This is a genomic window from Novosphingobium rhizovicinum, assembly GCF_040813635.1.
In the GTDB taxonomy this organism is placed as follows: Bacteria; Pseudomonadota; Alphaproteobacteria; order Sphingomonadales; family Sphingomonadaceae; genus Novosphingobium; species Novosphingobium rhizovicinum.
On record NZ_JBFNXR010000054.1, the window covers coordinates 177,105 to 234,368 of the forward strand.

Annotated in this window: 51 protein-coding genes and 1 tRNA gene (1 of these 52 cut by a window edge); 13 read left to right on the top strand and 39 right to left on the bottom strand. The window is 61.9% G+C overall.

Translation table 11 applies throughout. The features are described 5' to 3' along the window. The 9 genes from ABUH87_RS17400 to ABUH87_RS17440 form a co-directional block, all read right to left on the bottom strand. Window positions 1-548 carry the 5' portion of a tetratricopeptide repeat protein gene (locus tag ABUH87_RS17400; RefSeq protein ID WP_367775375.1) on the bottom strand. Its footprint begins 100 nt before the window's first position, so only the first 548 of its 648 coding nucleotides appear in the window; it begins with the start codon at window positions 546-548; its stop codon lies beyond the left edge, outside the window. Further along, window positions 545-961: a cytochrome c-type biogenesis protein gene (locus tag ABUH87_RS17405; protein WP_419956719.1), complete on the bottom strand. Its 417-nt coding sequence runs from the start codon at window positions 959-961 to the stop codon at window positions 545-547. The genes ABUH87_RS17400 and ABUH87_RS17405 overlap by 4 nt, the downstream gene beginning before the upstream one ends. Next, window positions 958-1,521 (bottom strand): DsbE family thiol:disulfide interchange protein, encoded by a 564-nt coding sequence (locus tag ABUH87_RS17410; RefSeq protein ID WP_367775376.1) that lies wholly within the window; start codon window positions 1,519-1,521, stop codon window positions 958-960. Before ABUH87_RS17410 ends, ABUH87_RS17405 begins: the two co-directional genes overlap by 4 nt. Next, window positions 1,518-3,464 (bottom strand): heme lyase CcmF/NrfE family subunit, encoded by a 1,947-nt coding sequence (locus tag ABUH87_RS17415; protein ID WP_367775377.1) that lies wholly within the window; start codon window positions 3,462-3,464, stop codon window positions 1,518-1,520. The genes ABUH87_RS17410 and ABUH87_RS17415 overlap by 4 nt, the downstream gene beginning before the upstream one ends. Next, window positions 3,461-3,931, bottom strand: coding sequence for a cytochrome c maturation protein CcmE (gene ccmE / locus ABUH87_RS17420; RefSeq protein WP_367775378.1), 471 nt, complete (start codon window positions 3,929-3,931; stop codon window positions 3,461-3,463). The genes ABUH87_RS17415 and ccmE overlap by 4 nt, the downstream gene beginning before the upstream one ends. Before the next feature lies 1 nt (window position 3,932). After that, the gene (locus ABUH87_RS17425; RefSeq protein ID WP_367775379.1) at window positions 3,933-4,073 is read right to left on the bottom strand and encodes a hypothetical protein; all 141 of its coding nucleotides are present in this window, start codon (window positions 4,071-4,073) and stop codon (window positions 3,933-3,935) included. 2 nt (window positions 4,074-4,075) lie between these two features. Then, on the bottom strand, window positions 4,076-4,804 hold the full coding sequence (gene ccmC / locus ABUH87_RS17430) for a heme ABC transporter permease CcmC (RefSeq protein WP_367775380.1): 729 nt from the start codon (window positions 4,802-4,804) through the stop codon (window positions 4,076-4,078). A gap of 64 nt (window positions 4,805-4,868) precedes the next feature. Further along, entirely contained in the window at window positions 4,869-5,933 is a 1,065-nt protein-coding gene (locus ABUH87_RS17435) for a Glu/Leu/Phe/Val family dehydrogenase (RefSeq protein ID WP_367775381.1), read from the bottom strand. A 47-nt stretch (window positions 5,934-5,980) separates the two neighbouring features. Next, a tRNA-His gene (locus tag ABUH87_RS17440) sits at window positions 5,981-6,057 on the bottom strand. Window positions 6,058-6,328: 271 nt separating this feature from the next. On the opposite strand from ABUH87_RS17440, the gene ABUH87_RS17445 reads away from it, so the two are divergent. Beyond that, on the top strand, window positions 6,329-6,961 hold the full coding sequence (locus tag ABUH87_RS17445) for a prolyl hydroxylase family protein (protein WP_367775382.1): 633 nt from the start codon (window positions 6,329-6,331) through the stop codon (window positions 6,959-6,961). Window positions 6,962-7,373: 412 nt separating this feature from the next. Here ABUH87_RS17445 and ABUH87_RS17450 read toward each other — a convergent pair whose 3' ends face one another. From ABUH87_RS17450 to pyrH, 12 genes are all read right to left on the bottom strand, one after another. Continuing rightward, the gene (locus tag ABUH87_RS17450) at window positions 7,374-7,925 is read right to left on the bottom strand and encodes a superoxide dismutase family protein (RefSeq protein ID WP_367775383.1); all 552 of its coding nucleotides are present in this window, start codon (window positions 7,923-7,925) and stop codon (window positions 7,374-7,376) included. 137 nt (window positions 7,926-8,062) lie between these two features. After that, a complete protein-coding gene (locus ABUH87_RS17455; protein WP_367775384.1) occupies window positions 8,063-9,523 on the bottom strand; it encodes an MFS transporter in 1,461 nt (486 codons plus the stop codon). A 147-nt stretch (window positions 9,524-9,670) separates the two neighbouring features. Further along, a complete protein-coding gene (gene rpmE, locus ABUH87_RS17460) occupies window positions 9,671-9,898 on the bottom strand; it encodes a 50S ribosomal protein L31 (RefSeq protein WP_367775385.1) in 228 nt (75 codons plus the stop codon). A 132-nt stretch (window positions 9,899-10,030) separates the two neighbouring features. Further along, a complete protein-coding gene (fabZ, locus tag ABUH87_RS17465; protein WP_367775386.1) occupies window positions 10,031-10,480 on the bottom strand; it encodes a 3-hydroxyacyl-ACP dehydratase FabZ in 450 nt (149 codons plus the stop codon). A gap of 20 nt (window positions 10,481-10,500) precedes the next feature. Next, window positions 10,501-11,178: an OmpH family outer membrane protein gene (locus tag ABUH87_RS17470; RefSeq protein WP_367775387.1), complete on the bottom strand. Its 678-nt coding sequence runs from the start codon at window positions 11,176-11,178 to the stop codon at window positions 10,501-10,503. Further along, window positions 11,178-13,874 (bottom strand): outer membrane protein assembly factor BamA, encoded by a 2,697-nt coding sequence (gene bamA, locus ABUH87_RS17475; protein ID WP_367775589.1) that lies wholly within the window; start codon window positions 13,872-13,874, stop codon window positions 11,178-11,180. Before bamA ends, ABUH87_RS17470 begins: the two co-directional genes overlap by 1 nt. Before the next feature lie 175 nt (window positions 13,875-14,049). Next, window positions 14,050-15,165, bottom strand: a complete 1,116-nt coding sequence (locus ABUH87_RS17480; protein WP_367775388.1) for a M50 family metallopeptidase — start codon at window positions 15,163-15,165, stop codon at window positions 14,050-14,052. Next, window positions 15,162-16,322 carry a 1-deoxy-D-xylulose-5-phosphate reductoisomerase gene (locus ABUH87_RS17485; RefSeq protein WP_367775389.1) on the bottom strand — a complete coding sequence of 387 codons (1,161 nt, stop codon included), beginning with the start codon at window positions 16,320-16,322 and terminating at the stop codon, window positions 15,162-15,164. Before ABUH87_RS17485 ends, ABUH87_RS17480 begins: the two co-directional genes overlap by 4 nt. Beyond that, window positions 16,319-17,086 (bottom strand): phosphatidate cytidylyltransferase, encoded by a 768-nt coding sequence (locus ABUH87_RS17490; protein ID WP_367775390.1) that lies wholly within the window; start codon window positions 17,084-17,086, stop codon window positions 16,319-16,321. The genes ABUH87_RS17485 and ABUH87_RS17490 overlap by 4 nt, the downstream gene beginning before the upstream one ends. Then, window positions 17,073-17,762, bottom strand: a complete 690-nt coding sequence (gene uppS / locus ABUH87_RS17495) for a polyprenyl diphosphate synthase (protein WP_367775391.1) — start codon at window positions 17,760-17,762, stop codon at window positions 17,073-17,075. The genes ABUH87_RS17490 and uppS overlap by 14 nt, the downstream gene beginning before the upstream one ends. Window positions 17,763-17,793: 31 nt before the next feature. Next, entirely contained in the window at window positions 17,794-18,351 is a 558-nt protein-coding gene (gene frr, locus ABUH87_RS17500; protein ID WP_367775392.1) for a ribosome recycling factor, read from the bottom strand. A gap of 2 nt (window positions 18,352-18,353) precedes the next feature. Next, complete coding sequence (pyrH, locus tag ABUH87_RS17505; RefSeq protein ID WP_367775393.1) at window positions 18,354-19,073, bottom strand: UMP kinase; 720 nt, start codon at window positions 19,071-19,073, stop codon at window positions 18,354-18,356. A gap of 204 nt (window positions 19,074-19,277) precedes the next feature. Here pyrH and rplO point away from each other — a divergent pair, with 204 nt between their 5' ends. The 3 genes from rplO (at window position 19,278) to ABUH87_RS17520 (ending at window position 22,012) form a co-directional block, all read left to right on the top strand. After that, window positions 19,278-19,757, top strand: a complete 480-nt coding sequence (gene rplO, locus ABUH87_RS17510) for a 50S ribosomal protein L15 (protein ID WP_367775394.1) — start codon at window positions 19,278-19,280, stop codon at window positions 19,755-19,757. 190 nt (window positions 19,758-19,947) lie between these two features. Next, complete coding sequence (gene secY / locus ABUH87_RS17515) at window positions 19,948-21,315, top strand: preprotein translocase subunit SecY (protein WP_367775395.1); 1,368 nt, start codon at window positions 19,948-19,950, stop codon at window positions 21,313-21,315. A 49-nt stretch (window positions 21,316-21,364) separates the two neighbouring features. After that, window positions 21,365-22,012 carry an adenylate kinase gene (locus ABUH87_RS17520; RefSeq protein WP_367775396.1) on the top strand — a complete coding sequence of 216 codons (648 nt, stop codon included), beginning with the start codon at window positions 21,365-21,367 and terminating at the stop codon, window positions 22,010-22,012. 699 nt (window positions 22,013-22,711) lie between these two features. Here the strand turns inward: ABUH87_RS17520 and ABUH87_RS17525 are convergent. Both ABUH87_RS17525 and ABUH87_RS17530 read right to left on the bottom strand, forming a co-directional pair. Then, window positions 22,712-25,228 carry a penicillin-binding protein 1A gene (locus ABUH87_RS17525; RefSeq protein WP_367775397.1) on the bottom strand — a complete coding sequence of 839 codons (2,517 nt, stop codon included), beginning with the start codon at window positions 25,226-25,228 and terminating at the stop codon, window positions 22,712-22,714. A 49-nt stretch (window positions 25,229-25,277) separates the two neighbouring features. Further along, the gene (locus ABUH87_RS17530) at window positions 25,278-26,174 is read right to left on the bottom strand and encodes an N-acetylmuramoyl-L-alanine amidase family protein (protein ID WP_367775398.1); all 897 of its coding nucleotides are present in this window, start codon (window positions 26,172-26,174) and stop codon (window positions 25,278-25,280) included. A 531-nt stretch (window positions 26,175-26,705) separates the two neighbouring features. Here ABUH87_RS17530 and ABUH87_RS17535 point away from each other — a divergent pair. Continuing rightward, window positions 26,706-29,459 (top strand): ribonuclease E/G, encoded by a 2,754-nt coding sequence (locus ABUH87_RS17535; RefSeq protein WP_367775399.1) that lies wholly within the window; start codon window positions 26,706-26,708, stop codon window positions 29,457-29,459. A 98-nt stretch (window positions 29,460-29,557) separates the two neighbouring features. On the opposite strand, the gene ABUH87_RS17540 is transcribed toward ABUH87_RS17535, so the two are convergent. Further along, window positions 29,558-30,712 carry an acyltransferase family protein gene (locus tag ABUH87_RS17540; protein WP_367775400.1) on the bottom strand — a complete coding sequence of 385 codons (1,155 nt, stop codon included), beginning with the start codon at window positions 30,710-30,712 and terminating at the stop codon, window positions 29,558-29,560. Window positions 30,713-31,030: 318 nt separating this feature from the next. Here ABUH87_RS17540 and ABUH87_RS17545 point away from each other — a divergent pair, with 318 nt between their 5' ends. The 3 genes from ABUH87_RS17545 to zapE are packed head-to-tail and all read left to right on the top strand — an operon-like array spanning window position 31,031 to window position 33,399. Beyond that, window positions 31,031-31,813, top strand: coding sequence for a succinate dehydrogenase iron-sulfur subunit (locus ABUH87_RS17545; RefSeq protein ID WP_367775401.1), 783 nt, complete (start codon window positions 31,031-31,033; stop codon window positions 31,811-31,813). 1 nt (window position 31,814) lies between these two features. Beyond that, window positions 31,815-32,273, top strand: coding sequence for a PaaI family thioesterase (locus ABUH87_RS17550; RefSeq protein WP_367775402.1), 459 nt, complete (start codon window positions 31,815-31,817; stop codon window positions 32,271-32,273). A gap of 10 nt (window positions 32,274-32,283) precedes the next feature. Continuing rightward, the gene (gene zapE, locus ABUH87_RS17555) at window positions 32,284-33,399 is read left to right on the top strand and encodes a cell division protein ZapE (RefSeq protein WP_367775403.1); all 1,116 of its coding nucleotides are present in this window, start codon (window positions 32,284-32,286) and stop codon (window positions 33,397-33,399) included. 325 nt (window positions 33,400-33,724) lie between these two features. Here zapE and ABUH87_RS17560 read toward each other — a convergent pair whose 3' ends face one another. The 13 genes from ABUH87_RS17560 to ABUH87_RS17620 form a co-directional block, all read right to left on the bottom strand. Continuing rightward, on the bottom strand, window positions 33,725-36,022 hold the full coding sequence (locus ABUH87_RS17560; protein WP_367775404.1) for an EAL domain-containing protein: 2,298 nt from the start codon (window positions 36,020-36,022) through the stop codon (window positions 33,725-33,727). 240 nt (window positions 36,023-36,262) lie between these two features. Continuing rightward, window positions 36,263-38,158 carry an XrtA/PEP-CTERM system amidotransferase gene (locus ABUH87_RS17565; protein WP_367775405.1) on the bottom strand — a complete coding sequence of 632 codons (1,896 nt, stop codon included), beginning with the start codon at window positions 38,156-38,158 and terminating at the stop codon, window positions 36,263-36,265. Window positions 38,159-38,167: 9 nt separating this feature from the next. Continuing rightward, on the bottom strand, window positions 38,168-39,730 hold the full coding sequence (gene xrtA / locus ABUH87_RS17570; RefSeq protein ID WP_367775406.1) for an exosortase A: 1,563 nt from the start codon (window positions 39,728-39,730) through the stop codon (window positions 38,168-38,170). After that, on the bottom strand, window positions 39,720-40,955 hold the full coding sequence (locus ABUH87_RS17575; protein ID WP_367775407.1) for a TIGR03087 family PEP-CTERM/XrtA system glycosyltransferase: 1,236 nt from the start codon (window positions 40,953-40,955) through the stop codon (window positions 39,720-39,722). The genes xrtA and ABUH87_RS17575 overlap by 11 nt, the downstream gene beginning before the upstream one ends. A gap of 1 nt (window position 40,956) precedes the next feature. Next, window positions 40,957-42,033, bottom strand: coding sequence for a FemAB family XrtA/PEP-CTERM system-associated protein (locus ABUH87_RS17580; RefSeq protein WP_367775408.1), 1,077 nt, complete (start codon window positions 42,031-42,033; stop codon window positions 40,957-40,959). After that, a complete protein-coding gene (locus tag ABUH87_RS17585; protein WP_367775409.1) occupies window positions 42,030-42,899 on the bottom strand; it encodes an XrtA system polysaccharide deacetylase in 870 nt (289 codons plus the stop codon). Before ABUH87_RS17585 ends, ABUH87_RS17580 begins: the two co-directional genes overlap by 4 nt. A gap of 22 nt (window positions 42,900-42,921) precedes the next feature. Continuing rightward, window positions 42,922-44,109: an XrtA/PEP-CTERM system-associated ATPase gene (locus ABUH87_RS17590; protein ID WP_367775410.1), complete on the bottom strand. Its 1,188-nt coding sequence runs from the start codon at window positions 44,107-44,109 to the stop codon at window positions 42,922-42,924. A gap of 20 nt (window positions 44,110-44,129) precedes the next feature. After that, window positions 44,130-45,857, bottom strand: coding sequence for a preprotein translocase subunit YajC (locus tag ABUH87_RS17595; RefSeq protein WP_367775411.1), 1,728 nt, complete (start codon window positions 45,855-45,857; stop codon window positions 44,130-44,132). Further along, entirely contained in the window at window positions 45,854-46,870 is a 1,017-nt protein-coding gene (locus ABUH87_RS17600; RefSeq protein ID WP_367775412.1) for a P-loop NTPase family protein, read from the bottom strand. Before ABUH87_RS17600 ends, ABUH87_RS17595 begins: the two co-directional genes overlap by 4 nt. A 13-nt stretch (window positions 46,871-46,883) precedes the next feature. Next, window positions 46,884-48,401 (bottom strand): XrtA system polysaccharide chain length determinant, encoded by a 1,518-nt coding sequence (locus ABUH87_RS17605; protein WP_367775413.1) that lies wholly within the window; start codon window positions 48,399-48,401, stop codon window positions 46,884-46,886. Between the two features lie 34 nt (window positions 48,402-48,435). After that, window positions 48,436-49,077, bottom strand: a complete 642-nt coding sequence (locus ABUH87_RS17610) for an XrtA/PEP-CTERM system exopolysaccharide export protein (protein ID WP_367775414.1) — start codon at window positions 49,075-49,077, stop codon at window positions 48,436-48,438. Window positions 49,078-49,293: 216 nt separating this feature from the next. Further along, window positions 49,294-50,520 (bottom strand): pyridoxal-dependent decarboxylase, exosortase A system-associated, encoded by a 1,227-nt coding sequence (locus ABUH87_RS17615; protein WP_367775415.1) that lies wholly within the window; start codon window positions 50,518-50,520, stop codon window positions 49,294-49,296. After that, the gene (locus ABUH87_RS17620) at window positions 50,517-52,049 is read right to left on the bottom strand and encodes an acyl-CoA ligase (AMP-forming), exosortase A system-associated (protein ID WP_367775416.1); all 1,533 of its coding nucleotides are present in this window, start codon (window positions 52,047-52,049) and stop codon (window positions 50,517-50,519) included. The genes ABUH87_RS17615 and ABUH87_RS17620 overlap by 4 nt, the downstream gene beginning before the upstream one ends. Before the next feature lie 26 nt (window positions 52,050-52,075). Here ABUH87_RS17620 and ABUH87_RS17625 point away from each other — a divergent pair, with 26 nt between their 5' ends. Genes ABUH87_RS17625 through ABUH87_RS17640 form a run of 4 tightly spaced genes read left to right on the top strand, consistent with a single transcriptional unit; the run spans window position 52,076 to window position 54,865 of the window. Further along, window positions 52,076-53,086: a GNAT family N-acetyltransferase gene (locus ABUH87_RS17625; protein WP_367775417.1), complete on the top strand. Its 1,011-nt coding sequence runs from the start codon at window positions 52,076-52,078 to the stop codon at window positions 53,084-53,086. A gap of 41 nt (window positions 53,087-53,127) precedes the next feature. Next, the gene (locus ABUH87_RS17630; protein WP_367775418.1) at window positions 53,128-53,391 is read left to right on the top strand and encodes a phosphopantetheine-binding protein; all 264 of its coding nucleotides are present in this window, start codon (window positions 53,128-53,130) and stop codon (window positions 53,389-53,391) included. 8 nt (window positions 53,392-53,399) lie between these two features. Then, a complete protein-coding gene (locus ABUH87_RS17635; RefSeq protein WP_367775419.1) occupies window positions 53,400-54,071 on the top strand; it encodes a hypothetical protein in 672 nt (223 codons plus the stop codon). Further along, a complete protein-coding gene (locus ABUH87_RS17640; RefSeq protein ID WP_367775420.1) occupies window positions 54,068-54,865 on the top strand; it encodes a hydrolase 1, exosortase A system-associated in 798 nt (265 codons plus the stop codon). The genes ABUH87_RS17635 and ABUH87_RS17640 overlap by 4 nt, the downstream gene beginning before the upstream one ends. Window positions 54,866-54,873: 8 nt before the next feature. On the opposite strand, the gene ABUH87_RS17645 is transcribed toward ABUH87_RS17640, so the two are convergent. Both ABUH87_RS17645 and trxB read right to left on the bottom strand, forming a co-directional pair. Then, window positions 54,874-55,071, bottom strand: a complete 198-nt coding sequence (locus tag ABUH87_RS17645) for a hypothetical protein (protein ID WP_367775421.1) — start codon at window positions 55,069-55,071, stop codon at window positions 54,874-54,876. A gap of 108 nt (window positions 55,072-55,179) precedes the next feature. Continuing rightward, a complete protein-coding gene (gene trxB / locus ABUH87_RS17650) occupies window positions 55,180-56,154 on the bottom strand; it encodes a thioredoxin-disulfide reductase (RefSeq protein WP_367775422.1) in 975 nt (324 codons plus the stop codon). Between the two features lie 201 nt (window positions 56,155-56,355). Between trxB and ABUH87_RS17655 the strand changes: the two genes are divergently transcribed. After that, entirely contained in the window at window positions 56,356-57,228 is an 873-nt protein-coding gene (locus tag ABUH87_RS17655; RefSeq protein ID WP_367775423.1) for an alpha/beta fold hydrolase, read from the top strand. Window positions 57,229-57,264 lie beyond the last annotated feature (36 nt).

The following is a 57,264-nucleotide window of genomic DNA, read 5'->3' on the forward strand; positions in this document are numbered from 1 at the left end:
TGCGCGAGAAGACGGCGCCAAAGCGTGCTGGCTTCATCGAAACGGCCGGACTGCGCGAGTGCAAGGCCCAGGAAGAAAGGAGGGCCGGGATGATCCGGCGCGACGGCAGCGGCACGCCGATAAGCGTAGAGCGACGCTGGCGTCAGCACTCCGTCAGCGTGGGAAACCAGCGCATTGGCCATCGCGAGCCACGCTTCCCCATTTTTGGGATCATCGGCAATCGCGCCGCGTAGAACCTCAGCGGCACCCGCGAACTGACCATTGCGCGCCAAGGCGTCCGAGATGATCACCCAGCGATCGCTGGGCGGAATGCCGCTTTCCGTGACCTGCGCGCGAGCCTCGACCAGTGCGGAGTCACGCGCGTCGACGTCCTCCCGCGGAGCTTTGGGCGCCGAGCCCAGGTTGGGGTGGGCCTGCAACGCATAGCCCGCCACACCCAACAGCAAAGCCGCTGCAATGGCCTCCCATCCCCGCCGCGGCGTCCGCAGGACGAACGTTGCGACGACAAATGCGCCGGCAGCAAGGAGGATGACGAAAACCCAGCTCATTCCTGACCCCTGCGGAAGCGGTTGCGCAGCAGGAACGCCGCCAGGGCCACCAGAGCCAGCGGAAGAGCGAAAAGCGGCCAAGTCAGCGTGGTCACCCGAGGGGCGTAGCTGACGTAATCACCATAGCGCTCGATCAGCCACGAGCGAATCGCTTCCGGCTCTTCACCCGCCGCTATCCGCTCCCGCACGAGCGAGCGCATGGAACCCGCAATCGGCGCGTCGGAGTCGGCTATCGACTGACCTTGGCACTGCAGGCAGCGCAGAGTCTGCATCAGCGCCTGCGCTTCGGCCTCTTGCCTTGCATCGCTGAGCTGCTGGTTTGCAAATGGAGCGGTCGACTCCATCTCCTGTGTCAGGGCAGGATGAGCCGCAAACATCATCACCACGAGAAGGAAGCAGCGCAGACGAGTCATCGCGCGGCCTCCAGCTTTTCAAGCAATAACGGCACATGTTCCGGCCGAATGTCGCCGATGTGCTGATACCGGATCCGGCCCTTGGCATCGATCACGTAAGTCTCAGGCACTCCCGAGGAACCCAGCGCAAGCTGTACGGCGCCCGAATCGTCTGCGCCGATCCTGTCGTAAGGATTTCCATGCTCGGCCAGAAAGGCACGGAGTGCCTCCGGACGGTCCCGTACCGATATTCCCTCGATCGGCACGCCTGCCGCGGCCAACTGGGCAAGCTGCGGCGCCTCGACCTTACAAGGCAAGCACCAGCTGGCGAAGATGTTGAGGAGCTTCGGTTGCCCATCGGCAAAGTCCTGGCTGCTCAGACCAGGGTGATCCGGAAGCGAGGCAGGAAGTGTGAACTCGGGCAGCGGCCGATCGATCAGTGCACTCGCCACGTTGCGATCGGCCGGACGGAAGAGTCCAAAAAGAACCAGCACGATAAACGCGCCGAACAAGACCAGCGGAAGCCAGATCGTCCAGGAACGGCGCCGCGCGTTTGCAGGGGGGGCGGACGGATCAGTCATCGGCCTTGCCTCTCTCGCCGATACGCAATCTTGTCACGGGCGACAATACGGCGCACGTCGCTGGCCACGCGCCCGATGAGGGCGAGCAGACCACCGAGCGCGATCAGTCCGCCACCCAGCCAGATCAGCGTGACGAATGGCTTCCACCAGAGCCGCACCTGCCAGCGTCCGTCCGAAGCCTCGCCGCCAAGAACGGCATAAAGTTGGCCATTCCAACGCGTTAGCAGCGCGGACTCGCTGGTCTGCTGAGGAGGCGTCCAGAAGCTGCGGGCCTGAGGACGAACGATCGTTGTCCGCTGGTCCTCATACGCGACGACCAAACGCGCCTCGAGCGCAGTCCAGTTCGGGCCTGCGACCGGCTCGACTGCCGATAGCCGCACCTGCCATGGGCCCACCGAGGTACTCTCACCAGTACGAAGAGCCACCAGCCGTTCGACCGAGTAAGCGCTCTCGCTAGCCATACCTATCAGCGAAACGCCTACGCCCAGATGCGCGACCACCATTCCCCAGATCGCGAGCGGCGTGCGGCGAAGATTACGCTCGCGCAGAGGCAGGATGCTCGCCACAGCCACGCCGAGCCCGAGCACGAGACCCAGGAAGGGCAGCAGCCCTGCCCCGCCGCGCACCACCATCACGATCGCCGCGATCAGAACGACCGCCGCCGGGATCAGGAGCCGCTTGCCTACCCGGCCCAATGAATCGCGACGCCAGCGCAGCATTGGCCCTACGGCCAAGACCAGCAGCATCGGCAGGAAGAACAGCGCGCCGACAGGATTGAAGTAGGGAGGCCCTACCGAGACTTTCGCGCCCAGCGCCTCAGCGACCAGGGGGTACAGCGTGCCAAACAGCACGATTCCCAAGATGGCGGACAAGAGCACGTTGTTCATGACGAGCGCTCCTTCACGACTGACAAGGGCGAAGCGTTCGCCTTCCGTGACAGTTGCGGCTCGCAAGCCAAAGAGAGCCAGCGCTCCGCCGATGTTGATGGCAAGCAGGGCCAGGATGAAGCTGCCGCGCTCGGGATCGACGGCGAAGGCGTGAACGCTGGTGAGAATGCCCGAGCGAACCAGGAACGTCCCGACCATCGACATCGAGAATGCGACCACCCCCAGCATGATCGTCCAGGCGCGCAACGCATCGCGGGCGGCCAGCACGCTCACGGAGTGCAGCAGTGCCGTCGCCGCCAGCCAAGGCATCAGAGAAGCGTTCTCGACTGGGTCCCAGAACCACCAGCCTCCCCAGCCCAGTTCGTAATACGCCCAGTAGGATCCCGCCGCGATGCCGATCGTGAGGAATATCCACGCGGCGAGCACCCAGGGGCGCATGGCACGCGCGAAAGCTGGCCCCACCTCGCGAGTGACCAAGGCGCCAACTGCAAAGCTGAACGCGATCGAAAGCCCGACATAGCCGAGGTAAAGCGTAGGAGGATGGAAAGCGAGCCCGAGATCCTGCAGCAACGGGTTGAGCCCATTGCCTTCAACCGGCGCCGGATCGAGACGTTCGAAGGGGTTGGAGGCGATCAACAGGAAGGCATAAAAACCAAGGCTGACGAAGGCCTGCCCCGCCAGTGTCGCGAGCATCGTCGGCTCGGGCAGACGCCGCTCGACAAGCGCGAGGAACGCGCCCGCCAGACCCATCACCGTCACCCAAAGCAGCATCGAGCCTTCGTGATTGCCCCATGCGCCCGCAATCTTGAAGACGAGCGGCTTCATCGAATGCGAGTTGAGCGCCACGAGCTTCACCGAAAGATCGGTCACGGCGAAAACCTGGATCAGCGCACCAAACGCCACGAGTGCGAGGATGCCCTGCACCACGGCGACAGGACGAACGACGCCTGCCATCGTCGCTCCCCGCCGTGTCAGCGTCAGGGCGCCGGCGAAAAGCTGCAGCACGGCCAGCGCAGCGGCAAGCCAGAGTGCGGCAAGACCAAGTTCAGCAATCATTCGGTCTCGGCCACCACCGCTTTGGCCTGATGCTGGGTCATTTCCTGCATCTCGCGCGGGACGTAGTTCTCATCGTGCTTGGCGAGCAAGTTGTCTGCGACAAACGTCCCGTCCTGGCGCATCTTGCCCTCCGCCACGACGCCGGAGCCCTCTACGAAAAGCGAGGGTACGATGCCTGCGAACCGAACGGGAACGCGCGCCTCTCCGTCCTGCACCACGAAGGCGATGGTGACGCCATCCTCGGCCGTTTGCAAAGATCCTGCTTCGACCATGCCGCCCAGGCGTACCGCACGATCCGGGGCAGGCGGATCTGCAACGATCTCGCTGGGGACATAGAAGTAGCTTGCCTGGCTCCTCAGTGCCCAGGCGGCAAGCAGGCCGGCGCCGAGCACCACGACGAGCGCCACCACCAGCAGCACGAGGCGCTGATGCTTTGCCTTCAGGCCTGATGCGACATTGGTCGCCACGTTAGCGCCTCCGGCTTTCATCGCGGCGCTTCTCGGCACGGCGCATGGATATCCACGACCATGCGATCATAACGAGCGTGCCGAGCACACCCACAGCATAGGCTGCGATGACGAAATTCCATTGATCGAGCGCCTCGCGCATCTTCAGATACCTGCTTCTGCCATCGCCTTGCGCCTAAGCCGCGAATCGGCCTGCGCATGCGCGAGGATCGCCCGCATCCGCGCGAGCACCACTCCACCAAAGATCAGCGAGAAGCCGACCGCCGCGGCGAGCAATGGCCAAAGGAAGGCTGCATCGATCGCCGACTTGCCGACGGTGATACTGGGCGGCTGGTGCAGAGAGTTCCACCAGACGACAGAACGGTTGATGATCGGAACGTTGATGGCACCCACGATGCCAAAGATCGCCGCGACGCGCCCGTTTCCGCCGTCCCGCCGGGCTACATCCGACAAGGCGATGTACCCGAAGTACAGAAACAGCAACACCAGCATAGAGGTAAGCCGCCCGTCCCAGACCCACCAGGTCCCCCAAGTCGGGCGGCCCCAGATCGAACCCGTTACAAGGCAGATGGCGGTGAACACCGCACCGGGCACTGCCGCGGCCCGCGCAGCAATCGCGGCGAGCGGATGGCGCCAGACCAGTTCAGTGACGCTGGCGCCTGCGATCGTCATCCACCCTGCCATGCCCAGCCAGGCGGCCGGCACATGAAGGAAGAGGATCCGCACAGTCTCGCCCATGAGCCGGTCGGCGGGAGCCCACAGCAGTCCATAGAGCAACGCGCCCGTGCTCACCGCCAAGCCCGAAAGAAGGCACAGCGGCGTCAACCAACGGGCGAGGCGCAGGAAACGGGCCGGATTGGCAAAGCCGTGCATGACAAGCGCGCTTCTAGTGCCCGCAGCGGGGGTCGCAAGAGCTACTTGCGGTCAACTCGGGGGATTACCTACCGATGAGCCGCTGAGCCATCGCGTCAGCGACGACATCGGGGGTGCGTCCACTTGCATCGGCTTCATCCCAGATCGCGTGCAACCGCCCAGGAATGGCTTCCACGGCCTTGTGAACTTCCGCCACGTCGCAAGCATGGCCGTCACGTCGCGCGACGTACTCCAGCGTCACCGCAATGATTCCGCCGCCGTTGATGACATAGTCGGGCGTGTAGAGAATCCCCCGCTCCGCCAGCAGGGCCCCGTGCTCCGGCTTGGCAAGCTGGTTGTTCGCCCCGCCGGCAACGATCGGAGCCCGCAGCCGAGCAATTCCCGAGTTATCCAAAACGGCCCCGAGCGCGTTGGGGCTAAACACGTCACATTCTACGTCCATGATCGTGTCTGCGGGCACCGAACGTGCTCCGAGCTCCCGCGCGAGCGCATCCGCTCTTGCTGCATCGACATCCGCCAGGGTCAGCTTCGCACCCGCTTGTGCCAATAGCCGCGCGGCACCGCCGCCGACACTCCCGGTGCCCTGTACAGCGATGTGCACGCCCTGCAGGCTGTCACGGCCAAGCTTCTGGGCAACGGCAGCCTTGATCCCCAGGTAAACGCCTTTCGCGGTGAAAGGTCCCGGATCGCCGCCGGCTGCAGCGCTATCGGTTGTCGGAAGCCCGGTCACAAACGGCGTGCGCGCTGCAATGGCGACCATGTCCGGCTCGCCCATGCCCACATCTTCGGCGGTGATGTAGCGCCCGCCCAAAGCCTGGATCGCGTCGCCAAATGCGGCGAGCATCTCGGGCGACTTCGTGCGATCCGGACCCGCGAGGATCACGGCCTTGCCGCCGCCCATGGGCAGCCCCGCCATTGCGTTCTTGTAGCTCATGCCGCGAGAGAGCCTGAGAGCATCGCGCAGAGCCGACTCGGGCTCTGCATAGTGCCAGAAGCGTGTCCCCCCGGCGCCCGGTCCGAGATGTGTTGAGTGCAATGCGATGATCGCAGTCAGCCCGCTCTTGCGGTCATGAACGAAGTGCACGCACTCGTGATCGTCGAAGTCGGGCTGCGTCCAGAAGGCGGCCAAGGATGTTCCCCAAGTCTGCGGGCCATGCGCCTGACAAAATTAGAAAATGGGGCGATCGATGGGGTTCGAACCCACGACCTCCGGTACCACAAACCGGCGCTCTAACCAACTGAGCTACGATCGCCACAATCCCGACGCGCATGCCGGAGCCCGCGCTTTAGGGGAACAGCGCAAAAAGCTGCAAGCAGCGATCTGCGCGGGAGGGCGCCTTCGCACAAGCGAGCCGTTCTTGCAAAGCAAAAAGTTGATCGGCACCCGCGCTGCGCAATTTTGTTTCGCTTGCCCCTGAGGCGCAGCGACAGCCTCTCCAAGAATCATCTCGAATCACTCACCGCCTCCAATATTCGGCCACGGAAGATTGGGGGGCGCAGACTCAGCTTCTATCTCAGGTACCTATGCAAGCTCCGGGAGAATCGTCAGCCGCTCATCTCATGGCGCAGCCAGCGATGCAGCGCGTGCCCACCCAACGCCTTGAACTCTTCGTTCTGCGCAACTTTCTGGATGCCGCAGAGTGCAAGGAGCTCGTCGACCTTATCGAGGCAGAGCGCCGGCCATCGACTCTCGCGAATCACAACGGCGACAACCTGTTCCGCACCAGTGAGACTTGCGACCTTCACCACGACCATCCAGCTGTAGCTGCGCTGGATCAGAAGCTTGCACGGGTATCGGGGATCGATGCAGCTTACGGAGAGCGGCTTCAGGGGCAGCGCTACGAGGTCGGCCAGGAGTTCAAGGCGCACACCGACTATTTCGAGCCAAGCCACCCTGACTATCAGAAATACTGTGCGACATCAGGGCAGCGCACGTGGACCTTCATGATCTACCTGAACGACGTGGAGGCCGGCGGCGCGACACGCTTCAAGGTGGTCGACAAAATCATTCAGCCTGAGCGCGGCAAGCTGCTTGCCTGGAACAACCGCCGTGTGGACGGCACCCTCAATGCAGCGACGCTTCATCATGCGATGAAAGTACGCAAAGGACGTAAGTACGTGATCACTCGTTGGTATCGCGAACGCCCCTGGGCCTGATTTCAGAGGGAGCAAGGGGACCTTGACTTTTATCACCATTTAGGTTAGTCACTCCGAACATCCGGCATGGCGATGTACAGCGCACGTGCCGGTGTTTCGGGCCGGCGCCGAGGGCGAAGAGCAATGCGATGAAATCGCGGCTGCGTCCCCACAGCGCTTGCACCGGAGCGGTGCTTTACAAGGACCGGCGCTCGACTTGCGAGCCCGCTTGCCCGGTTCGCACCGCATCCGAAGGGCCGAGCCGAGGTCACCACGCCAGACGGCCGTTCGCGATCCAACGTGGCTTCCCGCGCTCTTCGCGAAGAGCGCCCCGGTTCCGGCCCGATGTTCACTCCCGGCCTGCCGAACTTCCCTTCTGGCGTTACCCCGCATTCGCCAGCGGGCGCAGGCGCTTGCCCGCGCCCTCCATGCGTCAGTTCCGAGGTGCCGCGACTACGGCGCAAGCAATGCGATCGCCCGCGTCTCCCGACGGCTGGCTCTTGTAGTCATCGGGCTTGGCGTGAATGACGAGCGCGGATCCATCGGCGTCAAACAGCGACTTCGGCCCCTCGGTCAGCGTCACGCCTGTATTCAGAACTTGTGTGATCAGCTTGCCGTTCGCATCCACATGCTGATTGGGCATGTCGCCGCCATGTGGCCCACCCGGAACCATCAAGCCGTGCTTGCTTCCTCCCGGAGCATAGTGGCCGCCCGCCGTGGTGAACTTTTGCTGAGTCTCACACATGCCTTTCTCGTGGAAGTGGAAACCGTGCTCTCCCTCCGGCAGGCCGGTCAGGTTCGTCGAGACCAAGACGCCTGTAGAAGTCTGCTTCAGTGTGACCACTCCGTGATCGCGGCCGTCGGGCCCAATCACGCTGGCATGCACTTCTTCCTTCCCGGCATTTGCCGTTGCTTTCGGTTGAGCCAGTGCCGGAGCGGCACCAAGCGCGGCGGCGGCGCAAACAAAGGTGACAAAGCGGTTCATCGGAAATCTCTCCCTGCTTGAAAATAGTGAGCCTGAAAACGACGGGCGGCAAAGCGCTCGATCTGAAAACCTGAAAATCAGAAACTGCGGCACAGCCGGTGAAGGTTCCAAGCTGCAATCTGTTCCCGCCTCACCCCCTAGTGCCATGATAATGGTCGAGCCACGTCTTCCAACGCCTTGCGTTCGCTATCGATGCCAATGACCTTCGCAAGCGCTGCGGCCAGCGCCATGAGCGCCGAGCCCAGCGCGTAGCCGAGCAGCACCTGATCGCGAGAACCACTCTCGATGAGTATGCCGAACAGCCAAGGGGCTGCTACACCGCCAATCCCGGTGCCCAGTGCATAGAAAATAGCGATGGCAAGTGCGCGAACCTCAAGCGGGAAGCTCTCCGCTACCGTGAGATAGGCCGCCGAAGCCGCCGCCGACGCAAAGAAGAATGTGATGCTCCAGCAGAGCGTCTGGCTGGTGGCATCAAGAACCCCGGCCCGAAACGCGAAGCCGGTCGCCAGCAGAAGCACGGCCGACATGCCATAGGTCAGGATGATCATCGGCCGCCTGCCGATGGTATCGAAGAAGCGCCCCAACACAAGCGGACCCAGTACATTTCCTGCTGCGAAAGGCAGGATGTACCACCCGACGTCCGAAGACGGCACGCCGTAGAAGTCGGTAAGCGTCATCGCATAAGTGAAGAAGATCGCGTTGTAAAAGAAGGCCTGCGCGATCATCAACGCCAATCCATAGATCGTACGCCGCGGGTAAGTATGTATCAGCGCGCGGAAAACTTCCATCAGCGACGTGCTGGAACGAGCGCGGACCGTGACCGCCGCATGTGAGGCGGGGGGAAGACCATGCCCCTCGGCAACGACGCGAGCCTCGATCGCGCTCACCACCGCATCGGCCTCCTCCGCCCGCCCGTGAATGGCGAGCCAACGCGGGCTCTCGGGGATGAAACGCCGCAGCCAGATAATCACACAGCCGATCAGCGCTCCCCCAAAGAACGTCAATCGCCAGCCCGTGTCCGGCCCGAAATGCTCCGGATCGAGCATGACCAGCGAGAGCCCTGCCGCCATCGCCGCGCCGGCCCAATAGCTGCCGTTGATCGCCAGATCGGTCCAGCCACGCCGGCGAGCTGGAATGAGTTCCTGAATGGCGGAGTTGATGGCGCTGTATTCACCTCCGATCCCGGCTCCCGTCAGGAACCGCATGACCATGAAGCTGGGAAGATCCCACGCGAAAGCCGTTCCCGCGGTCGCGAGGAGGTAGAGCCCCAGCGTGACGCTGAACATCTTCTTGCGCCCCATCCGGTCCGTAAGCCATCCGAAGAGCAATGCGCCCAATACGGCTCCGGCAAGATAGGCGGAATTGGCGAGCCCGACTTGCGACGCTGAGAGGCCGAGGCTCCGTTCATCCCGCAAGGCTCCGGCGACCGAGCCTGCCAGCGTGACTTCCAGCCCATCGAGAATCCAAGTGATGCCGAGCGCGCCGACCACCAGCCAATGAAATCGGCTCCAAGGCAATCGATCCAGGCGAGCTGGCAGACGAGCCGCAATCAGGCTGGCGCGATCGGCACCGCTGTCGGCTTCAGTGAGCGTGGCCATTGCATCAGCCTACCGACTGAAGCGGGCGGCGCAACCCTGCTCCAGCGCGCGGCATCGCCCCGCGCTGCTGAGGGCGCGACAAAAAGGGCGGCCCTTTGCAGGGCCGCCCCATTGTTGATCGCACTGCGCTGCCTTGCGGCCGGGCAATCAGTTCTTCTTGAGGCTGAGCCCACCGAAGCGCTTGTTGAACTGCGCAACGCGGCCACCGTCCTGGATCTGCGCCTTGCCGCCCGTCCAAGCCGGGTGCGAAGTCGGGTCAATGTCGAGAACCAGCGTATCACCTTCGCTGCCCCAGGTGGAGCGCGTCTGGAAGGTGGTGCCGTCGGTCATCTGCACCGTGATCATGTGGTAGTTGGGGTGGGTGTCGGCCTTCATGGTCTTAACTCTTTCGATGGGCCGGTTCCGACCGGCCTGCCTTCGGAAAGCGGCGCCCTTACCGGGATAGCCGCGAAATTGCAAGGCGGGCGTTCGGCAGATCCGCCGGACGCCCGCCTGCAACGAGGGTCGTCAGGAGTCCGCAATCATGGCGGTGAAGTTGACCTCACAAGTTACCTTGTCGCCAATGGACGCCTTGCCCCAGAACTTGCACACACGCGAACGCTTCTGAACGAAGCCCGCGCGCAGATCGAGAAGGACCCCCGGCTCCACGGGGGCCCGGAACTTCGCTTCTTCGATGGCCATGAAGTACACGAGCTTCCCGGTCCCGGCGAGGCCGAGATTCTCCACGGCCAGAATTCCGGCAGCCTGCGCCAAAGCTTCGATCTGGAGTACGCCGGGCATGATGGGGCGTCCCGGGAAGTGCCCCTGGAAGAAGTCTTCGTTGAAGCTCACTGCCTTGACGGCATGGATCTCCTCATCCCCAACCGAGACCACTCGATCGACGAGCAGCATCGGATAGCGATGCGGCAGTGCCGCGAGGATCTTGGCGTGGTCGTAAGGGGTGCTCTGTTCCGTCATCGTCGTCTCGCGCCGTGAGATCAGCGGCCAGCGGGCTGACGGGCCGGCGCTGCAGCGGGTGCAGAAGCGGGCTGCTGATCCTGCTGCTGCGCACGCGCTTCACGCATTTGACGCGGTTCCCAACCCTGCGGCGGCGTCAGCTGCGCCGAAGGCAACAACGTATTGAGCTCCGTCAGGATCTCCTGGTTGAGGTTATAGGCGTTGTCGTTAACCGCCAGCACCGACTGGGGGCTCAGCAGCAACGAAACCTTCTTCTTGGCCATCGCGTTCTTCACGGCCTGGTCGAGCTTGTCGTCGATCTGCTCCTGCACATAGGCGCGAGAAAGAGCGACCGGTGCGAGAATCTGCTGCAGTTCCTGCTGCCCGCGCTCCTGCAACTGCTGGATGGTCGCAGCCTGCTGCTCGAGCGAAGCCTGATTGGGCTTGGCAGCCTGGCGGTCGGCGTTGAACTTGTCGGCGAGCGGCTTGAGCTGTGCGTTCAGTGCATCGCCACGCGTGCGAGCCTGATCGAACTGCGCCTTGTAGGTGGTCTGGCGCTGCGTCTCAGCTGTCTTGTACGCGTTCGAGTTCGCGATGACTGCGTCGAGATTTGCAATCGCAAGGCCCTGCACAACAGTGCCGGAGTTCTGGGCCAGAGCGGGCTGGGCGACGCCGAGCAGGAGGCTTGCGGCGAGCGCGGACTTGAGAATGATCTTCATCAGAATTGCGTTCCCACGTTGAAATTGAAGGGTTTGGTGTCGTCGCCTTCCTGCTTCACCAGAACCTTGGAGAAGTTGATGCGGAAGGGACCGAAAGGCGAGTTCCAGTTCACGCCAATGCCGATTGACACACGCGGCTTCCACGTATCGCCAACGAACACTTCGTCAAAGGCGTTCACTGCGGTGCCGTTCTCAAGAAGGGTGCAGCCTGCCGGCGGCGTCGGCGCCGCGTTGCCATTGCCGCTGACAATTGTCCGCCCGGAGTCACAAGTCTGGATGTAAGTCCGATTACCCGCTGCATCGCGATTCGGAATTACAATCTGTTCGTCGAGTGGCGACACTTGAGGATCCTTGATCCCCCAAACAGAACCGGCATTCACGAAGATCGACGGACGCAGGCCCAGTTCTCGGGCACCGGACCCGAGTGGGATCTCCACCTCCGCCTTTGCCAGATAATAGTACTTGCCGCCCAGCGCGTCGTCCTGCCAGTCGCGGCGGCGCGTCGATACGGTACCTTCGGATGCATTTGCAACGATACTGCCGTCTTCATCGACATAGGGCTTGCGTAACACGCGAGGACCGACACCGCGGATATCAAATCCGCCGATCTGCGGCTCTCCGAGATAGAACCGGTCGATAAGCCGCACTTCATTGTCGTCGAGCGACTTGATCGCACCGCCCTCACCCGAGAGCGAGAATATGAACCCGCTGCCGAGATTGGTGAACCGTGAAGCGTTGGCGCGCAAACGCACGTATTTGACATCGCCACCGAGACCGGCAACGTCCGCGTTGATCGCCGCTGTAAGGCCCCGCGTCGGCCGCACCCTGTTGTCGAGCGTGTCGTAGATCAACGACATGCCCACAATTGAACTCAGCCGATTGCCGATCGCGTCACACAGATAGCGACCAGCGCGCAGCACGTCACACTCCTGAACCCCCGGCGTCACGCGATCAGAGAAGAACTGCCCCCGATCCAGCGACACCTCGTCATAGTTGAACGTGTACCGGCCGACAGCCGTCAGATACTCGGTCAGCGGCAGACCAGCCCGGATCTGGAAACCGGTTGTCGTCTGCTCGAACGTTGTGTCGCGGTTGTTGTTTGTGAAATTGAAGCTGTTGAGATCACGGCGATAGACATCAACGCCCAGCGAGATGTTCTTGTCGAACACATAGGGCTCGGTGAAGCTGGCCTCAACGCTCTTCGAGAAGCGCGAGTAGCTGCCCGAAAGGCCCACCGTCTGCCCCCGACCCCGGAAGTTGCGCTGACGGATCGAAGCCTGGAAGATGAAGCTCTCGAGGCTCGAGAAGCCGGCGGACAGCTGGAGTTCACCCGTGGGCTTCTCCTCCACATTGGCTTCGAGGATGATCCGGTCTTCAGCGCTTCCGGGCCTCTGCTCGACTTCGAACTTCTCTTGGAAGTAGCCCAGCGATTTGATGCGATTGGTGGAGCGCTTCACCTGGAGCGAGTTGAAGGCGTCACCTTCGGCCAGACGGAACTCCCGGCGTACGACTTTGTCCTGTGTCAGCGTGTTGCCGTTCACATCGATCCGCTCGACGTAGACGCGCGGCGCCTCGGAGATGACAAAGGTCAGACCCATGGTGAGGTCTTCCTTGTTGCGGTCATAGTTCGGCCGCACATCCGCAAAGGCGTAACCGAAGGCGCCCGCCGTGTCGTTCAGCTGCTCGATCGTGTCTTCGACCAGCTTGGCGTCGTACCAATCGCCCTCCTTCATCGGCAGGCGCGCGGCGAGCTTCTCGCTGTCAAAGTCGCGCAACTGGCTGTCGACGTTGACCTCACCGAACTTGTAGCGCTCGCCTTCCTCCACCACGTACGTGATGATGAAGTCCTTCTTGTCCGGCGTCAGCTCCGCGACGGCAGAGACCACCCGGAAATCAGCATAGCCCTGGGTCAGGTAGAACTGCCGGAGCTTCTGCTGGTCGAAGGCCATGCGATCCGGATCGTAGCTCGTGTTGGAGCTGAAGATCTTGGTGAATCCGGTCTGCTTCGTCACCATCTCGCCGCGCAGCTCGCTGTCGGAGAACTGCTCGTTGCCGATGATGTTGATCTGGCGGACCTTGGACTTGTCGCCTTCGGTAATCTCGAAGACGATGTCGACGCGGTTCTGGTCGAGCATGACCATCTTCGGCTCGACTGTCGCCGCATAACGGCCCTGACGCTTGTACAGCTCGATGATACGCGCCACGTCTGCGCGGACTTTCGAGCGCGTGAAGATCTGGCGCGGCGCGACCTTGATCTCAGGCAGGATCTTGTCGTCCTTGATGCGCTTGTTGCCTTCAAGGATGATGCGGTTGACGACCGGGTTTTCCTTCACCTGGATGGTGACATTGCCGCCGTCGTTCGTGATCTGCACATCGGAGAACAGTTCCGTCTCGTACAAATCCTTCAGCGCCTGGTCCGCAGCCTCAGAGGTATAGGGCTGCCCGATGCGCAGCTTGATATACGAAATAACCGTCTGCGCCTCGAGCCTTTCAGCACCGACCACGCGGATCGACTGAATTGCCTGGCTCCGCTGGCCAGGGGCTGTCTGTGCAGGCTGCACTACAACCGGAGCCGGAGCGCCTTGCGCCAGCGCGATCCCTGGAAAGACCGTCAAGCCAGTGGTTCCCAGAAGCACCGCCGCCATGCGGGAGGCGCGGCGGGCCTTGTCGCAGCGAACCATTTCCCATCCCATCATCAACGCAAATCCTGTAAGCGCCCGCGCGCCAAATGGACGATCCGAATTCATCGGCCAGTCGCCGGACAAAGCGGCGGAAACAAGCCGTACATAGTCGCCGCCCTCTGCCCGATGGAGTTTTCCCGATCAAGCAGCCTTTCCGGCGCGCTCGCCAAAGTGAGTGAAATTCTCCGCACTATCCCCCGAAAAACGGGAGGGACGCCAAATCATTGATTGTAACGATGAGCATCACAGTCAGCACGAGCGCGACGCCAGTGCGGACGGCCCATTCCTGGCTCCGCAAATCAAGAGGCTTTCTTCGAACCGCTTCAGCGGCGTAGAAAGCCAAATGTCCTCCATCGAGGCCCGGAATTGGCAGGAGATTGATGAATGCCAAGTTAATCGAGATCAGGGCGGCAAATCCGACGAACGGAGCCCACCCGAGACTCAATTGCTCGCCAGAATACTTCGCGATCTTGATCGGTCCGCCGAGTTCTTTCATCGAGCGCTCACCGGTGAAGATCTGGATAATTCCCGCGCCCATCATGCGCATGATGCTCAGGCTCTGGTCGACCCCGAGTTGCACGGATTCGCCCAATCCCACCGGCACGATCTCGCCCTTACCGCCGGCGATGCCAATTCGCCCGACCCGCGCCTCGTTCCCGAACCGGTCCTGCTCGACCGAAACGCCGATCGTAACCGGTATGACGAGGCTCTCGCCCTCGCGTACAACGGCGATCGGGATGGTGCGCCCGGGATAAGGCACGACATGTTCCGGAATTTCGTTGAAGTTGCTGACCTCGTTTCCACTGACCGCAACAATGCGGTCTCCGACGCGAAGCCCCGCCTGCTCAGCAGGAGAGTCTGCGCTGAATCCCTGCACCTCCGGCACGGCGACGACGCGTCCGTAAGCCAGATTGAAGGCGGCAAAGATCGCGACCGCGCAAAGCAGGTTCGTCATTGGCCCTGCCAGCACCACCAGCGCCCGTTGCCAAAGCGGCTTGACGTGAAACGTCTGCGCGCGCTCCTCGGGCGTCAATCCGTCCTGCATTGCGGATGGAGCACTGGCCGGGTTCATATCTCCGGCGAATTGAACATAGCCCCCCAGCGGGATCGCGGAGAGCTTCCAGCGCGTGCCGCGCCGATCGGTAAATCCTGCAAGCTCCTTGCCGAAGCCGACCGAGAAAGCGTCGGCCTTGATGCCGAAGAATCGGCCGACGAGGTAGTGACCCAACTCGTGCAGGACCACCAGCGGCCCCAGGAGAAGGACGAAACCCAGCAACATCGTCAGCAACGATGGAGAAGCGATCATGCGAGGGCCTCGGTCATTTCGCGCGCGTGAATGCGCGCCTCGCGATCAATGGCGAGCACGTCGGACAAGGACGCCGGAGCCGGCGCTGCGTAGGAGGAAAGAACATTTTCCACTCCTGCCGCAATACGTGTGAACGCAATCTGACCGGCGAGAAACGCAGCGACCGCCACCTCGTTGGCGGCATTGAGGATCGCCGGTGCCGCGCCGCCTGCTTCTGCAGCCTCGCGCGCCAGGCGCGTGGCCGGGAAACGGATCTCATCGGGAGCGCGAAACGTCAGTTCGCCGATGCTCGCAAGATCCAACCGAGAACACGGCGTGTCCATTCTGCGCGGCCACGCAAGCGCCGAGGCTATCGGGACACGCATGTCGGATGGCCCAAGCTGCGCCAGAGTAGACCCGTCGCGATACTCGACCATCGAATGCACAACCGATTGCGGATGGACGATGATCCGCAGCTTCTCCAGCCCGACTGGAAACAGGTGATAGGCTTCGATCAGTTCGAGCCCCTTGTTGAACATGGTTGCCGAATCGACACTGATCTTGGCCCCCATGCTCCAGTTAGGGTGCTTCACGGCCTCGCCCGGAGTCGCGACCGAGAGACGTTCGATAGACCAGTCGCGGAACGGCCCCCCGCTCGCCGTGAGAGTGATGGACTGAACGTCCGCCACATCATTGCCCGCCAGGCACTGAAAGATAGCGTTATGCTCCGAATCCACTGGCAGCAGGACCGTTCCGCAGCGCCGGACAGCTTCGGTCATCACATCGCCCGCAGAGACAAGGGCTTCCTTGTTGGCGAGCGCCACCACCCTGCCCTGCTCAATAGCCGCCATCGTGGGCTCCAGCCCTGCGCAGCCGACGATCGCCGCAATCACGATGTCCGCAGGGCGTGCGGCCGCTTCGACGAGTGCCTGCGCACCGGCAGCCGCCTCAATCCCCGACCCGGCGAGCGCGTCGCGCAGTTCGGGCAGGCAGCTCTCATCAGCTACAACCGCGATCTTCGCGCCAAACTCGCGAGCCAGGCGCCCTAGCTCTGCCGCCTGACAGTTCGCCGTCAGCGCCACCACCTCCCAAGCACCGCGCTCATGTCGCACGAGATCCAGAGTCGAGGCTCCAATCGAGCCGGTCGCACCAAGTATCGAAAGGGATCGTCTGGTCATGATAGCGTGGATAGCCGAACGATGATGAACAGGGTACCAAACACCACCAGCACGGCGAGAAGCCCGTCGACCCTATCGAAAAGCCCACCATGACCCGGCAGTAGAACGCCGGAATCCTTCACTCCCGCCGCTCGCTTCATCCAGCTTTCGAAGAAGTCCCCTGCCTGCGCGACAACTGCGACACCGGCGCCGAGGCTGACCATCGTCAAGGGACTCGCTGCGATCTCCACAGCGGTCAATTGAGCGCCCGGAGCTGCTGAGAGGATCTGCTCCGCATTTGCAAGCACGAGCCAAATGACAAGTGTCGCGCCGATCACGCCGCCGCCAAGTCCGGCCCATGTCTTCGAGGGGCTGATCTTTGGCGCAATGCGCGGCCCTCCAATGGTTCGACCAGCGAAGTACGCTCCGACATCGGTCCCAATCACGGCTCCAACCACCAACAGGACAAGAGCCACCCCGACAGGTTCTGCCCGTATCTGGATGAGAATGGCGCTGGCCATGCCGCAGTAGATGGCTCCCGACGCGCGCCAGATCGTGCGAGCCCTGCCGGGGCGCTTGAACTGGAGCACGAGCGCACTCCATTCGAACCATACGCCAATGCCGACGATGAGCACGAATACGGTCCAGGCCAGATTGCCGAGCCAAAGTGCAGTCCCGGCAACCACCAGCATGACGATGGCCGTCGCAAGCCGCTTCGGCAGGTCAGCGTTGCGAACCGCAAACGGGACCTTGACGTGGGGACCGGTCTTGTCAGCGTCCGCCATAGCGGCGCTCACGAGTGGCGAAGGCGTCCATCGCCTCCTTGAGGTGATCGGCGGTGAAATCCGGCCACAACACGTCGGTGAAGTACAGCTCAGCGTAGGCTGCCTGCCACAAGAGGAAATTCGAAAGCCGCTCCTCTCCCGAGGTGCGAATTAACAAGTCCAGCGGCGGCATGTCGGCTGTATCGAGTTCAGCGGCAATGGTTTCAGGCGTGATTGCCCCCTTCGCCGCCGCAGCACTTGCCGCGCGGGCGATCTCATCGTGTGAGCCATAGTTCAACGCCACTGCCAAGGTCGTGCCGGTGTTGTCTGCCGTGCGCGCCAGAGCGTCTTCGATCAGCGCGACAACATCGGGGTTGAACGCCTTGTAATCGCCGATGATCTTCAGCCTGATTCCAGCCTCGGCAAACTCGTCGAGATCAGACACGATGAAGCGCTTCATCAGTGTCATCAAATCGGAAATCTCATCCTCCGGTCGACGCCAGTTCTCGGTCGAGAAGGCATAGATCGTCAATGCCTCCAGACCGAAGTCACGCGCACCACGGACAACTTTTCGTACAGCTTCGACGCCGCGCTGGTGGCCGAGCGCGCGCGGCATGTGCCGCTTCTTCGCCCAACGTCCGTTGCCATCCATGATGATGGCAACATGCCGCGCCTTGACAGTGTCCGCCTTGGTCATGCCAGAACCGTTCCGTTGGCAGAGGCCGACATCACTTGCCCAGGATGTCCTTCTCCTTGCGCGCCAGTTCGTCGTCCACGTCCTTGATCTGGTCGTCGGTCAGCTTCTGAACCTCAGTCTCGGCGCGCTTGCGATCGTCCTCCGAAATCTCCTTCTTGTTCTCGTCAGCCTTGAGCGCTTCCATGCCATCTCGGCGCACGTTCCGAATGGCCACGCGCGCCTTCTCGGCATACTGGCCTGCGAGTTTTGCAAGCTCCTTTCGGCGCTCCTCCGTCAGATCGGGAATCGGAAGACGCAGAGTCTGCCCATCGTTGATCGGGTTCAATCCAAGCCCGGCCGAACGGATCGCCTTCTCAACTGGCCCCACATTGGACTTGTCCCACACCTGAACAGAAATCATCCGTGGTTCCGGCACGGAGACAGAGGCCACCTGATTCAACGGCATGTGGCTACCGTAGACCTCGACGGTCACGGGATCGAGCAGGTTCGCACTGGCCCGGCTGGTCCGGAGCCCTGCGAGATCGCTCTTCAGCGAATCCACGGCACCTTTCATGCGGCGCTCGAGATCGATTTTATCGTACTTGGCCATGTTCAGGCTCCTTTCTGGACGATCGTCTGCGTGCCCTCTCCTGCGAGTACGCGGGCCAGATTGCCCTTCTCACGGATAGAGAACACCACGATCGGAATTTCGTTGTCACGGCAGAGCGCGACGGCGGACGCGTCCATAACCTTCAAGTTGTTGGCCAGGACAGTATCATAGCCAACGCTCTGGTAACGGGTCGCACCCGGATTAATCTTCGGGTCGCTGTCGTAGACACCGTCGACGCTCGTGCCCTTTAGCAGCGCGTCGCACTGCATTTCGGCGGCGCGCAGGGCGGCTCCCGAATCGGTCGTGAAGTAGGGCGCCCCCACCCCCGCTGCAAAAATCACCACACGGCCTTTTTCCAGATGCCTTTCGGCACGCCGCCGGATGACCGGTTCACAGACCTGGTCCATCTGCACCGCAGACTGGACCCGGGTGTCCACGCCGAGCTGCTCCAGGGCATTCTGCATGGCGAGCGCGTTCATCACGGTCGCGAGCATCCCCATGTAGTCTGCCTGGGCGCGATCCATGCCCCGGGCCGCTCCCGCCATCCCGCGGAAAATGTTACCACCGCCGATGACGAGGCAAATCTGCAGCCCGGTTTCCTTGGCTGCCTTCACTTCCTTGGCCAGCTCCGCAACGAACTCGGGATCGATGCCGAACTGTTGACTACCCATGAGCACTTCACCCGAGAGCTTCAGGAGGACGCGCTTGTAGGGGATTGCCATGGAACCGGTTTCTCGCGAGGGGAAGTTGCCCGGCTTTAGGAGCGACGGCGCCGATTGCCAAGGGCGAGGTTGTCGGCGGCACGCGCCGGGACAGTCCTGCCCCAGCGACCACCGCGCATTTATCGGGGTGACATCTCATACCTGATCGCGTATCGGCGCCCCCTTCATCCGTCAGCGCGAACAAAGCGAAAGCGAGTGCATACCATGAAATTGAACGATCTCAGAGACAACGCAGGTGCCCGTCATCGCCGCATGCGCGTCGGCCGCGGCATCGGCTCCGGCAAGGGCAAGACTGCAGGTCGCGGCCAGAAGGGTGCGAAGGCACGTTCAGGCGTCTCGATCAACGGGTTCGAGGGCGGCCAGATGCCGCTCCACATGCGAATCCCGAAGCGCGGCTTCAACAACAAGAAGTTCGCCAAGGATTATGCAGAGGTAAACCTTGGCCTTGTGCAGAAGGCCATCGACGCTGGTAAGCTCGACATCTCCGGCACTGTCGATCACGCAGCACTGCGGACAGCAGGCCTCGCCCGTGGCGGCAAGGACGGCGTTCGCCTGCTTGGCAAGGGCGAACTGACCGCCAAGGTAGCTTTCCAGGTTGCCGGCGTCAGCGCGGGTGCCCGTCAGGCCATCGAAAAGGCCGGTGGCTCGGTTGATGTGCCCGCTGTCGAGGCAGCCGAAGCCTGAACCTGAAGTAAGATCGGCGCGGCGCTTCTGCACAGCAGACGTCGCGCCGGGATTGCCGCCGCGTTGGCAGCAACTATATGCGCAGTCTCGACCCGATGTCCGATGGGGGGTTCGACAAGCCGACCGGCGCGCGATAAGGGTGCTCGGCGAAGGGCTTGCGGCCCGAACAGTTTAAGGCTCCTTCCTTCCGATGGCTTCACGCGCCGATAATATCGCCAGCACTCTGAGCTTGGCCAACTTCTCCAAAGCGACAGAGCTCAAGAAGCGCATTTGGTTCACGGTCGGCGCGCTGATCGTCTTCCGCTTCCTCAGCTTTGTGCCGCTTCCAGGCGTAAACCCGCTGATCTTGCAGTCGCTCTACGACCAGACGCGCGGCGGCATTCTCGACATGTTCAACGCCTTTTCAGGCGGCGGGCTTGAGCGGATGAGCCTGATCGCCTTGGGCGTGATGCCATACATCACCGCGTCGATCGTCGTGCAGCTCGCCTCTTCGCTCCACCCTGCGCTCATCGCGCTGAAGAAAGAAGGCGAAGCCGGGCGCAAGAAGCTCAATCAATACACCCGCTATGGCGCCGTGTTGCTGTGCGGCATCCAGGGTTACTTCGTCGCCACTGGGCTTGAGGCTTACGGCGCATCGAGCGGCCTTCAGGCCGTTGTCGATCCGGGCCTCATGTTCCGCATCGGTGCAGTGATCAGCCTTATCGGCGGCACGATGTTCCTGCTGTGGTTGGGCGAGCAGATCACTAGCCGCGGCATCGGCAACGGCGTGTCCCTGATCATCATGGCCGGCATCGTCGCGCAAATGCCGCAGTTCGTCGGCAATCTGATGAACCAGTACTCAGCTGGAGACACCGGTTCCATCACGATCATCCTGCTGGTGGTCCTGATGGTCTCGATGATCCTGTTCATCTGCTTCATGGAGCGGGCACAGCGCCGGTTGCTGATCCAGTATCCAAAGCGCGCCACCCAGCGCGGCATGATGCAAGCCGATCGCAGCCACCTGCCCCTTAAGGTCAACACGGCTGGTGTGATCCCGCCTATCTTCGCAAGCTCGCTCCTGCTCCTGCCGCTGACCATCACGCAGTTTGCCGGGAACTCGCTGGCACCGGACTCGCGCATGGGGCAGGCCGTCGTTGCGCTGAACCAGTACCTGGGCCACGGCAAGCCGCTGTACATGCTGCTTTATGCAGCCGGCATCATCTTCTTCTGTTTCTTTTACACGGCGGTGGTCTTCAACCCCGAAGAGACCTCAGAGAACCTCAAGAAGAATGGCGGCTTCATCCCCGGCATCCGGCCCGGCAAGAACACTGCTACTTATCTCGACTACGTGCTCACGCGCATCACTGTGATCGGTGCGATTTATCTCACGATAGTGTGCGTCCTGCCGGAGTACTTCCTGTCGCAGACGGGGCTTCCGCTGCTGTTCATGGGGGGCACCAGCCTGCTGATCGTGGTCAATGTCACCGTGGACACGATTACGCAGATCCAATCGCATCTGCTGGCACATCAGTATGGCGATCTCATCAAAAAGGCGAAGCTGAAGGGTCGGCTGCGCTGATCGCGGCCATCCACAAGATTCAGCGCATTGAGGATCAGGGGGGTTTAGCGTGAACATCATCCTGTTGGGCCCGCCGGGAGCGGGCAAGGGAACACAGGCACAGCGGCTTGTAGAGCGGCGCGGAATGCGGCAGCTCTCCACGGGCGACATGCTGCGCGCTGCAGTAAAGGCGGGAACCCCCATCGGCCTTCAGGCCAAAGAGGTCATGGATCGTGGGGAACTCGTCTCTGATGCCATCGTGTCTGGCTTGATCGGCGAGATGCTGGACTCCATGGGGCCGCAGACAGGCGCCATCTTTGATGGCTATCCCCGCACTGCAGCACAAGCGGAGTCGCTGGATACGATCCTCGCTGACCGTAACCGCCAGCTGGGCCACGTCATTGAGCTGGACGTCGACGAGGAAGCGCTCGTCGAGCGCATCACGGGGCGTTTTACGTGCGCGGTTTGCGGCAAAGGTTATCACGACACGTTCGAACAGCCGCAGGTACCCGGCACTTGCGACAAGTGTGGTAGCCACGAGTTCAAACGCCGTCCGGATGATAATGCGGAGACAGTGCGCACACGCCTGGCTGAATACCGTGCCAAGACGGCCCCGATCCTGCCTATCTACGAGGCACGCGGCATCGTCGCGAAAGTCGATGGCATGGCCGACATGGATGATGTGACTGCGAGGATTGAGGCAATCCTCGCCGGGTAGCTTTGGCGCGCTGCGGCTGATCAAGTCGGCCGCAGCGACGACTGAAGATCAACAGACAATCCATAGCCGTAAGTCGACGAGGTGCCGGCCGCCCGCAGCTGAATAAGCTTGAGAGCGAGGACACCGATCTAAGGCGGTTGCTGGCGGGTGCGATCTCGATTTCCTCAAGCGGATCGACCCCGGTGACGCACGAGGGTCCAACGTGCACGTGGTGGTGGTTAACGACGCCACGCACGAGATGCCGAGGATCAAGGCCTAGTGGGCCCGCTGCCCACATCGGCACGTTGGATTCTGCACATCTGTGCTGACGGGATCAATCCGGTCGAGCGCCGGTTCGCCGAACTCGAAGTCGACATCCTCGCCTTAATCACGGCGCACAACAAAAGCCCTGAGCCCTATCGATGGACCAAAGTGGCCGACGAGATCCTCGCCGGGGCCAGAGCTTCTGGCACAAGACGATAGCGCGAACTTCAGAGTCAGGTGGCTAGAGTGCTTCCATCTTTCATGTTGACGGAGACGCCCCGGATTCCTCCTCAACGCTCTCCGAGCCTTCGACCGCAAACGGTCCTCTGAAGATGGTCTGTCCAGAACAGCTGGCGCGCGCGCCGATGGATTGCGCACCGCTTCCAAGCAAGGAATTCTGGCGATCCCGTCAGCGGAAATCGACCCTTGGCAGACCACTCACACCGGCACTTGAACTCAGTAGAGCCCGCCCTGCTCTTCGACGAAGTCTCGCGGTTCCGAGGCAACGGCCCGGGCAGCGGCTGCCCTCGACGCCTGGGCGCCGCGGATCTCTGCTACCAATGCGTCGCGCTTTCGGGTGAACTCATCCTGTGCAGTGTAGCGCTTCGGCTCGGTATCCGGCTTGAACGCTTCCCAGATCACAGCGGCCTTTGGCTCGTTCGAAGGCTCTACGCCCCTCACCTGCTTGCCGCTCGAGCGGTCTACACGCACCATTCGGATGCCAGCTGGGGCGACGAAGGGCTGCGTGCTCCAACGCTCCTTGGTCTTCTGCACCACCTGCTTGAAGATCGGCGCCGCGATCCGACCGCCTTGAGCGTATCCACCGAGCGAGCGCGGGGTATCGTAACCGAGATAGACACCCGCCACGTAATCCTGTGATCCGCCCACAAACCATACGTCGGTGGGGCCGCTTGTCGTTCCCGTCTTGCCAAACAGCGGCAGCTCGAGATCGCGAAGGCTAACCGCCGTTCCGCGGGTTACGACACCCTCAAGCATGTGCACGACCTGGTATGCCGTTGCCGCATCCAGCACCTGCTTCCCCTTACGGGCGATGCGAGGCATCGGCTTACCGTCCCACTCCGGCATGTTGCAGCCCATGCAACGTCTGTCATCGCTGCGCCAGATGACCTTGCCGTTGCGATCCTGGACGTAGTCGATCACCGAGGCAGGAAACTGCACGCCGTTGTTGGCAAGTGCCGCATAGGCATTCACCATTCGTCCCACGGTCGTCTCTCCCGCGCCCAGTGCGAAGGACAGGTAAGGTTTGTAATCGCCGATCCCGACGTTGTGGAACGTCCGGATCACTCGAGGCATCCCGGTATCATTCGCAATGCGTACGGTCATGAGATTGCGCGACTGTTCCAGTCCCCACCGCATGGTATGGGTACCGCCACCGCCGCCGCCGAAGTTGCGGAAGCACTTATTCCCCAAAGCCGCGCCCTGGTAGACACAAAACGTCCCATCGAGGATCTGCGTGGCCGGTGTCATGCCATACATAAGCCCCGTTGCGTAGACGAACGGCTTGATGGTCGAACCCGGCTGGCGCTGCGCCTGGGTTGCCCTGTTGAATGAGTCAAGGCCGGAGTCGAAGCCGCCTTGCATTGCCATTATCCGTCCCGTTGCCGGCTGCTCAAGGAGCATGCCCCCGGAGACCTCCGGAATCGACCTGACAGCGTATGTGCCCGAGCGTACAGGCGCGGCAGCCAATATGTCGCCGACTTTCGCTTTTTCGGGAATGCCCGTCAGCTCCGCGAGGCTGCCGTCAGAAAAGCCGATCTGTCCACTGCTCCCATTCCGGGAAACAACAACGCCGATCCGCCAATCCTTGTAGTCTATGGTGAGATTCGACACGATCAATTGCGTCTGCCAAGTCTCCATATCGTCGATGTGCGCGATCGGACCGGCCCAGCCACGGTTGCCGTGATACCGCAGCAAGCCTGCCCGTAAAGCCTCGCGCACGGCCCGCTGCATTTCCGCGTCGACCGAGGTGCGCACCCAAAGCCCGCCACCATAGACGCTGAGCGGTCCATCCTCCGACGTCTCGCCGAAGCGCTCGATCAGGTTGCGACGCACTTCCTCTACGAAGTAACCCAATGCGGGATCATAGCGTTCGGCCCGGCGCGGCTTCAGCCCGAGCGGAAGCGACTTGGCAGCATCTGCCTCTGCCCGGTTCGCCCAGCCGTTGGCCACCATCTGATCCAGCACGTAATTGCGGCGCGCGATGGCCATGTCCTCATACTTCGCACGTCCATACCGCTCCGGAGCCTTGGGCAGGATCGCAAGGAAGGCGGCCTCGTGCAGATCCAGCTGATCGACGTCCTTATCGAAGTAAGCACGCGCGGCAGCCTGAATGCCGAAGCTCTGCCGCCCCAGAGGTATTTCGTTGAGGTAGAGTTCCAGAATTTGCTGCTTGCTGAGTACTGACTCGATCCGCCGGGCGAGTACCATCTCCTTGAGTTTACGCGTAATCGAATACTCGTCGCCGATCAGGATGTTCTTCGCGACCTGCTGTGTAATGGTGGACCCGCCTCGTGCACGGTCCCCCGACCCAAGCTTGGAGATGTAATCGACCGCTGCCGCGAAGAGACCGGTCAGATCCACCCCTCCGTGGCTCCAGAAGCTCTTGTCCTCGGCCGAGAGAAACGCGTTGATCAACGGCTCGGGCAAGTCAACGAACCGCAATTGTACCCGCCTCTCGCGCGCGTAGCTGTGCACGATCTCGCCATCGATGCCCCGTACCATCGTCGGAAGCGGCGGCTGGTAATCGAGCAACTTGTCGGTCGACGGCAGATCGCGGGTCAGGATCAGCCAGAACACACCGAAGGCGATTGCCAGTGCCAAAGCCAGATAGCCCAGCCGCCGGAACCATGGCTTGTTGCGCCAACTTGATCGAAGGGCGCGAAGGACACCGCCCGCTTCACGGCGGATACGGTAAGTGAAGTCCGTGGCTTCCGGTTCTGCCTGCTCGCTCATTGCGCCTGCCCTCTAGCACTCAAGTTCAGCGCAACGCTAGCCGAGAAGGTCAGGCCCGTGTTCTTCTTGCGAAAAATACGCGGATGGCGCGCGCCGCAGCGGCAGCGATGGTCTCCTGACCCTCTGTCGAGTTCAGGTATTTCGCGTCTTCCGCATTACTGATGTAGCCGGTCTCGATAAGGATCGACGGGATGTCGGGCGCCTTCAGAACCGCCAGGCTTGCCGATGCAAGATCGTCATAGTGGAGCGGAACCTTGCCGCGTATCTCGCGCAAGACGATCCGCGCCGCCTCCGCCGAACCCGCCTGTGCCTCGCGTTGCGAAAGATCGAGCAGGATGCTGCCAACTGTGTCACTGGCCTCCGAAAGGCTGACCCCATTTACCCGGTCCGCGCTGTTCTCGCGTGCGGCAAACCGTGCAGCAGCGTCACTCGACCCCTTTTCCGATAGCACGTAGACGCTGGCACCTCTCGCACTTTCAGCCTCGGCGCTGTCGGCATGGATCGAGACGAACAGGTCCGCACCGAGCTGGCGGGCTATTGCCGGGCGCTCGGTCAGCGGAAGGAAACGATCGTCTTGCCGAGTCATCGCGACCCGGATGCCGCCCCCCTCTAACAAATGCTCCCGAACAAGCAGTGCGATCGAGAGTGCTACCGCTTTCTCTCTGACCTCTCCCCCGCCAGCGCCTGGATCGAACCCGCCATGCCCCGGATCAATGACGACCAACGGTCGGCTCGCATCCTGCGGCCCTGCAATCTCTGGCAAATCAATGGGCCTGTCGGCAGCAGGCAATTGCAACCTCACCACGTACCCGTATGCTCCGCCACGCGGAGTCATGGCGACCCTTGGGACGACCACCGCGGCAAAAATCGCCAAGGGGATGGTCAACAGCAAGGCGAACTGAAGGCCGCGAAACATCGTATCGCAGAGTAAGTCGCCCGCGCTCACAGGGCAATGCTGAACGCAAGATCGTCCGCAAGAATTCGGTAAGCATACCGCAGTAGAGTTGCAGGCTTCAGCGGCCCGGACCTTGCTCCGCAGGACCATGGGTGCTACGCCATTGCGACCCGAGGCCTGACGCTTCGACCCGCGCCATTCGAAACAGGAGCCTACGTGCCCTTCGGAGAGCGCCGGTTCTCGCCAGTTCTCGGTCGTCACGACCGAAAATCTTTTCGGCTTCAAACAGGTTGACGCGAACGATGAGAATGCAACTGCCGTCCTGCCAGCCGATGCCCGCTTGGGCATGGCAGGTCCAGACGGCATATGCAGCGCGACCGATCTCGCCGTGCACTCACATGTTCGCAGACACGATATCCGCTTACGGGGCACTGCGCCCTGGGATGCTTCACCTTACCGCGCCGGAACGCTCGAGCATCGGCTCGACGCACGGGCCTCGCGCCCGCAGCCGCGGCACTATCGAACAATATCGCGCCGCCTTTGCCGAACAGGCAGAGGCGCAGCGCGTCTGGAGAATACATAATGGCAACGCGCATGCTGATCGATGCGCGCCACCCGGAAGAAACGCGGGTGGCGGTACTCAAGGGAAATCGCATTGAGGAATTCGACTTTGAGTCGGCCGACCGCAAGCAGATAAAGGGCAATATCTACCTCGCGAAAGTTACGCGGGTAGAGCCTTCATTGCAGGCCGCCTTCGTCGATTTCGGTGGCAACCGTCATGGGTTCCTGGCTTTCAGCGAAATCCACCCCGACTATTATCAGATCCCCAAGGAAGACCGTGAGGCACTCCTTGCCGAGGAGGCTGCTCACGCCGAGGAAGAAGCCGCGCTGCGTGCCAGCGAGGGTGACGACGAGGAAGAAGATTCGGGTGAGCACGACGAGTTCGAAGGCGGCCTGACCGAGGTCGACACCTCGGAGAAGGACGAGGTCGCCACGATCGAGGGCGGCGAGGAAGACGGCAGCGACGAAGACGGTGCCGACGACGAAGAGGGCTCCGGCGAGGACCGGGCTCAACGTCGTGGTCGCGGGCGACGCCATGGGCGCAGCGGTGGCCGCTCGAAGGAGGCGGACGAGCTGCGCGCCAAGCGGATGGCTCTGCGTCGCCGCTATAAAATCCAGGACGTGATCCAGCGCCGGCAGGTGCTTCTGGTCCAGGTCGTGAAGGAAGAGCGCGGCAACAAGGGCGCCGCCCTCACCACCTACCTCAGCCTGGCGGGCCGCTATTGCGTGCTTATGCCGAATTCCAGCCACGGCGGTGGCATCAGCCGCAAGATCAGCTCGGCCAGCGACCGCAAGCGACTGAAGTCGATCATCAACGAGCTGGAACTGCCTCGCTCGATGGGTTGCATCGTACGCACGGCCGGCCTTCAGCGTACCAAGACCGAGATCAAGCGCGACTTCGACTATCTTGCCCGCCTTTGGGATGAGCTGCGCGAGAAGACGCTGGGCTCCAGCGCGCCTACGCTGATCCACTCTGACAGCGACCTTATCAAGCGGGCGATCCGCGACATCTACAATCGCGATATCGAGGAAGTCGTTGTCGAAGGCGAGGAAGGGTATCGCGCGGCCAAGGACTTCATGAAACTGCTGATGCCCAGCCATGGGCGCAAGGTGAAGCCCTACTCCGATCCGGTTCCGCTCTTCCAGCGCTATGGCGCGGAAGACCAGCTTACCGCGATGTACGATCCGGTCGTGCAGCTGAAATCGGGTGGCTACATCGTTATCAACCCCACTGAGGCGTTGGTCTCTATCGACATCAACTCGGGCCGCTCCACCAAGGAGTATGGTATCGAGGCGACTGCGCTGAACACCAACCTCGAAGCAGCGCACGAGATTGCCCGGCAACTGCGACTGCGCGACATGGCCGGCCTCGTCGTGATTGACTTCATCGACATGGAATACGGATCGAACGTCCGTAAGGTCGAGAAGGCCATGAAGGAGGCGTTGAAGAACGATCGCGCCCGCATTCAGGTTGGACGCATCTCCAGCTTCGGTCTGATGGAAATGAGCCGTCAGCGTCTGCGCACCGGCGTGCTGGAATCGACCACCCGCTCTTGCCCGCATTGTGACGGCACCGGCCTGGTTCGCACCGCCAGCTCAGCTGGGCTTTCTGCGCTGCGCCTGATTGAGGACGAAGCGGCGAAGGGCCGCGGCATCGTCGTCTCACTTTTCGCCAGCACCGAAGCGGCCGTTTATCTGCTCAATGCTAAGCGCACGGATCTTGCAGACATTGAGGCTCGCTACGGCGTGACGGTCGAGGTCATCCCTGAAGGTGAGAACGAGGGCGCCAAAATGCGCGTCATCTCTTCCGGCCCTCGTAACGACTTCGTTCCGCGCTTCGATCCGATCGCAGAGGAGATTGAGGACGATCTCCCGATTGAAGAGGACGAAGAAGAAGAGTTCGCTAGCGAAGAGCAGCGTCCGGAAGGCGAAGGCGATGGCCGGCGTAAGCGGCGTAAGCGGCGGCGCGGTCGGAACCGCGACCAACGCGAAGAAGACCAGACCGATGCGGAAAGCGAAAGCGCTTCCGAAGAGGAGCAAAGCGAAGACGCCGCTGACGAGAACGTGCCTGCTGAAGGTTCGGACCTGCCAGAAGCCGAGTCCGGAGAGGCTCGCGAGGACGGCGAAGCGCCGAAGAAGCGTCGCCGCCGCGGCGGTCGGCGTAGGCGCGGACGCGGCGGCAGCGAAAACGGTGAGACAGCAGACGGCGGTGCCGACTCGGCGGACGTTGCGGCTGATCGCCAAGACGCGGATCACTCTGGCGAGGCCGATGAGGCGATAAGCGCGTCTGCTGATATTCCGACGCCTGTTGCTGAAGTGGCGCCGGAGCCTGCAGCTCCCGAGCAGTCGACGGAAGCGCCTGCCGAGGCGGCTCCCAAAAAGCGGACGCGGCGCAAGAAGCCGGATGCTGCCACAAGTGAGCAGACAGCCGATGCTACAGCGGTCGGATCCGACGCCGAGCCGGCGCCAAAGCCCAAGCGCGTTCGTCGCAAAAAAACCGACAGCGCCAGCGAAGCTCCGGCAGAAGCCACGGAGAGCGTTGCGAACGAGGAGGCTGCTCCTCCGAAGCCGAAGCGTACGCGCCGCGCGAAGGCCGCCGCTCCGGCAGCGGCCACTTCGGAGACTGTCGCCTCAACCAGCGAACAGCCGGCATCTGAGTCTGCCCCGGCTCCGGAGCCATCGGCCCAGCCGGTCGCCGCCAACGAAGATGCGGCTAGCGAGCAGACGAGTGGGAAGCCCCGCCGCGGCTGGTGGCAGCGGACTTTCGGCAACTGACGGCTGTCATACCAAGGATTGAAGCACGAACACCCTCCGGTCTCCCCGGAGGGTGTTTTGCTTTTCGCGCTTGAAAGGCGAGACTTCAGCTCCTCAGCTCAAGTCCGGCTTTGCACCAGGCGCGATGACGCAGGAGGCATGATGCCGTCGAACAGCGGCGCCGCGCGCGGCAAACGGCGGGTGCCAAGCCAGAATAGGTAGGAGACACCAAGCGAAAGGCCCATGACGCCTACAGCCTTCACCTCTGTTGGAAGGTTAAGCGGCTGCGCCAGCCACACGAACAGCGTGATTAACGGCAGGTGCAGGAGGTAAATGACGAAAGATGCATCTGTAAGGCGTCGTACAAGCGGCATCGGTCGGTCGAGAAAGCGTCGCGCAGTGGCAATGAATACCTGGGTGATTGCCGCCGCAGCAATCGTGCCGATGAACCGCTCTGCCATCGGTGACACCTGATCGTGCACGCTCAACCATGTCACAGTAGCGAGTACGGCAAGCGCAGCCACAGCGGCTGAGAAGCGGCAGATGCGGACCAGACTGGCTGGCGAGCGAGCGACGACAAAACCGAGTATGAACCATGGAGCGTAGATGATTACCTCATCCAGGCGCAGGATCTGCTGCGGCACCATGGTGGCGAGTCCTGCGACGTAGAACGCCTCGAGAGCCAGGCTCTCCCACGCAGCAACACCAAACAGAACAGCACTCGCGGCGACAACAAAGTGGCGGGAGGACCAGCAATTCTCCACACGCAGTTCAGCTGCGGGTCCCGTTCTTGAGCTCCATGCAGCCCAAGCGGCTGCGGCAGTGCAGAAGTACAACAGTACGATGATGAACCACAAATGCCGTACCCAGTATCCTCCGGAAGTGAGCGAATTGTGCCGCCATGAAGCAATTGCTTGCGGCCACGGCATGTTCGACAATTCGCAAGCCAGGTTCATGGCCGGAACCAGGGTAACGATGCAGGTCAGGAACGGAATACCGAGGCGTGTATATCGCCCTTTCAGCCATTCCCCAGGGTCTCTCCGCCTTAGAAGATGTGAGGCAAAGTAGCCCGCCACAAGGAAGAAAGCGGGCATTCGAAAGAGGTGTATCACCTGCGACACCTCGGCAAATCCCCAAACCCCTTCGCCCGAATGGACAATGAAGTCTTTGCCGGGGCGATATGTGAGTGCGACATGGTAGGGGATGCCAAGCAGCATAAGAAGTGCGCGAAGCCCGTCCCAGAAATGCTGGCGTTCACCCTGAAGCTTGCTCATCGACACTCCTCGTCGTTGTACAAACCAGAGCATTCTGCCGCTCGTATTAACCCACGATAGACGATTGTTCCTCCGGCAGAACCGAGACCGCTGACATGCGGTGAGGTGAGCGATTCCTGCGGACTACCTGCTTGCTGTAGAAGCGCCGCGCTATGCTTTGAGCAGGGTCTCGGCGGCCAAAGAGCAGGTCCACACGTCTTCTTGCTCCGCTGCGACGTTCAGATTTCCCCGCGGGGCTCTTGCCCCGGCTGCGCGAATTGCTAGAGGCAGATGGTACGCGGCGACTGCTGCAGTGCGGAACGGAAACAGGATTCATCGATGGCGACCTTCACCCTCCCGGCGAACAGCAAGATCAGGAAGCAGGGCAAAGTCCATAAGGCTGAAGGCGCTGCTCGCGTAAAGAAGTTCACAGTCTACCGCTACGATCCCGACAGTGGCGAGAACCCGCGCTACGACACGTTCGAGATCGATCTCGATACCTGCGGCCCGATGGTGCTGGACGCTCTGATCAAGATGAAGAGCGAGATGGATCCTACGCTCACCTTCCGCCGGTCCTGCCGGGAAGGGATCTGCGGGTCTTGCTCGATGAACCTGAACGGCCGTAACGGCCTCGCTTGCACCACTGCGATCGAGGATCTCAAGGGCGACATCCGCATCACCCCGCTGCCGCACATGGAAGTGATCAAGGACCTCGTTCCCGATTTCACCCACTTCTATGCGCAATATGCCTCGATCCGCCCCTGGCTGCAGACGGTTTCGACCACACCTTCCGGCAAGGAGCGTCTTCAGAGTCCCGAGCAGCGCGAGAAGCTCGACGGCCTGTATGAGTGCATCCTGTGCGCTTGCTGCTCGACTTCGTGCCCCAGCTACTGGTGGAACTCCGATAAGTTCCTCGGCCCGGCGATCTTGCTTCAGGCCTATCGCTGGCTGGCCGACAGCCGCGACGAAATGACGGGTGAGCGTCTGGACGAGTTGGAAGATCCCTTCCGCCTCTATCGCTGCCACACGATCATGAACTGCGCGAACGTGTGCCCCAAGGGTCTCTCCCCGGCTCGCGCCATCGCAGAGATCAAGAAAATGCAGGCGGAACGCCAGGTCTAAGGTGAACCCCACCTCTGCTTTCATTCACCAGCCCGACCCTGAACATCCGGGCTGGCTGACCTGGGATCTTGCGGATCCGACCCGTTTCAATCCGCTGGTCATGGGGAAGCTTATCGTTCGTCCGGAAGGCGAACGCGCTGCCCGTGTGCGCATGCTCACGACCGAGACGCGCCATAGCAACCTGCACAGCAATGTGCATGGTGCTGTCACGCTATCGCTGATCGATATTGGAATGTTCGCGACGGTTTGCACAGTGCTCGGCATCGAAGCGGCAGGGTCGGTCACGCTGGATCTCAACTGCCAATTTGTGGGCAGTGGCGCCATTGGCGAGCCTCTCGATATGGTTGGGGAAGTCATGAAGGAAACGGGCCGCCTCGTTTTCCTGCGCGGCACTGTTGAGCAGGGCCATAGTCTGGTCGCCAGCTTTATGGGTACGATCCGCAAGCCCACGCGGCGCTGAAGAAGCGGCGATGACAGGCATTCTCAACCGCTACGAGGCCCTGATTGCAAGCGGTGAGCTGCGCGCCGACCCCGATCAGGCGGCTGCCGCGGAACGGCTCGAGCAGTTGCAGCGGGAACTTGAAAAAGGCGAGTCCTCTGTAGGTCTATTCGGGCGTCTGATCGGCCGCAAAGCTCCTTCCCCGCGTGGACTATACATGTGGGGCGGCGTAGGGCGCGGTAAGTCAATGCTGATGGACTTGTTCCATGAGACGCTGTGCATCACGGAAAAGCGTCGGGTCCATTTCCATGCGTTCATGCTTGAGGTGCACGCTCTCCTGCGTGACGAACGCAAGAAGGAGTCTGGCGATCCCATCCTGCCCGTCGCGCGCACCATAGGTGGCAGTTTACGCTGTCTCGCGTTTGATGAGATGGTGGTGAACAACTCCGCAGACGCGATGATCATGAGCAGGCTTTTTACCGCCCTCGTCCGTGAAGAAGGTGTGACGATTGTCACCACGTCGAACCGCGCACCTTCGCAACTGTACAAAGACGGCCTGAATCGCGAGCACTTCCTGCCCTTCATTGCACTGATCGAGAGTGATCTCGACGTAATGACCCTGGATGGACCAACGGACTACCGTCTGCAGCGGCTTGGCGGCATGGCAACCTGGCATACGCCGTTGGGTGACGAGGCTACGGCTCAGACGCGAGAGGCATTCTTTCGCCTGACCGATTATGCGCCGGAGGACGCAGAGCACGTGCCCTCCGCAGATCTCGAGCTGGGTGGCGGGCGTACCCTTCACGTGCCAAAGAGCCTCAAGGGCGTGGCTGTCTTCAGCTTCAAACGCCTATGCGGCGAGCCACGCGGCGCGGCCGATTATCTGGCCATCGCTCATGCTTACCACACCGTCATCATTGTGGGCGTTCCAAAGCTGGGCCCCGAAAACCGCAACGAGGCCGCCCGCTTCGTCACTCTCATCGATGCGCTCTATGAGAACAAGGTGAAGCTGATCGCGGCCGCTGATGCCGCGCCGGAAGACCTCTACCAGTCCGGGAGCGGTCGCTTCGAGTTCGAGCGGACGGTCAGCCGCCTTAACGAGATGCAAAGCGCCGATTACCTCGCGCTCGGCCACGGCGAAGATTAGACGCTCCGACTGAAGCGCGAAGAAATTGCGCGGCTTTACAGAGGAAGCAACTCAGGCTCGAAACGAAGAAAGCGCTGCGGGCTTACCCCCAGCGCTTTCCTGGCAATGATCTCGCCAGATTTATCGACTGAACCCCGTTCTCGGGCTTCAACAGCATAAATCGATTCTCTGAAATTTACTCAAGCTTCACCTGATGCAAATTCCCGCAATCGATCAGAGGTTAACCCACCACCAAGTCCACATCTCTGTTCCCCATGTCAAACATCTCGCGGAAGCCGCGGTGCAAGCATGGTTACCCAGAAGTTAAGATCACATCAATGATTCTTTAACCTCGCGAATAGACGGGCTGTCCTTCGAATTGCGTGATTATGTCCGAAAACGGGACGGGCTTACCTACGTAGTATCCCTGAGCCTGATCGCAATGGAGTTGGCCAAGAAGTTGCAACGCTCCCTTGGTCTCGACACCTTCTGCAACTACCTTACGGCGTAGCGAATGAGCCATCTCAATGATCGATTGTACAAGCTGGCGATCATCAGGATTGGTCTCAATTTCGCGAATGAACAGCTTATCTATTTTCACTTCAGATGCTGGCAAATAACGCAAGTAATCGATGGTCGCGTTACCCGTCCCGAAATCATCGATGGAAATCCTGACGCCGCTTTTCACCAGGCTCTCCATCATTTCCAGGCTTTTCTTCGAGCGATCCAGCCTATCTGTTTCGGTTATCTCGAGTATCAGGCGATCAGCAGGAAGGCTGTGCCTCATCAAGGTTTCGGATACCATGTCAAAAAGGGAGGGGTTACGCAGAAGTTGCGCCGAGATGTTAACTGATACCGAGAATTCGTGATCTTGCCGGGCAAGTGAGGAGGCACAGGATACCGCGTGGTTAAGTACGAAACGTGTGATTCTCTCGATCCGGTGATACTCTTCTGCAATACTGATAAACTTGTCAGGACTAATCGCGCCCCGCTCAGGATGGGTCCAGCGTGCGAGTGCTTCGGCGCCGACCAACCTGTTACTGCTTATATCGACCTTCGGTTGGAATGCGACCCAGACCTCACCGTTGTCGATTGCGCGATCCAGCGAAGTTAGGAGCGAAATTTCCCATTGCACTTCTCCGCTCTTGCCATCCCTGTGACAGACAAGCTCATCAGAACGAACCGCCTCCTCTGCAGACTGCATCGCGTTTGCCAGTCGATTAGCAAGTGTGTTCTGCGGTTCGGCGTCGATGCCGCAATTAAATCCGACATCCACCTCCGTCTTCCCAAGAGCGATACCATTCTGCGCGATCCGATGTAGCCCTTCAAGATTTTCAAAGAGATCGACGATATCAGTTATACCGGAGATCCAGACAAACATCCCCCCTTCGTGGTAAACGGTGACGTCTTTCTCACTTATGCGAATGCGGCGTTGAATTTCGCCTGCTAGCTCCGCCTCTACCGATTCACTGAAGCTACGAATGATTCCACTGTAGTTGCGTATCTTGAGCGCAACGAGCAGGCCGGGAACCGGATCTTTTATCCCTCGTAGTGCTTGGAAGCTCGGAAGGCCCGATGCAGCATTTGTTTCGCTGGCGTCCTTCATCTTGTCCAAAGTACGAGCGCGCAGTGTAGCGTAGACCGCCATCACCGCAGCCGGGATCACCTCGACCGCAATTGAGAAATAATCGAGAATTGCCGGAACTGCGCCGACTATAATCGCATAGCCAATCAATCGATAGGGCGTGAAAGAGCGCCCCCGACCGATGCCGGTAGCTATCAGGACGGCAACGATCAGGTACGGCGGAATCCAACCCAGATCGAGAGGAACACTCATCCGCAAAGTTTGCGCTGCTATGACATGGAAATAGACACCTGGTGCAAAGTCGCCGAGTGGAAGAGGCCGAAATTCGGTCATTGACGACGTGATCCCCAGCACGACCTTCTTGCCCGAAATCTCGCGCTTATCGAAGTTACCATTGATCACATCGATGTAGCTCATCGTCGGAATGGTCTTGTGATCTATCGCGAAGTTAGCGCGGAACATCCGCTCGCCTTCCCCCCCCACATTGGCCATTGCAGCCGCCAAGGATGGCGTCGGGCCGGTCGGGCTGGGCGACGAGAATGGGAAGCTGAAACTGAGGTTCAGCGGGTGGCTGAGTGCGGCGAGCGAGACCATACCAGCGTGCGATCTGAACACGTCATCGGGCAGTACATTCAGGATCTTGCTATTCCTGTCATCCGCCCTGCTCGCAGCACCAAAGTAGACTCGGCCACTATACTTCTCGAGAGTCCTGATAAGTTCTCGTGCACCGGTCGAGTTACGAGAAAAAGGGTACGTGCGCCCGAAGTAGATCTCGGTGGCACCGGCCCGCATCAGCTTCTCGATGAGCCTTGCGTCGAGAGCCGGCGATACGTCGTTGTCGTGCAGCACACTCAAGGTGCGATCATCGATCTTGACCACAACAATCGAGCCGTCGGCCTTCTCGTAACGCAGCTTGGTGCGGGCCGCGATGAAAAGATCCTCCAGCGGCATCGCTACGTCGAGGACACCGCAGACCGCCCCAATCAGGAGTGCAGATGCAACGATGCGCGACCGGCGGTTGCGCCAAGCTGCGCGGAGGCGAGCGATCAAGTCGGTCACGAGCGATTATCCAGGCACATCGCACCGGCACACACGTCGACAGCTCGCGGACCGCCGAAGCAGAAGAACCGCGCTCCCTCCACATGGATCAAGCAAGATGTGCGACCAAGAATTGTCATTGACGCCCTGAGTTGACGTGTACGCTCCCGGATTAGGGTCAATGTCCTAATATTGGGTTTAGTTAATGCCTGCTTTGCACGGGAGCTGAGACGCGAGTGCGCGCCCTGCCGGGTGTGCCGCTTAATCGAGGCCGAGGTTAGCCAAGGAGCGGTCCAGCATCAGCAATTGCCAGAGCAGCCGGGCGTTGTTCGCCGCTCCGCGTATATGCGCTTCAGCCATCTCGGAGAGGCAAGTGGTGTCAAACCAGCCGGTTCTGGCAAGCGAGGTGCTGGCCCCAATTCCCCGGGCGGCGCCGGCAAGAGGTCCGCGGAACCAAGCGTCGATGGGCGTGACGAAGCCCTGCTTTGGCCTGTACAGCACATCGTCGGGCAAGTAGCGCTGCATGGAACGCTTCATGAGCCACTTACCTTGCCGACCGCGCAGTCGGACCGACTCCGGCAGGCTCGCCGCAAACTCGATCAACCTGTGGTCAAGCAACGGCTCCCGCGCCTCGAGACCGGCTGCCATGCTGACCCGGTCGACCTTGGTCAGGATATCGCCCGGAAGCCATACCTTCAGATCAGCGTACTGCGCCCGGTCGAGCCCGGATCGGCCCGGGGCAGCACGCATGGTATCGGCGATGAGGCTTTCTGCGCGATAGTCGCCCCGCAGACGCCGGAAATCCGGCAAATAGAGCGCTTCCCGCTGCTCCGTCGGCGTTACGCTAAGCGCACGCGCATAGCCCTCCGCGCTGTCTCCGGCGAGCGAGAGAAAGGTTGTCTTCGCTCGCAGCGGCTGCGGCGCCCAATCGGCCTTCGGATAGAGCGCACCCAGGGTACCGAACACCGGCCCTCGCAAGGCCGCTGGAAGGATCGTGCGCACCTGGTCTTCCCGGTGATGAAAGACGTGGCGGCGGTACCCCGCAAACGCCTCGTCCGCTCCATCGCCGGAAAGCGCCACGGTTACGGTTTCACGCGCCAGTTGGCACACGCGCCAGGTAGGGAGCGCAGACGCATCGGCGAATGGCTCGTCGAAGATGGATGCGAGCGCATCAACAGCTCCGAAGTCATCTGGCGAGACAAGCCGCTCGCGGTGGTCGGTTCCAAAACGATTGGCTACCGCGCGTGCATACCCGCTTTCGTCGAGGTGAGCGACGTCGAAGCCAATGGAGCACGTCCTCACGCGGTCAGCGCTCGCCTCGGCCATGAGCGCGACAACGCTTGAGCTATCCACACCACCTGAGAGGAAAGCCCCTAGGGGCACGTCCGCAAGCATGCGCGACGTCACCGCCTGGCGCAGCAGGTGAAGCAACTCGGCTTCTAAATCCTTCACGCTGCCTTTGCGACGGTCAGCGAATGAGACGTCCCACCACTGCTGTGGCTTGGGCAGCGGCTTCCCGCATTGCAGGAGCAGTGAGTGCCCGGCCGGTAACTTCGAGACGTTTTTCAGGATCGAACGAGTATCCGGAACGTAACCCCAGGTAAGGAAATCTTCTATCGCAAGCGGATCGATGTCCCGGCGCAGAAGCGGATGCGCCATCAGCGCCTTCAGCTCCGATGCGAAGGCGATGCTGCCGTCGCTCAACGAAGCGAGGAAGAGCGGCTTTACCCCGAGCCGGTCGCGAGCCAGGAACAGCGTACGAGCGTGAAGATCGTAAATCGCAAAAGCAAACATGCCGTGCAGGTGCGAAACACAGTCCGCGCCCCACTGCTGCCATGCCGCTAGTATGACTTCGCTGTCACCATCGGTGTGGAAGACCGCTCCCAGTCGGCGCAGCTCGGCGCGTAATTCACGGTAGTTGTATATCTCCCCGTTGAAGACGAGCATCGCACGCCCGTCTGAAGATGCCATTGGTTGCGGAGAACCACCGACGTCGATGATCGACAGACGGCGATGGCCCAGGCCCACTCCGGGGGCTGTCCAGACGCCCTGCCCGTCCGGCCCACGATGCGCGATGGCATCGCACATCCGCTCGATCCGTGCGGGATCAACCGGCTTGGCTGTTTCCAAGTGAAAGATGCCCGCGATGCCACACATCAGCCGTGCCTAGTCCAGGCCGCCTAGACGATCCATCCAGGCATCCACCGGCCCGACCGCGTCCACGAATGCACGAGTGATCGATTCCCCTGCGTGCGCGCCGAGATCCTCGGCTGAAATGATGAGCAGCATCGTTGGCCGCTCCCGCAGAGTCAGCCGATCTGCCATGGCCGCCAGCTTGAGGCGCGTGTTGCTTCCTGTCAGGAGATCACCGGAACGGTACCAGGTCAGCGCAGCGCGGCCAACTCGGCCTTCGGCCAGCAAGTGTTCGCCATGTCCTGCCTGCACGCTTGCTCCGGGAGACTGCCAGGCCCACGCAGTGCCCGGCGTCAATGCGCCCTGCCCGAAGCCACCCGCCTCCTGGCCCTCCGTCTGGGCCGCGTACATGGCAAAGAACACTTCAACGCGGCGCCCTTTTTCGTCCGCATAGCTTCCGAGCAATCGATGGGCTGCGCCCTCGGCCCGTGGCTCCCACCAGATCTTCGGCCTGTAGTCCACCCGCGTCCAGCCTGGCACAGCGGGCAACGATAACTCTTCTGGCACCGGAGCCGAGAGCCGGTTGGCGGCAAGAGCCCAACCCTGAACCCCGAAGACAATTGCCAGAAATGCGGCGCAGGCCGGTACGGCTCTCATCCGATACCGGCGCAGGCGGCAGAGCAGCGGGTCCGCGGCGATGCGGCTCGCATCGATAAATGCGTCATCGGCCGGGCGGTCGAAAAAGCGCCATGACAGTGCGATGATCAGACCGAGGACCACACCAAAAAACACCCATCCGTAGATGATGTGATCGATCCCGGCCGCTCGCTCGACACCCACGAACTGAGCCGCGTAGATCGTCCCCCACGCACGCACGCCATTCGCGAGAATGGGAACGGCCACACATGCAGCGAGCAAGGCAGCGCGACGCTTCCAGCTTACGAAGCAAACGTGCGCCATCAGCGTGCCGAAGGCGACCATTGCGATCAGGAACTTGACGCCCGAACAGGCTTCGGCAACCTCGAACAGCCCCGCAGGCGTGTCGATGAATACACCGTCCACAGCGGCGGGAATGCCGCTCGCGTGCACGAGGGTGATGGTAATCTTGGCGGTGACCGTCTGCAGGATGGTGACGAGTTCCTCGCCGCAAGGAACAAGAAACACCATATAGAACAAGGGAAAAAGCAGCCCCTTGGTGACATGAGGCCCGGCCAGCAACGGAACGCTTGCCGCGAGCATTCCGACGACGCCTGCCTGCCTCGCCAAATTGAGGCCGGAAAAGGCACCGAGCACCCAGATGAATGCTGCCAGCGTCACGGGTATGAGTCCCGGCCACCAGACCGACGGTTGCAGCTTCGCGAGTTCAGCACCCCTTTGCCAAACCAGCCAGGTAAGGATCAGGGGCACCAGTAGGATGTGATTGTAGGTGGAGATGTTCCACCAGTGAGAGGCCATGTCGGCCCAGTCTCGCGCAAACAGGGCGAACAGCACGAAGGCGGCACCCACGAGGCGCAGGATAGCCGTACGCCAAGGCGGCGAGAGGCCCCGCCAACCCGGCGATATCCGGGCGGTGGTGGCAAATGCTTCAAGCGGCATGGCGCACTTTCGGCCTTGCCACCTGGGTCAACTCGGAAAGCGTGCCGAGAGCGGCCTCCCAGCTGGCATGAGCAACCACGTATGCCCGGGCCGCCTCAGCTATGGCGCTTGCCTGCACAGGGTTTCGCAGGAGCGCGGTGCAGGCTTCTGCAAGCTGTTCATCGGTTGCGGCCAGCATGAAGTCGCGACCGTCCACGCCTCCGATGCCGGTTGCTGCCTCCGGCGTCAGCACAACGGGAAGAGCCATGGCCATGGCTTCCAACACCTTGTTCTGCACGCCCCGACCGATCTCAAGCGGTACCAGCGCGAGGTCAGCCGCAGCGAGCCAGGGGCGCACATCCGGCACACGCCCCCAGACGTGAACCCCATTGCGACCCGACAGGGCTCTCAACCGGTCTACAGGACTGCGACCGACCACATGGAAGGTCGCTTGCGGGAACTCTCGACGTACCAGAGGCAGGATACGCTCTGCGGCCCGGAGGCACGCGTCGACGTTCGGAGCGTAGTCCATCTGCCCGGTAAAAACGAGACGCGGAAACGCCATCGATTGCATCTGCGGTTCCTGGGCGACGCACCGCCGATCGAAGGCAGTGCTGTCGATGCCGTTGGCCAGCTTGCGAACTTGGACCTGCTCGCGGCCTTCTTGCGGGAGGCGCGAGCGAAAGAGCGCGGCTTCCTCCTCGCTGATCAAGAGACTTGTCTCGGCACGGCGGGCGAGCCGTGCCTCTTCGACCCGCAGAAGCGTGGCTTCGCGCTTCTCGGCCCAGCCCTTAGGCCCGCCATCCCGCAAGGCGTACGCCTCAAATTTGGCGGAGTCCACGTCCACGAAATCCGCGACGACGCGACCGCTGTAGTGCGTGGGCACATATTGTCCCATTTGACCGGAGAAGACGTAGATCAGACTGGTCGGTCGCCGGGCAAGCAAGTCCTCTACGTACCGTCGCATCCTCCTGGAGCGGAATGCTGTGAAGCTGATCGGCCGCCTCGTAGCGATCGCCTCGATCCCTGCGATGGGCAGCGGCTTTGTCCGAGATACCAGACAGTAGCTGGCGGCCAGATGGCGAAGGTCATCCTCCGCAGCTCCATCCATCACGTCATCCGCAAAGGTGGCGACGTGGACCGGCGCCTCGCGCGCAAGGTGCCGCAAGATGTGATACGAGCGGATCTTGTCGCCTCGGTCGGGCGGAAACGGAATGCGATGGGCGAGGAAGAGGATCTCCGACATCTCAGCCCAACCCTCGTGCGATCCACGGGCCTAAGCTGTTCGCTACGCGAAGCGGCAGGCGCTGCCACAGGGCAATCTGCAGGGCGTGTTTGGCGCTGGTCGGATCGGCGTCCCGTTTTACAGCGCCCGGCGCCGTCCAGACGGCGTAGCTGAGCGGCTCTGGCTTGAAGCCCCAGTTGCGCTTGAAGTGATAGGCTCCGCTATTTGTCTTCGAGCGGCCAAAGTCAAAGCGGGTGCACCCACGGCGACGGGCATGGGTCATCAACTCGAAATACATCCGGTCATTGGCCCGCAGCCGCCGGGCTTCCCGACTACCGCCGCCCCAGTAGGGCATCACAGCCCCCCTCCAATAGAGCGAAAGCACGCTGGCGACGGGTTGCCCCTGATGGCGCACGGTCAGAATGTCTGCTTCATCGCCGAAAGCGTCCAGCACGGCCTCGAACAACGAACGAGGAAAAACGGGGGTCCCAAGGTTGCGTACACTCTCCGCATAGACGGCATAGTGTGCTTCACGGTCGTCCGCGCTCGATCCTACGGTAACCGCCAGGTCACCCGCCAAGCTCTTGCGCACCTCCGCCCGCTGCTTGCGAGGGATAGCGAGAAGCTGCGCCTCGTCGTCAACAGCCAATTGCGCGACAAACCCGCAGTGAGATTCGGTGCGCAGAACCCAATCCGGATAGATCTCGGCGAACTTGCCGCCCCTGAGCTCGATTGTCGGGCAGGATCGGCTCTGCGCGAGCGTCTCAGCCGCAGCAAGCAGAGCCCTGCCTTGCTCACCATCAGACACGAGCGCCCCTCCATCGACGGCAAAGCCGGTGGAGACGAGCAGGCGCCCGAAAATGGGAGAGTGGATCTCGTTAAGAGGCAGCAAGCCGACGATGCTTCCACCACGCTGCGCAACCAGAGCCAGCGCGGCATTGCCAGTTCCTTGCTCAACCGCCTTGATCCACGCGGGTCGGTGGAACGGCGTGCCCTGCGGGTGCGCTGCAACGAAGCATTCAAGAGCGGCACAGAGCTCAGAGTCTGCGAGATCTGCAAGACCTATTGTCGTGCGACAAGGGGCGAACGGCGCGTTCATGCTGCCAGCGCAGATGTGCGCGGGGTCTCGCGCGCGGCCAGAGCATCCATGCGCCCCCACCTGAACTCACCGACGAGCTGCCGCAGCTTGTCTGCCATGCCGTGAAGATTGGTGTAATGGCGGAGGCGGGAACGAAGGGGCGCGTGCATGACGCGCGGCTGATCGGGATCGATTTCCCAAGGGTGGAAGTAGAAGACGGCGGGCCGATCTTCCGCATTCACTTGCCGGATCGCCCAGCGGGTGAACGCATAGGGCAGGACACGGAAAAAGCCCCCTCCTCCGGCCGCCAGCCGCCGCCCGGCGAAGAGCGCGGTGGTTACGGGGATCTCGACCAGCCCGCTTCCCGGCACAGGGTGGAAAGCAAACCGGGGCGCTCCCCGCCAGCCGTAGTGATCGTGCGCGACGGGAGCGACGCTGGAGGAATATGCATAGCCCTGAGCCGCCAGTTCCGTGTGAGCCCACGGGGTACGTGCATCGATCGAGAAGCTCGGAGCGCGATAGCCTGAGATCGCGACACCTGCTGCGTCCTCGATAGCCTTGCGGCTGATTGCAAGGTCGTGCGCGAACGCCGCGCGATCCATGCGAAACACGCGAGCATGATCCCAGCCATGGCTGGCCATCTCGTGCCCCTGCTCCACGATCCGGCGGATAAGCCAGGGATGTCGCTGCGCCACCCACCCAAGAGTGAAGAACGTGGCCTTTACGCCTGCCTCGTCGAAAAGGGAGAGAATGGCGTCGCAGTTGCGCTCCACCCGATCGGCAAGCCCGCTCCAGCTCTCACGATCGATCACCGTCTCGAAGGCGCCGACCTGGAACCAGTCCTCGACATCGACGGAAAGCCCGTTGATCGGCGCGAGCGGGTGCATCTCTTGCGTATTCCGGCTGACGTCAGGCTGCGGCTCGCAGAGCTTCGTCGCTCTCGATCCACTCGATGATCATCGTCAAAGCATGCCGAACCGTGCGATCCTGCTCCGAAAGCCGACTTTCGAGTTCCGCGATCTGCCGGCTGATGTCCGCCACCAACTCAGCAATGGCCGCTTGTTGAGCATCGTGGCGCTCATCTGCCGCGTTTGCGAGCTCGATCACCGCCTGCTGCAGCTCCTGAATCTGCGCGTCACGCTCCGCCAACATTGTGTCCAGCACAACGGGATCGATGGAACGCTGTCCCGAAGCATCCTGCTCTGGCGCCGCTTCCTGCGGCTTTGGCTTGCGTGCAAAATCTGCCCTCTCGGAAGGTGCCTGGGGGGAGACGATTGCGATCGACCCATCATCATTGAGCTCACCAAGGATCTGGGCGAGCATGGCTCCATCGATGTGCGAGCGCTCTTCCACCGCTCCTAGCAGCAGCAATCGGTTCAATGTCTGGTTGATACGGCGGGGGATGCCGCCAGTTGCAGCGTAGATCTCTGCAAAGAGACGTGCATCGAAGCTGGGGTTGCCCTGCCACCCTGCACGCTTCAGCCGATGCTCGATGTACGGCTGCACTTCCTTCGCCTGCATCGGCTCCAGGTGGTGCGCCGCGATCACGCGCTGGCGCAGTTGCTCCAGTTCGGGATGTTCGAGGAGCATCGCGCGAAACTCTGGCTGCCCCAGCAGCAAAGTCTGCAGCAGCGGGTGGGCGCCCAGTTGGAAGTTCGAGAGCATGCGCAGCTCTTCGAGCGCTTCGATCGAGAGGTTCTGCGCCTCGTCAACGATGAGCAGGCAGCGCCTGCCGCTCCGGGCTTCCTCGTGGAAAAAGTGCTCGATGGCGCCGAGTGCCGTCGCCTTGTCGTGCCCCGCCACTTCCAGGCCGAAAGTGCGTGCAACGACGTGGATGATCTCTTCGCCACCGAGAGAACTCGTCACCACATGGCCGGCGGTCAGGCGCGCGGAATCGATGGTCGACATGAGGTGCGCGACCAGCGTCGACTTGCCCGCGCCCACCTCGCCGGTGATCACGACGAAGCCCTCTCCCTGCGCCAGACCATAGCCCAGGTACGAGAGCGCCTTCCGGTGCGTGATGCTCTCGAAATAGTAGGCCGGATCAGGGGTAAGCTGGAAGGGCCTCGCTTCAAGCCCGTAGAATTGATCGAACATGAGTTGTCTCCTTCGGGCAATCAGAAGCTGTAGCGCACGCCCAGCAGGGCAGACGCGTTCCAGATGTCCACCAGCGGCTCGTCCTGCAGCAACCCATCGATACCTAGCGCTGCAGTCGCCCGCAGGCGAGCCGTCAGGATTCTATAATAGCTCGCGCTGGCGCCGATGGCGGTGACGTCGTCAAACAAGAGGTCCTCGCTGGAGAGCCACTGCGCATAACCGTTCGCGGCCCAGCCGGACTGCTGATCCAGACGCCCGCCGAGGAATGCCGTAAGCCAGTAGTTCTCATCGACAACGCCGTTCGCAGAAGCGAGGACAGTGTTGCGAGCGGCCAGGAAGTTGCGGCGGTCATAGCCCGCGCCCAGTCCGGCTGAGAGCGTGTTCAGCTGAAGCGTGTAATTTGCCGCCACGCCGCGAGCACGGAACGTTGCCGAGCGGACTGAGCCGAGCGCTCCTGCAAGACACCCGTTGCCGGACAGCGATGAAACACAGCCGCGCAATTCGCCCGTGATCGGATCGCGAACTGCCTCGAAATCCTCCGGCAAATCGTCGAGCAGCCGAGTGATCTGCCCACCAAAGCCCGCGACGTTGTCATAGACCGTTATGCTGAGCGTGCTGCGGTCGTTTGGCGCATAAGCGAACGTGCCTCCGAAGCTGGTCGATCCGTAGCGGCGGCCCACGTGTGCGGCCAGCGAGGTGCGGCGGCTGGGTCGCCACATCACGCCGACGTCCCAGATCAGCCCGTCAACATCGTACGCAATCTGGCGAGGAGAGCTCTCGTCCGTCACATAGCGGCCGTTGCCTGCAACGATCGGCGCACCGTTGGCATCACGAAGAGCGTCTCTGCTGGAAAGCTCCACGTTCTCGTAGCCGACGGCCCCCGTCACCTGCACAGTCCTGTTGACTGGAAGCGTGACGATCGCGCGAACCTGCATGTCGCGCACGCGCTGGTCGAGGTTGGAGACATCCTCCTGATAAACGCTCGCCGCCACGCCCACGCCAACCGGGGCTGCGACACCCGGCGCGACAGCCGCAGAGACATCGGCAAGCTGCACCACGCTCTCATCGAAGACATCCACCGAGCCGACGCCCGGCGCGACGGCGCCGATCTCCTGGTCTACTTTGGTATAGCCCGCTCGATAGTTCGCGGAGACAGCAACATCGCCCGCACGTGTTGCGAACGAAGGCCCGGCATAAGCGGAATAGACCGTGCTGGTCCCTTCGCCCACGCTTCCACCGCCGAACGTGCGCCCTCCGGCATCTCCGCTGGCGCGGGTGGCAAGTGCGCCCCCCTCAATGGTGAGACCCCGCGCGACAGTGGCGTAGCCGTTCACCAGTCCGCTGATCGTATCTCCATCGCCCGCCTGCTTGCCCCAGCCGAAATGATGTGCGTACCGCACGGACGCACTCACCGCGTTATTACGGCCCGACAGCGATGCGTCCGCTCCAACGGCCACTTGCGTGTAAGTGAGGATATCGTCGCCCGGAGACAGCTGGGCGTCCACAATCTGGTTGAGCTCTGCATAAGGGATGATCACCGCACGGCGCCCGCCCCGCGCCCCGCCCGGCCCTCGCTGCGACCTGCCGGAGTTCATGGATTGACCATCTACCCCTCCGGAAGCAGCTTCCCCTGGAGCGGCTGCCACATCGCCATAGGCAATGGACTGCGCTGTTGCGGCAACGGGAAAGCAAGAGCCGAGCGCAATCAGGGATGCTGCAGTCGCCCGCATGCCAGGAGTGGAGATCATTCGGAATACCCATAGTAGGAACCGAAGCGCCGACCGCTCGGGCTGAATTGAGCGGCGTTCAGCAGCAATTCCATGTTGGGGCAGGAAGAAAGAAGGGAGACTGCATCCTCCAGCGCCCCCTGTCCGGTGCTGTCTGCCCTGACGATCACCACAACCTGACCGACATGCTTCGCAAGCTCGGCTGCCGGCGATGCCGCCAAGGCAGGCGGAGAATCGAATATGACCGTTCGCTTGGGAGCATTCTGCGTGAGCCGTTCCAAGACGCGCTCGGTGCGCACCGAAGAGAGATATTCACTATCACTCGTACTGGTGTTGCCGGCCGGTAGCACCCAGAGCCCGGGTATGTCGGTCCCCAGCACCAGATCCGCCACATCAAGGGTCTCATCCATCAGCGCGTCCATCAGGCCAGGACCGCTCGGCAGGCCGAGAGCCGAAAGGATCGACGGCTTGGCGAAGTCCGCATCCACGAGCAGGACATCGCTGTCCCTCTCCGCGGCAATCGAGAGTGCAAGATTGACGGCACAGTATGTCTTGCCTTCCCCCGGATGAGGGGAACTGATCAGCACGCGCTGGTTCTTTGCCGTTGGCTCCTGCCGCATCAGTTGGGAGGCGCGAAGAAGCAACTGGCGTTTGACGATCCGGAACTCTTCGAGAAGCGCGGTGACCGAGCCTTCCGGATCGATGAAGCCATTTGCGCGCAGAAGCTCGCGATCAATCGGAGCCTGTTCGGCCGAGAACGAGGCAGGACGTACGGGAGCGATGTGGCTCCGATCCGGCAAAGGCTCGTCACCGTAGCTGTTCAGAGCCGAAGCCTTGGCTTCCTTCCTCTCGTGAGAAAGGCGCTCCGTCGCCCGCCTTGTGGCGGACTCCGGCGGCACCGGCACGGCTGGCGCAACGAAGCGGCGGAAGTCGAAGCGCTCTGCGGCCCGCTCGATCAGCGACGCCGAAGGTGCATCGTCATCTTCGCCTTGCGGTCCGCTTTGCGGAAGAGGGATCTTGGTGTGTTCAGTCATGCCAAATCCGTCCTCATGCCACCATGCCGCGCTGGATAAACTCGACGGCCAGCAGCAGCATGAAGAGCGCTCCCAGAGCGGCGGTGCCGCCGAACCAGAGCTTCAATTGCTTGCGACGAAGCTGCCGCGCGGTGTCGGTCAAGTTCTGGGAAATCGCGCCCAGCACAGGGAGCCCGGTCGTCCGCTCCAGCGAAGCGGTTGTCGCAAAAGTCGAACGCAGCTTGCTGATGCCGAATGCAGCGCCTGCCCCGCCGCCAAGCCCTACCAGCAGCACGCCGAGCAGAAGGAGAGGTCTGTTAGGCGCCACGGGCGCGCGGGGTGTCGTGGGGGGATCGACGATCTCGAACTTCACGGCCTCCCGCTCCGTCTTGATCTCTCCGCGCAGCCGCAATTCCTCTCGATCCTGCAGGAGTTTGTCATACTGCTGACGGAGCACATCGTAGTCGCGGTTGATACGTTGCGCCTCGGCCGCCGCTTCCGGATTGTTGAGTGTCAGAGCAGTCAGCTGCGCGAGATCGGTCTGCAAGGCCGCCTTGCGTGTTGCGAGAGCCTGAGCGGTCGCCTGCCGATCCGCACGGATGGACTGGAGCGAGCTATAGGCGGGATTGGGGACGCCGCCACCGCCAGCCGCCTCCTGCGCCGCCGGGGACTTCAGAGCGGCCACCTGATTGCGGGCGGCGATCACGTCCGGATGGTTTTCGGTTAGGCCGCGTGCGCGCATCGCGCCAAGATCGGCCTCTGCACGAGCAAGCGCCGCCGAGGCGCTTCCCGCAGCTCCGGGCATCGTGCGCGGAGTGCCTGCAATTTGTCCGTCGACAGCGGCCAGCGCGCTCTGCGCGGCTGCGAGGTCCGCCTCTACGCCCCGCAGTTCGGCGCGGGTAGCCTCCATCCGCTGGGCATTCGCCGCGCCCCCGTGGATCATCTCCGGATGCGCCTGCTCGAAGACGCTCCGGCGCTGTTCCGCTGCTTCCAGTTCCTTCTCGCGCTGCGCGAGCTGAGCGTTCACGAACTCAAGCGTCTCGGTCATCTCACCGCGGTTGCCGGCAAGGTTCTCCTCACGAAAGATGTCGATGAGCTTCTGCGCGATCTGCTGTGCGACCTTGGCGTTCTCTGCGTCGGAGAATGAGCCTTCGTTCGAGACCGCCTGAATGTTGAACAGGTTGTCCTGCTCGCTCACCACTTTGATGTTGCCGGCCAGCCGCAGAACCGCGGCCTCCATCGCTTTGGGCGATTCGATGGTATCTCCCAGCTGTGTCGAGCGGATCACCTTCTCCAGATTGACTGCGCTCGTCAGGGTTTGGCGGATCCGCTCTATGTCGCGCTTGCGATCGGCCACACCGATGCCGACCTGCTCCGCGAGGGCATCATCAAGCTGAATGAAGATCCGCGCCTGCGATTCATAGCTGTTCGGGATCAGCGCCACGACCAGCCAGCCCAGCAGACAGATGGCCCAGGCCACTGCAAGCGCGAGCCAGCGCCGTTGCCAGACGCTGTGGATTGCAGCCAGCGCTTCTTCGTAGATCGAGTTCACCGGTTCGCCCCCTTGCCCCTGCTTTGCCGCATGCTCAGAACATGCTTTCGGGGATGATGATGACGTCGCCGGGGCTCAGCATAACGTTGGCCTTGCTGTCGCCTTCCTTCAGCAGATCACCCAGGCGCAACGCGTATTCGCGCTGCTTGCCGGTCGTCTTGTCGAAGCGGATGAGGCGCGCCTTGTTGCCGGCCGCATACTCCGAGAGCCCGCCCACCGCGATCATGGCGTCCAACAACGTCATGTTGGCGCGATAGGGTATCGACGCGGGCTTCTCTGTCGCGCCCACGACCCGCACCTGCTGGCTGAAAGTGCCTGCGAACTTGTCGATAATGACGGAGACCAGCGGCTCCTGGATGAATTGCGAGAGCTGGAGGCGGATATCCTCCGCCAGCATCGTCGGCGTCTTACCGACCGCCGGCATGTCCGTGATCAGTGGCGTCGTGATACGGCCATCAGGGCGGACTTGAACCTTCGCTCCGAGTTCGGGATTGCGCCACACGAAGATCGTAAGTTCATCCAGGGGTCCGATGACGTACTCTTCACCCGGCCCCTCTTGCATCGCAACGAAAGACGCGGGCGGAAGCTGCGGCCCCGGATTGCCTGCACATCCTGTCAGGACCAAGCTGACAGTCGCGCTGCCGGCCAGGAGACGAACGAGGCGTAGGTTCAGCATGACACATCCCTGTTGATCCAGACATCTCGGCAAGACGCCTCAGGCGCTGCCGAGGTCTGGCTGATCTGAGCCTCCGCTATCGAGAAAAAGGGTGAATATAGTGTTAGGGCAATTGCCGATCTGCAGCCCAGTCCCGGATCGGCACAGCGGCAACGGCAGGAGTAAAGAGCAGTCGCCGTATAATACTATGGCCGAGTGAGTAATTCCGCCTCGAAGCTATACCAGCAACTCGGCGGCAGGCCCCTGCCCCAGGAATGATGCGGGGCTTGCACTCGCTCCGTAAGCCCCGGCGCAGAATACCGCTACCAGGTCACCAACGTCGGCGCGTGGCAAGCCGGCCTTATCGGCAAGCCGGTCCAGCGGCGTGCAAAGACATCCAACGATGCTCGCCTCCTCCTCGACCGGCGCGTCGTACCGCGTCGCGATGGCGGCGGGATAGTTGCGGCGGACGACTGTGCCAAAGTTGCCTGATGCTGCGAGCTGATGATGCAGGCCGCCATCCGTAACCAGAAACACCTCGCCATGGCTCACTTTGCGATCCACAACACGGGTGACATAAACCCCTGCCTCGCCGACAAGATAGCGCCCCAGCTCTATGCAGAACTCGGTGCCCTGCAACTCTTCGGGAAGCGCCGCGAACCGCTCTTCCAATCGCTGGCCGATCAGAGCGAGATCGGCGGGTGCATCTCCGGGGAAGTATGGAATGCCGATCCCGCCGCCGAGATTGCAGTGCGGAAGCGGCTCCCCGCTTTCACGCGCCAAGCGTGCCGCGAGCTCCAGGGCCTGAGCCTGCGTATCGGCGATAGCCTCCGCATCGAGAGCCTGGCTGCCTGCGAAGATGTGGTAGCCGCGCCATTCGGCCCCCGCTTTCACAATCTCCCGCGTCAGCGCCGGCACCCGCTCTGCGTCGAGCCCGAATGGCTTGGCCCCACCCCCCATCTTCATGCCCGACCCCTTCAGGTCGAAATCCGGGTTGACGCGAATTGCGAGGCGCGGGGCGCGTCCGAGAACCTCTCCGATCGACAGCGCGCGCCTCGCCTCGGCCTCGCTCTCGCAGTTCAACGTCACACCCGCGGCAACTGCCGCTTCCAGTTCGCGGTCGCGCTTGCCAGGGCCGGCGAAGCTTACCCGGGCGGCATCAATCCCGGCGTTCTGCACCATCGCCAGCTCTCCGCCCGAGGCAATGTCGAACCCGTCAACCAGATCCGAGAACAGCTTCAGCACCGGCGCGAACGGGTTGGCCTTCACCGCATAGTGCAGCGCCAGCCGCTGCGGCATAGCCTCGCGCAGCTGGGCGACACGCGCGCGGATCATGTCGGCGGAGTAAAGGAACAGCGGCGTTTCGCCTGCTTGCTCCACCCAATCCGTCACAGGACGTCCGCCCAAGGAAAGGATACCGCCGCTTGAGGAAAACCCCTGTGGGATCGGCCCAAGCGGCTTCATGCGACAAGCTCCGCCGACACCTGCGCCAAGAGCGCGACGCGGTCGATCTTGCCGTTCGGTCCAATCGGCATCACCTCAAGCCAGTGGATCGAGCGGGGCTGCATGAAGTTCGGCAGGTCCTGCGAGAGGCGCCGGGGCAGCTCGGAACTGACATCTTGCGCTTCAGGAGCGACGCGGACGGCGAGATGGACCGCCTGCCCCAACCGCTCGTCTGGAACACCAAGAGCCGCCGCCTCGGCGACCAGTCCGGTGGCCAGAGCCACCTCTTCAATCTCTTGTGGGCTGATACGATTCCCCGCGCTCTTGATCATCGCATCGCGCCGTCCGACGAAGTACAGTAAACCATCGGCATCGCGCTTCACCCGGTCGCCCGACCACACAGCAATGCCGCCGTACTGCGACGCAGTTGGCGCTGGCCGGAAGCGCTCTGCCGTGCGCTCCGCGTCCTGCCAATAACCTTTCGCCACCAAGGGCCCGCAATGAACCAGTTCGCCCTCCTCGCCGTCGGCGGCAATGTCCCCGCGATCATTGATGACCAGAATCTCCGCATGCGGAATCGCCCTTCCCATCGAAGTGGGATGTGCGTCCACGAGGGACGGTTCCAGATACGTTGAGCGGAACGCCTCCGTCAGTCCGTACATGGGAAACAGACGAGCTTCAGGAAACAACGAGCGCAAGCGCCGCACGAGATCTGACGTCAACGCTCCACCGCTGTTGGTCAGCCGCCTTAGCCGGGCCGCAGTGTCAACTCGCCAATCCAACTCGCTAAGCTGAACCCAAAGGGGAGGTACCGCGGCCAACGTGGTGACCGCATGCTTCTCAACAGCCTTCATCACGTCACGGGCAACCAGATAGTCGAGCGGAACAACACAACCGCCCGCGAACCAGGTACTCAGGAGTTGATTCTGCCCGTAATCAAAAGAAAGTGGCAGGACCGCCAGCGTCCGGTCTTCATCACGCAGGTCCAAATAGGCCGCGACACTCTCCGCGCCGAGCCACATATTGGCGTGGCTGAGCATCACTCCCTTCGGGCGCCCCGTTGATCCGCTGGTATAAAGGATCGCGGCAAGCTCGTGAGGATCCGCATTCGAAGGCGGAAGACTGCGCCCGAGATCTACGGCTTGCTCAAGGGCAGACACATCCTCCGCAATCGTGCAGCCCGGCGGAACGTCGCCATCCTCCAGCGTCCTTAGCCGAGCGGGAGTGGCGATCAGCAGACGCGCGCCACTGTCAGCCAGGATGTGCGCCACTTGCGTGCGCTTCAGGACCGGGTTGATCGGCACATGGACCAGCCCCGCGCGCGCGGCTGCGAGCGGCATCAGGCAGGTCAACTCCCCCTTGGCAGCCCAAGTCGCAACACGCGCACCCTTTTCATGCACCTGTTCGGACAACCAGCCAGCCAGCGTGGCGACACGCGTTCTTAATGTCTCGAAGCTAATCGTGCCCTCTCGCAGCACCAGTGCAGGCGCTTCAGCCCTTCCTCGCTCGGCGAGATGGTCGAGCGTTCGGATCGGGCTCTGCGCAGACATTGAAGGCAACTCCAGGGCGGGGTCGAGTGATCAGCGTCAATTATCACGACGATCTTAAGGAAGTGCAATCCGACGGTGCGCTGTCATGGTTGCTTTCTGACAAAGTGCAAACGGCTCCTTTCGACAGGCTCGAATGGTGGAGCCTGCTCGCGCAGCATTGTGCCCTTAAGCCTCTGCTCGTGGTGGCTCGTGATAGCTCCGACACAGTCGTCCTCCCTCTGGCCGGGGGAGGAGTGCATCTCACGCAATTGTCTAACTGGTATACGTTTCGATTTCGTCCGATCCTCTCCCCCGGTGCAGACTCCGCCGCTCTACTCCTCGCGATGGCTGACAGTCTTGCGGGTAGAACCAGCCGCATCACCCTTCATGGACTTCCTGAAGCAGACGCCGACCTGATCGCGCGCAGCTTTCGCTCGGACGGCTGGATCGCGTTATGCGCACAGTGCGACGTCAATCACGTTCTCGCGCTTGAAGGACGCGACTTCGAGGCGTTTCTGGCCGGGCGCCCCGGGCGGCTTCGCACGACCCTCAAGCGCAAGTCCGGCAAGGTCCGCACACAGGTTCTCCCATATTTCGACGACGCACTCTGGTCCGCCTACGAGGATATCTACGCCGAGAGTTGGAAGCCTGAAGAAGGCTCTCCCGCCTTCCTTCGCGCCTTCGCCAGAGCCGAAGGCGCTGCCGGGCGCCTCAGGCTTGCCGTGGCGAATGATCTCGATGGGCGCGCCGTGGCTGCACAGATGTGGACGGTCGAAGGAGGAACCGCCTTCATCCACAAGCTGGCTCACCGCGAAAGCGCCAAGGCACTCTCACCCGGATCGGTGTTGAGCGCTGCGTTGTTCCGCCACGTCATCGACGTCGATAAAGTGGACATGGTCGACTTTGGCACCGGTGACGACGCCTACAAGCGGGACTGGATGGAACAGGTGCGCCCACGCTGTCGGCTCGACCTGATACGTCCTCGGTCGCCTCGAAACTGGCCCATTCTGATCCGGCACGCAGCAGCCTCGCTTGCCGCACGTGCGAAGCGGGGCTAGAGCCCGGCTGCCTATTTCATTTGCCTACCGCCGAGGCCCCTATGTCCGATGACACCGATCTGCTGCTGCGCCGAATTCTCACGGATGTTCTCGGCCTCAAGCAGAACCAGGCCTCCGAATTTACTGAGGACACCGGCCTTTTCGGCCATTTGCCAGAGTTGGACTCGATGGCCGTGGCGGGACTTCTCACCGAACTGGAAGACCGCCTCGACATCGTGATCGATGATGATGAGATCGATGGTGAAATGCTAGAGACCTACGGCGGCCTTCTCGCTTTCGCGAAAGCGAAGCGCGAAGAGGCATAGACGCAGGAGTGACCCCTCTCCTTTGGCCCTGCCCTCTGCCTGGCGGCGCCATTGCCGAAGAGTACGCGCTTACCTTCGATCGCGGCCGTGCAAAGCGGCTTCTGATCGTACCTGCCCTCTTCGATGAGGCGAACCGCTTGCGGCGCTTCACGGTCGAGGTCATGCGCCGTCTGGACGGTGCCGGCATAGACGCCTTCCTACCGGACTTGCCGGGCACTAACGAGAGTTTGCAATCGCTGACGGTGCAGGAGCCGCATGATTGGGCCGATGCCATGGCCGCAGCTTCGCATCACTTCGGCGCCACTGCCGTCCTCGGGATGCGAGGCGGCTGCTTGTTCACGCCCTCTATGCAGCAGGTCCTCCTTTACGCTCCGGTGAAAGCATCCGCGCAGCTTCGACAGATGCTGCGTGCGCGTATGCTCGCCTCACGCGAGATTGGGCGCGAGGAAACGCGTGACGGGCTGATGGCTTTGGGGCTCGCAATCGGCATCGAACTGGCAGGCTATCAGCTTAGCGCTGAATTCATCCGGCAGTTCGAACCGCTCACACCGCGCGAGGACGGGGTCGAGATTGCACAGGAGACCGTTGGCGGTTCCGGACTCTGGCTGCGCGCCGAACCCGGCGAAAGCGCGGAGCAAGCGGATGCTCTTGCCGCCGCGGTCCTGGTCGCACTCTCATGACGACGCGGCGCCACATCAGTTTTCCGTGCGGCGCCGACCGCCTCGCCGGCACTCTCGATGGCAGTACGACAGCTCAATCCCGCGAAACCGGGCTCTTGCTGGTCTCGGGCGGCAACGAGATTCGGTCGGGAGCATGGGCCGGACAAGCCCAGCTTGCTGCGCGAATCGCCGCCGAGGGCTACCCTGTCCTGCGTTTCGACCGCCGTGGCTGCGGGGATAGCGAGGGGTTCAACGGCGGCTTTCAAACAAGCGGTCCTGACATCATCGCCGCCCTTACTGCGTTCCGCCGAGAGCAACCGCAGCTAGGCCGGGTCATCGGCATGGGCAATTGTGACGCGGCGAGTGCGCTGATGCTTGCAAGCGGAGCAGGATGCGATGGATTGATCCTCTCCAACCCTTGGACTTTCGATAACAATTCACCCGAAGATTCGCCGCCGGCAACCGTCCGCAGCCACTACCGCAACCGCTTGAAGGACTTGGGCGCTATCAAGCGACTGTTCACGGGGAAGGTTGCCATTGCCCCCCTGCTCAGCAGCCTCGTTTCCGCGGCAAAGCCGGTCTCCGCTTCGGGAAGCCTGACGCAGGAACTTGCCACAGGTCTGGCGAGGTTCAAGGGCCGCGTGCGCTTCCTGGTCGCAGCCCGCGACCGGACCGGCCAGGCTTTCATGGCGCGCTGGGACGACGATGATGGCCGCATCCATGTGTGTCCGAATGCCACTCACAGCTTCGTCGAGCCCCACGCACGCGAATGGCTGATCGCCAACACACTTGAGGAGCTGCGGCGCCTCTCCTGACGGACGCCTCAGTCCCCTACTTCACTGGCCGGATTCGTGCTGGCGTTCGTGTCTCCTGGTGCCGCCTCTTCCACACCAACCGCCTCACCCAGGCCACCGGCCAGACCGTACACGGCCAGGATTATGAGCAGTGCGATGAGGATGGCAGGCAACAGCCACACCTTCCTGTCTCGCTTGGGCAATCCATGGTCATCCCGATCCGCCATGTGTCGTCTCTCCTCGTACCAGCGTTCCCTTGTTAGCGAGCAACTCAGGCGCCGCTCCCTGGTTCCGCAGGTCCCAACAGGAGCGATCGGAGGATGTATGCAGCCGTACTACTCCGCCACGACAGCCTCGGCAGCTTCCGCGAAGCCCCTTGCGGCAAGGTATCGCTCAGCATCAAGCGCAGCCATACAACCCGTTCCGGCAGCCGTTACGGCCTGCCGATAGGTGTGGTCCATCACATCCCCGCACGCAAAGACGCCGGGGACCTTGGTCTTGGGAGTGCCGGGCTCGACGATAAGGTATCCGCTCTCATCGGTATCGAGCTTGCCCTCGAACAAGGATGTCGCGGGCGCATGGCCGATCGCGACGAAAGCCCCGTCGGTGGTGATCTCGCTCTCTTCCCCGCTCTCGGTGTCGATCAAAACCACCGCGCGCAGTTCCCCGCTCTCCGCATCGGCGACGAAGCGTTCAACTCGCTTGTTCCAGACAACCGTCACATTCGGATGCGCAAAGAGGCGATCCTGCAGGATCTTCTCGGCACGCAGGGAATCACGACGGTGGATCAGGGTTACGTCCTGGGAATGATTGGTGAGGTACAGCGCCTCTTCGACGGCTGTATTGCCACCGCCGATCACGACGACTTTCTTGCCCCGGTAGAAAAAGCCGTCACAAGTCGCGCACGCTGAAACACCCTTCCCCGAAAGCTCCATTTCACCTGGGACGCCCAACCACTTTGCCTGCGCGCCGGTAGCGATCACCAGTGTATCGCCTTCGTAAACATCACCGCCGTCGCCGATGGCGCGGAATTTCGGGCCTTCAAGCTCGACCGAGACGATCGTATCCCACATCATCCGAGTTCCGACATGGACGGCCTGCGCCTCCATCTCCTGCATCAGCCACGGCCCTTGGATCACGTCCCGAAAACCTGGGTAGTTCTCAACATCCGTGGTGATGGTTAGCTGCCCGCCCGGCTGAAGCCCTTGCACGACGATCGGCTGCAAGCCCGCGCGCGCACCGTAGATGGCGGCGGACAGTCCGGCAGGGCCGGAGCCGATGATGAGCATGCGGGTGGTGTGCGTAGCCATGTAATACCTCCGGCGGGCGAGATAGAGACCCTCGCCCCCTTTTGCCAAGCTCGGCAGCATGAAGGAATAGCTTCATCCCCGGAAAGCCAGTCTGTGGGAGCGCGCTCCACGGCAGGCACCCACATCGTCGGGGGCGTCGTTTCTGCTATCGGTCAGCGGCCCGATTGACCTGTGAGCCTCTCGCCGTCACCATCCGCGCTTATGGAGAGCTTTCCCGGACCCACTTCGAACCGCTTTGTCTCACAGCGGCTGCGCCTCAATTATGTCGACTGGGGGAACCCGGACGCACCACCACTCATCCTGCAGCATGGCGGGCGCGACCATTGCCGCAGCTGGGACTGGGTTGCACAGGAATTGCGCCACGACTGGCACATCATCGCCCCGGATCTGCGCGGCCATGGCGACAGTGAATGGTCGCCGGAAGGCCACTACGGCATGGACGCCTTCGTCTATGACTTCGCACAACTCGTCCACACCCTCGGTTACGAACAGGTCACCATTGTTGCGCACTCGCTGGGCGGCAACATCGCGACCCGGTTTACCGGGCTCTATCCCGAGAAAGTCCGAAAGCTGGTCAACATTGAGGGACTTGGCCCCTCACGAGAACTCCAGCAGCAGTTGGAGGGTGGCAGCACGTCCGCACGATTGCGGCGCTGGATCGATGAAAAGCGCGCCGCGGCCGGACGTACGCCCCGGCGCTACCCAACGTTGCGGGATGCCTACGAACGGATGAAGACGGAGAACGCGTTTCTGACCGACGAACAGGCGCGACATCTCACCATCCATGGCGCCACGCGCAATGAGGATGGCACCTGGAGCTGGAAGTTCGACAACTACCTGAACGTGTGGACAGCGGCGGACATGGCGTTCGACGAAAAGGCGAAACTCTGGTCAGTGATCACCTGCCCGGTCCTGCTTCTTTGGGGCAAGAACAGCTTCGCCGCGAGCCCTGCCGGCGATGGCCGTCTCGATTACTTCAGCAATGCTGTACTAAAAGAGTATGAGAACGCAGGTCATTGGCTGCACCACGATCAGTTCGATCGCTTCATGCAGGACATAACTGAATTCCTCTGAGAAGGCTGCGGGAGAACCGCGCCATTCGGCAGTGCT

What these genes read in the sequence shown, in the direction of transcription:
- ABUH87_RS17405 (WP_419956719.1), bottom strand. Translation starts at nt 961, where the DNA reads ATGACTCGTCTGCGCTGCTTCCTTCTCGTGGTGATGATGTTTGCGGCT.
- ABUH87_RS17410 (WP_367775376.1), bottom strand. Translation starts at nt 1,521, where the DNA reads ATGACTGATCCGTCCGCCCCCCCTGCAAACGCGCGGCGCCGTTCCTGG.
- ABUH87_RS17415 (WP_367775377.1), bottom strand. Translation starts at nt 3,464, where the DNA reads ATGATTGCTGAACTTGGTCTTGCCGCACTCTGGCTTGCCGCTGCGCTG.
- ABUH87_RS17425 (WP_367775379.1), bottom strand. Translation starts at nt 4,073, where the DNA reads ATGCGCGAGGCGCTCGATCAATGGAATTTCGTCATCGCAGCCTATGCT.
- ccmC (WP_367775380.1), bottom strand. Translation starts at nt 4,804, where the DNA reads ATGCACGGCTTTGCCAATCCGGCCCGTTTCCTGCGCCTCGCCCGTTGG.
- ABUH87_RS17445 (WP_367775382.1), top strand. Translation starts at nt 6,329, where the DNA reads ATGCAAGCTCCGGGAGAATCGTCAGCCGCTCATCTCATGGCGCAGCCA.
- ABUH87_RS17450 (WP_367775383.1), bottom strand. Translation starts at nt 7,925, where the DNA reads ATGAACCGCTTTGTCACCTTTGTTTGCGCCGCCGCCGCGCTTGGTGCC.
- ABUH87_RS17455 (WP_367775384.1), bottom strand. Translation starts at nt 9,523, where the DNA reads ATGGCCACGCTCACTGAAGCCGACAGCGGTGCCGATCGCGCCAGCCTG.
- rpmE (WP_367775385.1), bottom strand. Translation starts at nt 9,898, where the DNA reads ATGAAGGCCGACACCCACCCCAACTACCACATGATCACGGTGCAGATG.
- fabZ (WP_367775386.1), bottom strand. Translation starts at nt 10,480, where the DNA reads ATGACGGAACAGAGCACCCCTTACGACCACGCCAAGATCCTCGCGGCA.
- ABUH87_RS17470 (WP_367775387.1), bottom strand. Translation starts at nt 11,178, where the DNA reads ATGAAGATCATTCTCAAGTCCGCGCTCGCCGCAAGCCTCCTGCTCGGC.
- bamA (WP_367775589.1), bottom strand. Translation starts at nt 13,874, where the DNA reads ATGATGGGATGGGAAATGGTTCGCTGCGACAAGGCCCGCCGCGCCTCC.
- ABUH87_RS17480 (WP_367775388.1), bottom strand. Translation starts at nt 15,165, where the DNA reads ATGATCGCTTCTCCATCGTTGCTGACGATGTTGCTGGGTTTCGTCCTT.
- ABUH87_RS17485 (WP_367775389.1), bottom strand. Translation starts at nt 16,322, where the DNA reads ATGACCAGACGATCCCTTTCGATACTTGGTGCGACCGGCTCGATTGGA.
- ABUH87_RS17490 (WP_367775390.1), bottom strand. Translation starts at nt 17,086, where the DNA reads ATGGCGGACGCTGACAAGACCGGTCCCCACGTCAAGGTCCCGTTTGCG.
- uppS (WP_367775391.1), bottom strand. Translation starts at nt 17,762, where the DNA reads ATGACCAAGGCGGACACTGTCAAGGCGCGGCATGTTGCCATCATCATG.
- frr (WP_367775392.1), bottom strand. Translation starts at nt 18,351, where the DNA reads ATGGCCAAGTACGATAAAATCGATCTCGAGCGCCGCATGAAAGGTGCC.
- pyrH (WP_367775393.1), bottom strand. Translation starts at nt 19,073, where the DNA reads ATGGCAATCCCCTACAAGCGCGTCCTCCTGAAGCTCTCGGGTGAAGTG.
- rplO (WP_367775394.1), top strand. Translation starts at nt 19,278, where the DNA reads ATGAAATTGAACGATCTCAGAGACAACGCAGGTGCCCGTCATCGCCGC.
- secY (WP_367775395.1), top strand. Translation starts at nt 19,948, where the DNA reads ATGGCTTCACGCGCCGATAATATCGCCAGCACTCTGAGCTTGGCCAAC.
- ABUH87_RS17525 (WP_367775397.1), bottom strand. Translation starts at nt 25,228, where the DNA reads ATGAGCGAGCAGGCAGAACCGGAAGCCACGGACTTCACTTACCGTATC.
- ABUH87_RS17535 (WP_367775399.1), top strand. Translation starts at nt 26,706, where the DNA reads ATGGCAACGCGCATGCTGATCGATGCGCGCCACCCGGAAGAAACGCGG.
- ABUH87_RS17540 (WP_367775400.1), bottom strand. Translation starts at nt 30,712, where the DNA reads ATGAGCAAGCTTCAGGGTGAACGCCAGCATTTCTGGGACGGGCTTCGC.
- ABUH87_RS17545 (WP_367775401.1), top strand. Translation starts at nt 31,031, where the DNA reads ATGGCGACCTTCACCCTCCCGGCGAACAGCAAGATCAGGAAGCAGGGC.
- zapE (WP_367775403.1), top strand. Translation starts at nt 32,284, where the DNA reads ATGACAGGCATTCTCAACCGCTACGAGGCCCTGATTGCAAGCGGTGAG.
- ABUH87_RS17565 (WP_367775405.1), bottom strand. Translation starts at nt 38,158, where the DNA reads ATGTGTGGCATCGCGGGCATCTTTCACTTGGAAACAGCCAAGCCGGTT.
- xrtA (WP_367775406.1), bottom strand. Translation starts at nt 39,730, where the DNA reads ATGCCGCTTGAAGCATTTGCCACCACCGCCCGGATATCGCCGGGTTGG.
- ABUH87_RS17575 (WP_367775407.1), bottom strand. Translation starts at nt 40,955, where the DNA reads ATGTCGGAGATCCTCTTCCTCGCCCATCGCATTCCGTTTCCGCCCGAC.
- ABUH87_RS17580 (WP_367775408.1), bottom strand. Translation starts at nt 42,033, where the DNA reads ATGAACGCGCCGTTCGCCCCTTGTCGCACGACAATAGGTCTTGCAGAT.
- ABUH87_RS17585 (WP_367775409.1), bottom strand. Translation starts at nt 42,899, where the DNA reads ATGCACCCGCTCGCGCCGATCAACGGGCTTTCCGTCGATGTCGAGGAC.
- ABUH87_RS17590 (WP_367775410.1), bottom strand. Translation starts at nt 44,109, where the DNA reads ATGTTCGATCAATTCTACGGGCTTGAAGCGAGGCCCTTCCAGCTTACC.
- ABUH87_RS17595 (WP_367775411.1), bottom strand. Translation starts at nt 45,857, where the DNA reads ATGATCTCCACTCCTGGCATGCGGGCGACTGCAGCATCCCTGATTGCG.
- ABUH87_RS17600 (WP_367775412.1), bottom strand. Translation starts at nt 46,870, where the DNA reads ATGACTGAACACACCAAGATCCCTCTTCCGCAAAGCGGACCGCAAGGC.
- ABUH87_RS17610 (WP_367775414.1), bottom strand. Translation starts at nt 49,077, where the DNA reads ATGCTGAACCTACGCCTCGTTCGTCTCCTGGCCGGCAGCGCGACTGTC.
- ABUH87_RS17615 (WP_367775415.1), bottom strand. Translation starts at nt 50,520, where the DNA reads ATGAAGCCGCTTGGGCCGATCCCACAGGGGTTTTCCTCAAGCGGCGGT.
- ABUH87_RS17620 (WP_367775416.1), bottom strand. Translation starts at nt 52,049, where the DNA reads ATGTCTGCGCAGAGCCCGATCCGAACGCTCGACCATCTCGCCGAGCGA.
- ABUH87_RS17630 (WP_367775418.1), top strand. Translation starts at nt 53,128, where the DNA reads ATGTCCGATGACACCGATCTGCTGCTGCGCCGAATTCTCACGGATGTT.
- ABUH87_RS17640 (WP_367775420.1), top strand. Translation starts at nt 54,068, where the DNA reads ATGACGACGCGGCGCCACATCAGTTTTCCGTGCGGCGCCGACCGCCTC.
- ABUH87_RS17645 (WP_367775421.1), bottom strand. Translation starts at nt 55,071, where the DNA reads ATGGCGGATCGGGATGACCATGGATTGCCCAAGCGAGACAGGAAGGTG.
- trxB (WP_367775422.1), bottom strand. Translation starts at nt 56,154, where the DNA reads ATGGCTACGCACACCACCCGCATGCTCATCATCGGCTCCGGCCCTGCC.
- ABUH87_RS17655 (WP_367775423.1), top strand. Translation starts at nt 56,356, where the DNA reads ATGGAGAGCTTTCCCGGACCCACTTCGAACCGCTTTGTCTCACAGCGG.